A 50,952-nucleotide genomic window follows, 5' to 3' on the forward strand; every position below is an offset into this window, starting at 1 on the left:
GCCGACCGCGCGGCCAGTCAGGCGGCGGCCGCCCAGCAGAGCGCCGGCAGCGAGCTGGGCTCGCCCGAACCGCCGGCCGCCCCCTCCCGCCCGGCGGGAGGCGCGGCCGGTCGCGGGACCGGGGCGAAGAAGACACCCCGGCAGCGCGCCGGCGGGTCGTCGTCCCGCACGATCAAGGCGAAGTTCCCGGGGCGCTGCCCGTGCGGACGCTCCTACGCGGCGGGCGAGGCCATCGCCAAGAACGACAAGGGCTGGGGCCACCCCGAGTGCCGGACGGCGGCCGGAATCTGACCGGGCCGCAGGCGTCGGCCGTGCGCCGGCCGGGGTGTGGGGACGGAGGGAGGGCTGATCCCGCGGGAGGGGCGCCCAGGGGTGCCGCCGGGGCGCAGTCGCGCCGTCGATGGTGACGGATGACAGACTGATCCCCATGGACGAGCGCACATTCGACAGGTCGGGCCAGCACGCTTCGGTGATCGGTCTCGGCACATGGCAACTCGGGGCGGACTGGGGCGACGTCGACGACAAGGAAGCCCTCACGGTCCTGGAGACCGCCGCCGAGTCGGGCGTCACCTTCTTCGACACCGCCGACGTCTACGGCGACGGACGCAGCGAGCAGACCATCGCCTCGTTCCTTAGCGGGCGACCCGACCTGCACGTCATGGTCGCCACCAAGATGGGCCGCCGGGTCGACCAGATCCCCGAGAACTACGTACTGGACAACTTCCGCGCCTGGAACGACCGGTCGCGGCGCAACCTCGGGGTCGACCGCATCGACCTGGTGCAGCTGCACTGCCCGCCGACCCCCGTCTACTCCAGCGACGAGGTCTTCGACGCCCTGGACACCCTGGTGGCGGAGGAACGCGTCGTCGCCTACGGCGTCAGCGTGGAGACCTGCGCGGAGGCGCTCACCGCGATCGCGCGGCCCCACGTGGCAAGCGTGCAGATCATCCTCAACCCGTTCCGCATGAAGCCCCTGCGCGAAGTGCTCCCGGCCGCCCGGGAGGCCGGCGTCGGCATCATCGCCCGGGTCCCGCTCGCCTCCGGGCTGCTGTCCGGCAAGTACACCAGGGACACCGTCTTCGCCGAGAACGACCACCGTTCGTTCAACCGGCACGGCGAGGCGTTCGACCAGGGCGAGACCTTCTCCGGTGTCGACTACGCGACGGGTGTGGAGGCGGCCGCCGAGTTCGCCGCGCTCGCTCCCGAGGGATACACCCCGGCCCAGCTGGCCCTGCGCTGGATCGTCCAGCAGCCCGGCGTCACCACCGTCATCCCCGGCGCCCGCTCGCCCGAACAGGCCCGCGCCAACGCGGCCGCGGCGCACCTGCCGGAGCTGTCCGACGCGACGCTCACGGCGATCCGCGACCTCTACGAAGCGCGCGTCAAGGACCAGGTGGAGGCCCGCTGGTAGCCCGCGGCGGACCGCGGCGGACCGGGGCTGTCACGGCTGGAGGAGCAGCTGCCTCTCCTGCTCCTGGTCGCCGGAGGCGGCACCCTCGTCGCGAGCGGTGAAGGACCGCGCGAGGGTGTCGCTCGCCTGCCGCACCTGCTGCGGGCTGCCCTGCACGGTGACGCTCACCGGCGCCGACAGCGAGCCCGCCTCCACGTCCCCGGACCCCTCCCGGCCCTCCCCGGTGAACGTCGCCACGCGGACCGTCGCTCCCTCCCCGGAGGGCTGCTGGTCCGCCGTCCCGAAGGTCCCCTCCAGGGCCCGGACGACCGCGCGGGCGTCGTCGACGTCCCCGCCGCTGAGCGTCACGGTGAGCTGAGTGTCCGTCATGCGTCCCACGACCTCCTGGCCTCGGTGTCATCGCCGTCCGGGTAACCGTGCCCCGCGCGCCCAAACCGCGGCCGGGCCGGGGGAGGACGGTGGCTTTCGGGGCATCCGAAGAGAGACCGCCAAGCAGAGGGAGGCACTGTGCCGGACACGGAGCGGGACGAGACCAGGCGCCGGGGGCGGAACGAGACGGAGGACGAGAGAGCCGACCGGATGTGGACGGAGCTCATCCAGGAGGTCCGTGTGGCCCAGATGGGTGTGCAGATCCTGTTCGGTTTCCTGCTGACCGTCGTGTTCACCCCGAAGTACGCCGATCTGTCCGACACCGACCAGACGATCTACATCGTGACCGTGGTCCTGGGCGCCTGTGCCACCGGCGCGCTCATCGGCCCGGTGTCGCTGCACCGCCTGGTCTCCGGACGGCGCATCAAGGCGCAAGCGGTGCGCTGGGCCTCCCGGCTCACCCTCCTCGGACTGGCGCTGCTGCTCGCCACCACCAGTTGTTCCCTGCTGCTCATCCTGCGCGTGGCCACCGACGACGACTTCGTCCCGTACCTGGTGACCGGAGTGGTCTGCTGGTACCTGCTCTGCTGGTTCGGCCTGCCGATCTGGGCCCGGTACCGCCACACGACCCGGTGACGGCGGAGCCGGGGGCTCAGCTCCCCGCGAGGACGTCGGCCAGGAAGCCGTCCAGGCCCACCTCCTCGCAGCCCGGAGGGACCACCCGGCGGGTCTGGTGCAGGAAGTCACCGACGCTCTCGGCCCAGGCGTACACCACCGCGTGGTGCCGGCCGCCGTCGGCGTGCGCCTCGCCCAGGAACTCCATCCGCAACTCCCGGCCCACTCCCCGGGACTCCGGGCTCAGCCGCACGTCGCCGACCCCGACCGCCCGGGTGAGACCTTCGGTGACCATCTCGCGGTCCAGCTGCCAGCGGGCCAGCACCCGGCCGTCGTGGCTGAAGACGATGGTGACGGCGAACGGGTCGGACGGGTCGTAGCTCAGGTGGGCGAGCACGGGGAAGCGGTCCGTGACGCCCGCCTGGAGCTCCACCACCAGGGTCTTGTGCACGAACGAGTTCACGAGAGGCCTTTCGGAGAACCGGGCGTAGGGACCTCTAGTACCCCGCATCCGCGGGAGATGCTCCGCCGGGCGGGTGAAGTACGGCGCACCGGGCCGCCGGCGTCAGCCGAAGGCGTCCCGCAGGGCCGGCAGCAGGGTCTCCTCCGACCAGTCCAGGAACCGCGGCTGCGATGCCCCGCCTATCTGCACCAGCGCGATCTCGGTGAAACCGGCCTCGGCGTAGGGGCGCACCGCCTCGACGAAGTCCGCCGGGTCGCTGCCGCAGGGGATGGATTCCGCGACGTCCTCCGGGCGGACGAACTGGGTCGCCAGGGTGAAGTTGTCCGGGTGCGGCAGTTCGGAGTTGACCTTCCAGCCGTTGCCGAACCAGCGGAACTGGTCGTGGGCGCGCTCGACGGCCGCGTCCCGGTCAGGGTCGTAGCACACCGGCAACTGTCCGACCCGGGGCTTGCCCTGCCCGCCGTGCCGGTCGAAGGCGTCGAGCAGTTCGGCCTTCGGCTCCGTGGCGATGACCAGGTCGGCGAGCCGGCCCGCGAGGGCGCAGGACCGCTTCCCCGACACGGCGATGCCGATCGGCGGCGGCTGGTCCGGCAGGTCCCACAGCTTGGCCGACTCGACGTCGAAGTGGGTGCCCCGGTGGTTCACGTGGCCGCCCTCGAACAGCGCCCGGATGATCTCCACCGCCTCCTCGAACATCTCGTGCCGCACGTCCACCGACGGCCAGCCGCCGCCCACCACGTGCTCGTTGAGGTTCTCGCCGGAGCCGAGCCCCAGCCGGAACCGGCCCTCCGACAGCAACTGCACCGTCGCCGCCTTCTGCGCCACCACCGCCGGGTGGTAGCGGAACGTCGGACACGTCACGTACGTCATCAGCGGAATACGCGAGGTGGCCTGCGCGGCGGCGCCCAGCACGCTCCAGGCGTAGGGCGAGTGACCCTGCGAGGCCAGCCACGGGAAGTAGTGGTCGGAGGTCACCGAGAAGTCGAAGCCCGCCTCCTCGGCCCGCACCACATGGTCGACCAGCTCTCGGGGCCCGGCCTGCTCGGTCATCATCGTGTATCCGATCTGCACCATGCCGTCCGGGTCCCCGGCCGCGGACGGGGGAAACGGTGGATCACCCCGGGGCGCCCGGGCAGGATGGCCCCATGACTGCCCGTGACCTCCCCGCCTCCGATCCCGCCGCCCAGGGCGTCGACGCGTCCGGCGTCCACGCCTTCCTCGACGCCCTCGAAGCCGCCCCGGACATCGAACCGCACAGCCTGATGATCCTGCGCCACGGCCGGCTCGTGGCATCCGGCTGGTGGGCTCCGTACACCGAGCGGCGCCCGCACCTGCTGTACTCGCTCAGCAAGAGCTTCACCGCCACCGCCGCCGCGCTCGCCGAGGCCGAGGGGCTGATCGACTTCGACGCCCCGGTGCTGTCGTACTTCCCGGAGTTCGAGGCCGACATCACCGACCCGCGCAGCAGGGCGATGCTGGTCCGGCACGTGGCGTCCATGGCCAGCGGCCACGACCGGGAGATGATCGACGCGGCGTACGGCACCGACCGCGCCGAACCCGTGCGCGGCTTCCTGCTCCAGCCGCCCGAGCACGATCCGGGGACCGTCTTCGCCTACAACCAGCCCTGCACCTACGCGCTCGGCGCGGTCGTGCAGCGGGTCACGGGCCAGACCCTCACCGACTACCTGCGGCCCCGCCTGTTCGACCCGCTGGGCATCGGCGAGACGCTGTGGCAGCGGGACCGGGCCGGCCGCGACATCGGCTTCAGCGGACTGCACGCCGGGACCGACGCCGTCGCACGCCTCGGCCAGCTCTACCTGGACGACGGCGTCTGGCAGGGCGAGCGGCTGCTGCCCGAGGGATGGGTCGCCCGCGCCTCCCGCCGGCACATACCCACCGCGGGCGCCATGGGGGCGGAGAACAGGTCCGACTGGGACCGCGGGTACGGGCACCAGTTCTGGATCTCCCGGCACGGATTCCGCGGCGACGGCGCCTACGGGCAGTTCTGCCTCGTCCTGCCCGAGCACGACGCCGTGATCGCCACGACGACGGCGACCGAGCAGATGCAGGACTATCTGGACCTGGTGTGGAAGCACCTCCTGCCCGCCTTCCGTCCCGGCCCGCTGACCGGCCGGGAGACCGCCGACACCGCCCTGCGCGAGCGCCTCGACCGGCTCGCCCTGCCCCCGGTCGCCGGGAGCCCCGTGCCGCCGGAGCGCGGCGGGGAGTGGACGGGCGCGGTGTTCGCCCCGGACGGGGGAATCTGCGCCGACCGGCCGAAGCTGACCGCGGTCGAGGTCGTCCCGGAGGCCGGTGGCGGCTGGACGCTGCGGCTCACGGAGGACGGTGAGCCGTTCGACGCCCGGTTCGACGGGCGGGGATGGACCGTCACCGAGGAGCCCGCCCCGGCCGCCGTGAGCGGCGGCTGGGGCGACGACGGCGCCCTCACCGTGGACGTGGCGTTCCTCGAGACACCGCACCGGATCCGGGTCACCTGCTCCCTCGCCGACCGGACCTTCACCGCCCGCTGGCACACCCGTCCACTGAGTGACCTGCCCCTGCGCCGGCTGCGCGCCCCGGGCCGCTCACGGCGAGCCCGGCCGGAACGTCCGTAGGAAGGTCCGCAGAGCCTCCCGGCTCGCGGGGTCGTCCCAGTCGGCGGCCGGGGTGGTCCAGCGCAAGGAGAAGCCCCGGCCGCCGCCCAGGAGGAAGCCCCGGCCGAAGGTGCGCACCCGGACGCCGTCGTCCTCGGCGTACCACTCCATGTCGGCGGCCTCGCGCCCCTGGTAGGTCCCCGCCCGGATCCCGCCGATCCGCTCGTACCCCCCGGACCGCTCCAGTCGGGGCTCCACGTCGTCCCGCCACACGGCCACGGCGTCCGCTCCCACCCGCTCGCTGTAGGTCACGGCGAGGGTGCGCGGGTCCCCGCCGGCGCCGAACGTGACGCGGTAGGACAGAGTGGCGGTGTCGGAGGTCTCCAGCCGCTTCCAGCCCCCGGGCAGCGCGACGGAGAAGCCCTCCGGAGCCCGGTAGGTCCGGAAGCCGGGCGGAAGACCGCCCGAGCCCGACGGGGACGGAGTGGGTGTGACGGAGGGCGGGGGCGGGTCAGGGGCAGCCGGGCCGTCCCCGCCGCCGGGCGCCCCGGAACCGGCCGACGCGGACAGCGGGGGCGGCGCGTCCGCCACGGTTGCGCCGCCGGATCCGGGCAGCCCACGCGCCGCGACGAACACGGCGGCCGCGACGGTGACGACGAGGGCGGTGCCCAGCACCACGGTCCTCCTGCCCCGCTCCGCTCCCCGGCCGGCACCGGGCGCACCGTGCGGTCCGGTTCTCGCAGCCGTCGCCGCGGCGGCATCCGGGGCCTCGCGCAGCACACGGGTGAGCGCCTCACGGACCACCTGACGGGGCAGCCGGTCCCGAGCGTCCTTGCGCAGCAGACCCTGGACGACCTGGGTGAGCGGGCCGCACCGCACCGGGGGGCGCAGCGGCAGCCGGTCCACCGCCCGCAGCGTCGCCTCGGGCCGTCCGCGGTCCCGGAACGGCGGCCGCCCCTCGAGCAGCGTGTAGAGGATCGCGCCCAGCGCCCACAGGTCGGCGGCGGGACCGATCCGCTGGTCGCGGGCCTGCTCCGGAGAGGCGTACGACGGTGCCGTGAGCCGGGGCGCCGACGTCATGCCGGCCAGCCCGTAGCCGGTGACGACCAGGGGGCCGTCCTCGCGCAGGAACACCTGGCCGGGACTGAGCTCCCCGTGCGTGACGGCTCCGGCGTGCGCGGCGTCCAGCACGTCGAGCAGCTCCAGCCCGACGCGCGCGGCCCGCGCCCAGGTGAACGGCCCCCGCTCGCGCAGGACTTCGTCGAGGGGCGTGCCGTCGATCCACGCGGTGACGGTCCACAGCGCGCCGGCTTCGCCGACGGCGTCGACGACCGCGGCGACCCGGCCGGGGCACAGCCCGCTCACGCTTCCGGTGGCCCGCAGGACCCGGGCGGGGGCGCGGCGGGCCGCCTCACCGGCGTCGTCCGGCAGCTCGGTACGGGTGGCCAGACACGGGCGGCCCGTCCGCAGGTCGTCGGCGTACCAGCTGACGCGGTTGGTCTCCCGGTGCGTGACCTCGACCAGCCGGTACCGGCCGGCGACCGGCCGGTCTGCCGAGACGTGCGCCCTGCCCATGGCCATCCCTCGTCGAACCGCTGGATCCCGCTTCCCCCACTGGTACGGGTGAGCGGGCGGGGTCCGTTCAAAGGAAGGCTCAGCGGAGCTCGAAGTGTTCCGCCCAGGCGATCATGTCGGCGGTCGTGGCGTTGCCGCCGCACACCACGAGGCCGAGCCGTGCCCCCTCACCGACCCGTTCCACCACCCGCCGCGCGGCGGGCAGCAGGCAACCGGCGGCCGGCTCGGCCCAGACCTTCGCGTGGTCCGCGAGTTCGAGGGACCCCCGCACCGCCTCCCGGTCCGTCACCACCAGGACCTCGGTGACCAACTCCGCCACATGCGTGTACGTGAGCCGGGAGACGGCCGGGGCACTGAGGGTGGAGACGATCGACGTCAGCTCCACCGGCACCGGGCCGCCCGCCGCCAGCGCCTCGGACATCGCCCGGGCGCCCTCCGTCTCCACGCCCCACACCCGGACCCCGGGCCGGCTCGCCCGCAGCGCCGCCGCGACCCCGGCGATCAGCCCGCCGCCCCCGATGCTCACCAGCACGTCCGTGAGGTCACCGGCGTCCTCGGCCAGCTCCAGCCCCACCGTGCCCTGACCGGCGATCACCACCGGGTCGTCGAAGGGGTGGACCAGCGTCAGACCCTCCTCCTGGAGCCGCCGCATCAGCCCGAACGCGCCGTCCATGTCGTCGGTCACCCGCACCGAGGCGCCCGCGGACTCCGCGATCTCCACCGCCCTCACGGGCGCCGAACGCGGCATCACCACCGTGGCCTTCACATCGAGGGCCGCGGCCATGACCGCGAGGGCGATCCCGTGGTTGCCGCCGCTCACCGCCACCACCCCGGCCGCCCGTTCGGCCTCGCTCAGCGACAACAGCTTCGCCGCCGCGCCGCGCACCTTGAACGATCCGGTGCGTTGCAACAGCTCCAGCTTCGCCGTGACCGGCACACCCAGCAGCTCCGACAGCCCGGGGCTCTGCGCCGTCGGGGTCCGCACCACGTGCCCGGCGATCCGCGCGGCCGCGGTCTCGATGTCGGCGATCTGGATCACGACTGTCACCTCTCCGGCACGGGGACCGGTGATCCGTGCCGTGACCACCCTGACCCCGTGCGGCGGGCCAGGTCAACGACGTTCAGTGCTGCTGGGCCTTGTGCGGTGTCGCCTCGCTGGGACGCACCACCACATGCCCCTCGCCCTGGAACTTCAGTTGCACGGCCTCGCCCGACCCGCCGCGCAGCATCGAGCCCAGCGACTGCGAACGGTGCAGCGAGGTGTCCAGACCCGCGGTCCAGCCGACGATCGCGTCGGTGTCCACGAACACCGGGTACTGCGGCGACACCGGGATGACCAGCGGGTTCCCCTCGCACACCAGCCCCAGCCGGCCGTGGCCGGTGAAGACGCTGTTGAACAGCCCGCCGCCGGTGATCCCGGCACCCTTCACGGTGGCGATGCGGTACGACAGCGAGGAGTCGAAGCACAGCACGTTGCGGCCGTTGACGGTGAACTCGTCGCCGGGGTCGACGTCGACGACGAAACAGTTCTGCGCCTCGTGCGCGAACCAGGCCTCACCCTGGCCGCGTACCGCCATCAGCGGCAGGCCCTCACCGGTCACCGCGCGCTTGAGCATGCCGCCCACACCCTGGCCCTTGCGCTCGAACTGGAGGTTGCCGCGGTAGGCGACCATCGCTCCCTGACGGGCGTGCATCTCGCCGTCGACCGTGTAGCGGACGCACTTGGCGTTCTCGATCGTCATCCCCGCGGCCGTGGCCGGCTGCACCATGTGCTGACTGGAAAACAGGTTACCCTTCATGGGGGGCATCCTCCCCCGGACCTCTTCCCTCCGCCAAGGCCGGCCGCCGACCGCGAAGCCGGCGCCGATGTGGGTGAAACCGGCCGCGAGGATGTCGGCGCGGTGGCCGGGGCTGTTCATGCAGCCCTCCACCACCTCGGTGGGCGAGAAGCTGCCCGCAGGCGATGTTCTCGCCGACGGCGGGTCGACGGTGAGCGTGTCGCCGTCCAGCCGTCCGCCCGGGGCGGACGGCTGGTTGCAGAACGGAGTCGGCGTCGTCGCGCACCTTCCTCCCGTCGTCCGTGATCAGCGCCGACACGTCGAAGGGACCGGGCACCCGGACCGTCACCGCACCGACCGGGAGGGCCAGAATGCCGCCGGGGCCAACTCGCGCATCACGCCGCCCTGATGATGTCGTCGTGCGCACGGACGGGTGGGGTGTCCGGTCAACGACGAGCGGCGTGCGGGGGTTCCCGGCCGTGCGGCTCAGCGGCGCAGCGCCTGCGTCCACTCGGCGGGCACCCGGCCCGCGGGGCCCGGCGCCGGCTGGTCGGCGGGGTGGCTCACCGGTGGGGCGAGGTCCGGGCCGGACGCGTACAGTTCGTCGGTGGCGTAGTTCCAGAACCAGGCCTCGCCCGGCTCGTAACTGCGCACCACGGGGTGGCCGGTGGCCTCGAAGTGCGCCGTGGCGTGCCGGCCGGGCGAGCTGTCGCAGCAGCCGATGTGGCCGCAGCTCGCGCAGCGCCGCAGATGGAACCACCACCCGCCCTCGGTGTCGCACTCGGCGCATCCCGTCCCGGTCGGCGGGACGCTCGGGTCGATGACGTGTTCGCTGGTCATGCCGGCTCCTCGGGGGTGTCGTCGGGCTCCGGGGCGGTGAGCGGGAGCAAGCACCTGGAAGCGGGTGTCGCCGGGCCCGGAGTCGAAGCGGAGGCTCCCGTGATGCGTGTTCACCACGATCCGCCAGGAGATGTCCCGTCCCGGGCCGGCGCCCTCGCCCGCCGGCGGCACCCGCCGTGCGCCCGGCACGACGTCCGGGGCCTGCTCCGGGAAAGCGATGCCGTCATCCGCGGCATCCGGTCGTCGGCGAGGATCACGGCGACGAGGCCGTCGCGCGGTTTCAGCTCGCGCAGCGCCCCGAACGCGGACTCGCCGGAGTCCGCGCGCACGATCCGGTACCACGCGCCGCAGTACCGCCTGAGGCCCCGGGCCACGGCGCGGGAGACCCCCGGGTCGTCGTCGACGGTCATGATGACCGTCCGCGCTGCGCCGGCCTCGGTCATACGTCCCCCACGGGCGGTAGGCTCCCCGGCACGGCGGATCCCGTCCGGCCACCGCACCGGCCCTGCCATCGTATGTGCCCCCGGGCCGGCCCGCTCGGAGGCGGGCGGGCCTCACCCGTGACGGGACGACAGCACGCAGAACTCGTTGCCCTCGATGTCCGCGAGGACCACCCAGGACTGCTCGCCCTGCCCGATGTCCACCCGGCGCGCGCCCATCGCGAGGAGGCGGGTGACCTCCGCGTCCTGGTCCTCGGGCCGGAAGTCCAGGTGCAGCCGGTTCTTGCCGGCCTTGGTCTCCCGTACCGGTTCGAAGATCAGGCCCGGCAGCCGGTCCGGTGACTGCCGGATCTCGAACTCGCCGGGGATGTCGTTCACCACCACCCAGCGCAGCGCCTCGCACCACCAGCGCCCGAGGGCCACCGGATCGGCCGCGTCCATCACTACCTGCTCCCACCTCAGCGTCATGCGGCCAGCGTAGGGAAGACTGGACCCCGCGCAGTGGACACGACACCGGGAGGAACCGCATGACGCGCCCGATCACGGCAGGGATCGACGGAACCGAGGAGAGCCTCGCCGCGCTCAACTGGGCGGCCAGGGAGGCGGTCCGCCGGGGACTGCCGCTGAGGGTGGTGCACGCCTGGACGTTCGAGTCGGGCGGCGCGGCGGAGCCGGGTGACCTGGGCACCCAGGAGCAGTGGGTGCGCGACTCGGTCGGTGAGGCGGCCCGCACCGTCCGGGAGCGGCACGCGGAGCTGTCCGTGACCACGGACGTCGTCGAAGGGGACGCCGTGGAGACGCTGACGGCGCTGGCGGCCGAGTCGGAGATGCTGGTGCTCGGCTCGCGGGGGCACGGCCGCATCGTGGGTTTCCTGGTCGGTTCGGTCGGCCAGCAGGTGATCGTCGGGGCGGGCCGGCCCATCGTGTTCGTCCGCGCCGGGGACCAGGCCTCGAACGAGGTCGCCGGGCACGAGATCGTCGTCGGCCAGCAGGGCGACCCGGAGGACAGCGCCGCCGCGCTCGGCTTCGCCTTCGAGACCGCCGCCCGGCGCGGGGCGACCGTGCGCGCCGTGCGGGCCTGGGCGCTGCCGCCGGTGTTCGCCTACAGTCCCGCCTCCCTCCAGGTCCTCGACGAGGCCGGTGGCCTCGAACCGTTCGAGCAGAAGTCCCTGGCGGCGGCCCTCGCCCCGTGGCGGGAGCGCTACCCGGACGTGCACGTGGTCGAGCACGTGGAGATGGGCAGCGCCGGACAGGTGCTGCTGTCGGTGTCGGGCACCGCACAGCTGATGGTCGTCGGCCGCCGCGCCCGCCGCACCGCCGTGGGCACCCGGATCGGTTCGGTGGCCTACGGAGTCCTGCACCACGCGGACTGCCCCGTCGCGGTCGTACCGCCCGCCTGAGGCCGCGGCCGGCTCACTCCTCCGTCGGCTGGAGCGTCGTCCGTGCCCTGGGGAGGATGTTGCGGATGTAGTCCTCGACGGCGGTGCCGAGGCCGATGTCGTGCTGGGCCCGTTCGGACATGTACCAGCGGTGTTCCAGGAGTTCGTGGTAGATCTCCGCGGCGTCCATCGGGCCGCGGAGCTCGGGGGGCACGGAACGCACGGTGGGCCGGAACACCTCGCGTACCCACCGGTGGGCGAGGACTTCCGGGCGGGCGCCGAGGGGATCGCCCGGGGCGTAGTCGTCCTGGGTGGCCATCCAGCTCTCCAGGTCGTTCAGCAGCCGCCTGGCCTGGTTCTCCTCGGCGTCGAGCCCCGTGAGCCGCAGCAGCTGCCGCTGGTGGTGGCCGGCGTCGACGACCTTCGGCACGAAGGTGACCGTGTCGCCGTTGGAGGCGTGCTCGATCTGCATCTCGGCCACGTCGAAACCGAGGTCGTTCAGGCGCCGGATGCGGCGCTCGATGTAGTGGTACTTGCCCGCCGGGTAGACGGAGGTGCGGGTCAGTTCCTGCCACAGGCTCTGGTAGCGGGCGCAGATCTCGGTGCCGAACTCGATCGGGTCGACGGAGGGGTGCAGCGCGCCGGACGCCTCCAGGTCGAGCAGTTCGCCACTGATGTTGACCCGGGCCAGGTCGAGGTCGTACTCGCGCTGGCCGGTGCTCAGTTCGGGGTGCAGGTCCCCGGTCTCGGCGTCCACGAGGTAGGCGGCGTAGGCGCCCGCGTCCCGCCGGAACAGCGTGTTGGACAGCGAGCAGTCGCCCCAGGCGAACCCGGCCAGGTGCAGCCGGACGAGGAGCACGGCGAGCGCGTCCATCAGCCGGTGCATGGTCGCCGGGCGCAGCGTCGTCTCGAACATCGACCGGTACGGCATCGAGCCGCCGAGGTGGCGGGTGACCAGGACGCTCTCCAGTGGCTCCCCGGCGGGGTCGGTGCGGCCGGTGACCACGGCGAGCGGGTCCACCGCCGGGATGCCGATCCGGTCCAGGTCGCGCAGCAGCTCGTACTCACGCAGGGCGGGCCGCTGGGCGAGTTCCTTGACCGCGATGACCTCGTCGCCGGCGCGCGCGTAGCGCACCACGTGCCGGGAGATGCCGCGTGGCAGCGGCACCAGGTACTCCTCGGGCCAGTCCTCCAGCGGCAGGTGCCACGGCAGTTCCAACAGGAGCGCGGGATGCTCCGGGTTGGTGGCGTTGATCTGCAGTGCCATGGCTGCGGTGTCCTCGTCTCGCGGTGATCGTCACCTCACCCTAGTGCGCGCGCTCCCGGGCCAGCCGGGCGGCGTCGCGCACGGGCCCCTCGTACAGCGGGCCGTGTCCGGGCAGCAGCAGGTCGCCGTCGAGCCCGCCCAGGACGTCCAGCGAGGCCACGGCGGTGGCGCGCTCGTGGTGGAACATGTCGCTCAGCATCTGCGGCCCCTCGGCCCGCGAGGTGGGATGCCCGCTCACCAGCGCGTCGCCCGACACCACCACCCCCCGCTCGGGGAGGTGGAAGGCGCAGTGCCCGGCGGTGTGGCCCGGGGTGTGCACGGGCACGGGCCGGCCGGGCAGGTCGAGCGGACCGGACCCCGGGAACGGCTCGGGCGCGGTGACCGCGACGTCCGCCGTCCCGCCGCTGCGCAGGGCGTGCGCGGCCCACGGCAGCACACCCGGCCGCCATCCGCCCCGCAGCACCTGCCCGACGCTCACCTGGTGCAGGAAGTCCCGCCGCGCGTGCGGGACTTCGGCCTCGTGGGTGTACACGGGAGTGCCGTACGCGGCGCTCAGGTACTCGGCGGAGCCCAGATGGTCGTTGTGGGCGTGGGTGATCAGTACGGCCGTCACCGCCCCGGGCGAACTCCCCACCTCCGCGAGGGAGGCGAGCAGTCCCTCACGGTCGCCGGGATAGCCGGTGTCGATCAGCGTGACGGCGTCCCCCTCGGTGAGGATCACCCAGTTGGTGTGCGTGCCGTGCACCAGGTAGGTGCCGTCCGTCACGTGCCGCACTGTCGCTCGCATGACCGCCCCGAGTCCGCATCGTCCGTGTCCGACGGGAGAAGGAAAGCAGATCACGGCGGGAGCGCGGACGGCGGGTCGGGACACCCGGCGGCGGTGGGGAGGGGCCTCCGGCAGGTCAGTTCACGCCGCGTGGACGGTACTGGACGCTGATGCGCGGTCCGGCGGCGCGGCCGCTCTTGGGGACGGCGTGCTCCCAGGTGCGCTGGCAGGAGCCGCCCATCACGATGAGGTCGCCGTGCCCGAGGGGACGGCGCACGGTGTCGCCGCCGCCCACCGGACGCAGCAGCAGATCGCGCGGGGCGCCCACGGAGAGGATCGCGACCATCGTGTCCTCGCGCGCGCCCCGGCCGATCCGGTCGCCGTGCCAGGCGACGCTGTCCCGGCCGTCGCGGTAGTAGCAGAGTCCGGCCGTGACGAACGGCTCGCCGAGTTCGCCGGCGTAGTGCGCGCTGAGCGCCTCGCGGGCCTCGGCCAGCACCGGGTGCGGCAGCGGGTCGCCCGTGCGGTAGTACGACAGCAGCCGGGGCACGTCCACGACCTGGTTGTACATCTGCCGCCGCTCCGCTCGCCAGGGGACCTCGGCGGCCAGGTGCTCGAAGAGCGTGTCGGACCCTCCGAGCCATCCCGGCAGGACGTCGATCCAGGCGCCCCGGCCCAGCTCGGTGCGGCGCACCCCGTCGAGCGGGCCCAGCCGCAGCTCGTCGGCCTGGTCGAACAGGGAGCCCTGGAGCGCGGGGGCGTGGTGCGTGCTCATGGTGCCAGCGTACCTCTGAATCGAAAATACGTTCTAGCTCGATCTCGCGCGGCCTCTGCACGGGTCTGTTCGATACACCGGTGTATCGGATACGTTCCCGTATCGAACGGCGGAGCGGGAGGGGCACGGCATGGCGGCAGGCGACACGGCGGGGCGGGTCACCCGCCGCCGGCTGCGCACGCGCGCGAACCTCCTGGACGCCGCGTTCTCGGTGTTCGCGGCCAAGGGCTTCGGACACGTCTCGATCGAGGAGATCTGCGAGGCGGCCGGCTACACCAGGGGCGCCTTCTACTCCAACTTCGCCGGCCTGGACGAGCTGTTCTTCGCCCTGTACGCCGAGCGCGCCGAGCTGATCGCGGAGCAGGTCTCCGGCGCCCTCGCCCTGGACGGTCCCGATCTCGACGTGACCGCCGCCGTCGACCGCGTCACCGACGTCCTGCTGCTCGACCGTGACTGGCTGCTGGTCAAGACCGACTTTCTGGCGCACGCCGCCCGCGACCCCGAGGTGGCGCGCGGCCTGCTGGAACACCGGGCGCGGCTGCGGCGGGCCATCGCCGACCGGCTGGCCCGGGCCCGCGGCCACACGGAACTGCCCGCCGTCCTCGGCGACGCCGAGGGCGCCGCGCACGCCGTGATCGCCGCCTACGACGGGGTCACCACCCGACTGCTGCTGGACCGGGACGTCGCAGGCGCCCGGGCCTGGCTGAGACAACTGCTCACCGCGCTGCTCACCGGATGAAGGAAGGGACGGTCGCCATGGATGCCGACGTCATCGTCGTCGGAGCGGGACTCGCGGGCCTCGTCGCGGCCCACGAGCTGACCAGCCAGGGCCGCAGGGTCGCCCTGGTCGACCAGGAGAACGCCGCCAACCTCGGCGGCCAGGCCTTCTGGTCCTTCGGCGGACTGTTCCTGGTGGGCTCACCGGAACAGCGACGCCTCGGCATCAAGGACTCCTTCGACCTGGCCTGGAGCGACTGGCGGGGCAGCGCGGGCTTCGACCGCCTCGACGACGAGGACAGCTGGGCGGTGCGCTGGGCGAGGGCCTACGTCGAGTGGGCGGCGGGGGAGAAGCGGTCCTGGCTGAACGGCCACGGCATCACCTTCCTGCCCACCGTCGGCTGGGCGGAGCGCGGTGACCTCCGCGCGGACGGCCACGGCAACACCGTGCCCCGCTTCCACATCGCCTGGGGCACCGGGACGGGCGTCGTCGAGCCCTTCGTCCACCATGCCCGACAGGCCGCCCGGGACGGGCTGCTCACCTTCCACCACCGCCACCGGGTCGACGAACTCGTCGTCGAGGGCGGCACCGCGCGCGGGGTGCGGGGCACCGTGCTGGCGGAGGACGACGCCCCGCGCGGTGTCGCCTCCAGCCGGGAGACCATCGGCGAGTTCGAGCTCACCGCGCAGGCCGTGATCGTCACCAGCGGTGGCATCGGAGCTGACCACGACACCGTCCGCCGCTACTGGCCGGAGCGGCTGGGCACCCCGCCCCGCGAGATGGTCACCGGTGTCCCCGCGTACGTCGACGGGCGGATGCTGGACATCAGCGCCCGCGCGGGGGTGCGGCTGGTCAACCGGGACCGCATGTGGCACTACACCGAGGGCCTGCGCAACTGGGACCCGGTCTGGCCCGGGCACGGTATCCGCATCCTGCCCGGCCCGTCCTCCCTGTGGTTCGACGCCCTCGGCCGCCGGCTCCCCGAGCCGTGCCTGCCCGGCTACGACACCCTCGGCACACTGAAGCACCTGCGCACCACCGGGGACATCGCCGGATACGACCACTCCTGGTTCGTCCTGACCCAGAGGATCATCGAGAAGGAGTTCGCGCTGTCGGGCTCCGAGCAGAACCCCGACATCACCGCCAAGGACCGGACCGGCTTCCTGAAGGAGCGCGTGCTGGGCAAGGGAGCCCCCGGGCCGGTGGACGCGTTCCTGCGCAGGGGCGCGGACTTCGTCACCGCCCCGACCCTCGAACAGCTCGTCGAGAAGATGAACGCCCTCACCGACGAGCCGCTGCTCGACGCGGCACTCCTGCGGCGCCAGATCGAGGCCCGCGACCTGCAACTGGCCAACGCCTACAGCAAGGACGCCCAGGTGCAGGGCATCCGTAACGCCCGCCGCTACATCGGCGACCGCCTCGGCAGGGTCGCCACCCCGCACCGCATCCTCGACCCGGCGGCCGGCCCCCTGATCGGCGTCAAGCTGAACATCCTCACCCGCAAGACCCTCGGCGGCATCCAGACCGACCTCGACTCGCGCGCGCTCGGCGCCGACGGGCGGCCGGTCGAAGGCCTGTACGCGGCGGGCGAGGTGGCGGGGTTCGGCGGCGGAGGCGTCCACGGCTACAACGCGCTGGAGGGCACCTTCCTCGGCGGCTGCCTCTTCTCCGGCCGCGCGGCGGGCCGGGCGGCGGCCGCGCAGACGGCGTAGGCCACGGGGTGCGGCCCGCCCCTCAGTCCTCCAGGAGGCGGGCCAGCACCTCGGCGTGGCTGTGGCCGGTGTCCTTGGACGCGGTCAGCAGGGTCACGGTGCCCTTCTTCGCCCGTCGCCTCACCCGGTCGACCAGTTCGGCGGCCTCCGGAGCGGCCAACTCCGCCTCGTAGCGCTCCCGGAACTCCTCGTACGAGCCGCCGTCCCCGTGGTACCAGCGGCGCAGCTCCGTGGACGGCGTCAGCGCCTTGGGCCACTCGTCCACCCGGGCCGCGTCCTTCGCCAGACCGCGCGGCCACAGGCGGTCGACCAGGACCCGGAACCCGTCGTCCGGTTCGGGCGGCTCGTACACACGGCGCACTCGTACGCCCATGGTCCGGCCCCTTCCTGCGGTGTCCCGCGAGCCTACCGCCGCGCACGGGACCGGGCGCGGCGAGCCTCTCAGGAGCCGCCGCCGGCCCGGCGCGCGGCGATGCGCCGCTTCAGCGCACGCCGTTCCGTCTCGCTCGTGCCGCCCCATACGCCGAGGGACTGGCCCGTCTCCAGTGCCCACTGGAGGCACTGTTCCCGTACGGGGCAGCTCCGGCACACCGCCTTGGCCTGTTCCGTCTGCATCAGGGCGGGGCCGGAGGTGCCGATCGGGAAGAAGAGGTCGGGGTCCTCGGTCCTGCAGGCCGCGCTGCTTCGCCAGTTGTCCATCGGAAGTCACCTGCGATCGGAGTCGATGCACACCCTTGCGGGTGCCTTACTCCATTCCGGGTGACCTGTCGACCCGAGGCGAAACTGGCGGACCGTGTGCGCGGGGTCACCGCTCGCGCAGCCCCCACGGCGAACCGTACGCCGTCAGCAGCTCCAGGAAGGGACCCGCGGGGAACGCCTCCGGCCCCAGGACGCCCGTGCCCGTCCAGGCGCCGCCCGCGAGCAGTTCGAGGGCGACGACGGGGTTGACGGCGGTCTGCCACACCACGGCCTGGCAGCCGTACTCGGCCATGGACCACTCGTTGTCGACCACGTGGTACAGGTACACCTCGCGGGGCGCGCCGTCCTTGGTGCCCCGCACCCAGGTGCCGGCGCAGGTCTTGCCGCGCATCCGCCCGCCCAGCGTCGCCGGGTCGGGCAGGCAGGCGGCGACGACGTCCCGGGGCGAGACCCGCACCGGCCCGTCGGGACCCGGGACGGTCACCGGCTCGGTACGGTCCAGGCCCAGCAGGTGCAACGTCCTGAGGGTGTCGACGAACTCCCGGCCCAGCCCGTACTTGAAGGTGACCCGGCGGGCGTCCACCCACCGCGGCACGAGCAGCACCTCCTCGTGCTCGACGTTCACGCACTCCACCGGCCCGATGCCTTCGGGGAAGTCGAACACCTCCGGCTCGCTGAAGGGTTCGGTGGTGAACCAGCCGCGGTCCTTCTCGTAGACGACCGGTGGATTGAGGCATTCCTCGATGGTGGTCCAGATGCTGAAGGAGGGTGCGAAGCCGTAGCCGTCCACCGTGAGGTTCGCACCGTCGCGGACCCCGATCTCCTCGATCTCGTCGAAGAGTTCGTCCGCCGCGTACCGGGCGAACACGTCCGACAGGCCGGGCTCCACCCCCATGCCGACCAGGGCCAGCGCACCGGCGTCCTCCCACGCGCCGGCCTGCCCGAACTGCTCGTCGCCGAGCTTGACCCCGCACTCCTCGTACGGGCGTTGCGGGTGCGGCCGGGACAGCGACATCGCCATGTCGACGTACGTGGCACCAGCGCTCCGCGCGGCCCGGAACAGCGGCATCACGAACCGGGGATCGGTGGCGTTGAGCAGCACGTCGCAGCCGTGCCGCTCGAGCAGCGCCGTCACCGCGCCCTCGTCGGAGGCGTCCACGCGCCCGGATGTGAAGCGGGCGCCGTCCGCGCCGAGCGCCGCGACCGCCGCCTCGGCCCGGGCCGGGTCGAAGTCGGCCACCACCATCAGGTCGAAGAACGGCCGCCGGGCGGCGATCCGGGTGATGGCGGTACCCACGCCGCCCGCTCCCACCAGCAGTACACGCATGACGGAGCACTCCCTTCCTTCCTCGTGGATCCGCTCGGATCCGGGACGCGTACGGGGCCCCGGTGGGGATCCAACGCCGTGCCGCGGCGTAAGGTCAATGGTGTTGGCATAAGGGCGGCTGGAGGGGGACGGCGATGCCGAAACGCGTGGTGCCCGAGGAGCGGCGCAGGCGCCGCAGGCCCACCAAGGGCGGCCGGGTGCTGTCCGAGACGCTGATCGTCGAGACCGCGCTGCGGCTGCTGCACGAGCACGGCAGTGCGGGCCTGACCGCCCGTCGGCTGGGCCTCGCCCTGGACTGCGACCCGAGCACCTTCTACCGCTACTTCCGCGGCATGGACGAACTGACCCTCGCCATCGGCGACGCGCTGATCGGCCGGGCGCTGCGCGGCTGGTGCCCGGCCGGGTCCTGGCGCGAGGACCTTCGGGCCATCGGGCTGCGCATCCACACCGCCTACCTGTCGCATCCGCAGGCGGCCGTCCTCACGGCGAGCCGTGTCTCCGGGCGCGCGAACGAACTCGCCGCCGACGAGGCGGTGCTGGACGTGTTGCGCACCGCGGGCTTCCCGCTGCCGGAGGCGGTGCGCGTCTACCACGCCTTCATCGACACCACGCTGGCCTTCGCCGCCCTCGACGCCGCGTCCCTCGCGCTGCCGGGCGCCGCCCGGCGTGCCGACGAGGACATGTGGCGCTCGACCTACGCCCGCCTGCCGGCCGCCACCCACCCACGCCTCGCCGAGGCGGCCCCGCTCCTCGCCGCCGTCATGGTCACCAGCGCCTACCCCACGGCCCTGGACATGCTCCTGACCAGCGCCGAGAACGGTCTCGGCGGCTCGTAGGGCCTGTCACGAAGGACCCGCCCGGAGCCCCGGAGCCGTCCTCGGAACAGTCCGGCCGGCACTCCCCGGGACGTCGTCCCGACCGGGTCGGCTCCGGGCACCGGCGATCCGGGCCGACCCGAGCGGGGCCAGCGCGGGCGGGGCCGGACGGAGGAGGCTCCCACGGCGGCATCGGCAGCCGACCACGACGCCGGCGTGCCGGCTCCCGCGACCACGGCCGGAGACCGGCCGCCAAGTCAGCGGTACAGCGCCTCCGCCGCCGCCGCGGTGACCGCGTCGGTCACCGCGGCCAGCGCCGGCGAGTCCAGCTTCCACTGCTGCCAGTACAGGGGCGCGTCCACCGCGCGGTCCGGGGCGAACACCGCGAGGCGGCCGGCGCGCAGCAGGGGATCCGCCTGGACCTCGGGGACCATGCCCCAGCCCAGACCGGCGGCGACCGCCTCGAGGAAGCCCTCCGAGGTCGGTACGTGGTGCCGGCGCTCGCTCGCCTCCGCGCGCCCGCGGGTGAACCGGCGCACGAAGCCGTCCTGGAAGTCGTCCCGTCGGTCGAACACCACCACCGGCGCCTCGGGCAGCGCCTCGCGCAGCGGCCCCGCCAGGTGCTCCGCCGCGAACCGCGGGTTCGCCACCGGGAGATAGCGCATCCGGCCCAGGTGCCGCACGGAACAGCCCGGCACCGGGTCGGGCGAGGAGGTCACCGCGGCCATCACCGTCCCCTCCCGCAGCAGGGCCGCGGTGTGGCCCTCGTCCTCCCGGCGCAGTTCGAAACAGAGGCCCGCTCCCGCCGGCAGCCGGGTCAGCGCCCCCAGGAACCAGGTCGCCAGCGAGTCGGCGTTCACCGCCACCGACACCCGGGTCGGCTCCCCGGCCCCGCTCAGCCCGAGTTCGGCGTACGCGTCCCGTTCCAGCCGGCCCACCTGACGCGCCAGCCGTACCAGCACCTCGCCCGACTCGGTGGGCCGCACCGGCTTGGTGCGCAGCAGCAGCACCCGGCCCGTGCGCTGCTCCAGCGCCTTCACCCGCTGGCTCACGGCCGAGGGTGTCACGTGCAGCGCGGCGGCCGCCGCGTCGAACGTCCCCTCGTCCACCACCGCGAGCAGCGTCCGTACCTGGTCCAGCGGGAGGTCTGTCATCACGACAGCTAAGGCTACGTAAGAATCCTTAGCTGTACTGCACCGTCCGCTCGAACGTAACGTCCTCGGCATGACCAGCACCCTCACCACCGCCGCCGCCGGATTCGGCACCGGCCTCTCCCTCATCGTCGCCATCGGTGCCCAGAACGCCTTCGTGCTGCGCCAGGGCGTCCGCCGCGACGCCGTGCTCCCCGTCGTGGCGATTTGCGCCCTGTCCGACGCCGCCCTCATCGCCCTGGGTGTCGCCGGGGTCGGCGCGGTGGTCGTGGCCTGGCCCGGCGCGCTGACGGCGGTCGGCTGGATCGGCGGCTCCTTCCTGCTCGGCTACGGCGCCCTGGCCGCCCGCCGGGTGCTGCGTCCGGCCACCGAGGGACTGCGGACGGAGGGCGAGGCGGCGGGATCACGCCGCCGGGCCGTGCTCACCTGCCTCGCCATGACCTGGCTCAATCCGCACGTCTACCTCGACACCGTGTTCCTGCTGGGCTCGGTCGCCGCCGACCACGGAGCGCTGCGCTGGACCTTCGGGCTCGGCGCGGTGCTGGCCAGCCTGTGCTGGTTCGCCGCGCTCGGTTTCGGCGCCCGTCTGCTGAGCCGCTTCCTGGCCCGCCCCACCGCGTGGCGTGTCCTGGACGCGCTGGTCGCCGCCACCATGATCGTCCTCGGTCTGACGCTCATCGCGGGGGCCTGAGGGTCTGACGCTCATCGCGGGGGCCCGAGGACGGGGCCGCCGCCGGCCCCCGCGACACTGGCCGGGCCGCTGCGCGCCGGGGCGCTGATCCCCGTCACCGGCCTGGCCGAGCCTGGAGGGCTTCCGCTACATCTCCGGCCCTGCGGTGCTGCTGCTGTCCTTCCTCGCCCTCGCCGGGCTCGCCGACATGGTCTCGATGGTGTTCCGTGGGGCCATCCTGCTGTCCGCCGCGACCGAGGAGATGCCCGGCCGGACGCAGGGCGTCTTCACCGTCGTCATGGCCGGCGGCCCCCGGCTCGCCGACGTGCTGCACGGCACGGCGGGTTCCGCCTTCGGGCCCCGTACGGCCGTGGCGGATGGCGGGATCCTGGTCGTGGTCGTGGTCGTGGTCGTGATGCCGGCGCTCGCCGCCGCGATGCCGGCGCTGCGCCGCTACCGGGTGTGAGGGCCTACACGGCCCCGCCGCGCCGGTGCATCGCGTACTGCTCCATCAGCTTGCCGCGCGTCGTCTCGAGCCGGTGGGCGAGGACCTCGGCCACCTTGCGCACCAGCAGCAGACCGAGCTCGGGGTCCTCCTCGCACAGCCGGAGCACGGCCGCCGCGTCGAACTCGTAGGCGCGCACCGGGCTGAAGGCCACGGCGCCGAAATCCCACTCGTGCGGCGGGAACAGCCAGGACCAGCCGAGCAGGTCACCTGCGCCGAGGCCGGCGACCGTCACCCGGTGCAGCGCGTTCACCGGCTGGTCCAGCGAGACGGCGCCGGAGCGGATCACCCAGAAACGGTCGGCGGTGCCTCCCGGCTCGAAGATCCGGGTGTCCTCCGGGAAGGACACCTCCCGCGCCAGGGCCATCAGCCGCGCGCGCTGCGGAGGGGGGAGGGCCGTCAGGAGTTTGATCGCTTTGGTCATGACGCGGGGCTCCTCGCCGGGCAATCGGTTCCGGTGCTTTCCCTATGTTCATTTCATCCGCTGCCGCCGTTCGGGGCACCTCGGCGGGCCGGTTCGCCTCCGGACATGAAAAAGCCCTAGCTGGACGGGGGAAGCCAGCCAGGGCCGTAAGCGGTGGTGTCGGAGGACGGGGCGTCGACTCCGTCACCACGTATGGATGAACGATAAACCATCTGGTCGGCGTTGCGGTAATCCGGTCGCGTGACCTCTTTCACGCCGGTTCCACGGAGGCGCCGGCCGCGGCCTCAGCCGGCCCGCTCGTCCACCACCCGCACCGACTCCAGGCCCGGATCCGACGGGTCGGGCAGGTACATCCCCGCGTCGAGGCCGCTGCGCAGGTACCGGAGCACGGGCTCGGTGAGCCGCTCGCCCGGCAGGACGGCCGGGATGCCGGGCGGATAAGGAGTGATCATCTCGGCCGCTGTCCGGCCCGCTGCCCGCGACAGCGGGACCTCCTCGGCCGGACCGAAGAACGCGTCCCGCGGCAGCATCGCCTGCTCCATCCGCAGCTCGCCCGGCTCCGGCACGTCCACCCGCGGCGCCGTCGGCAGACTCCCCGCCGCCCGGCCCAGGTCCCGCAGCGCCGACAGCAGTTCGCCGGTCGTCTCCCGGTCGTCGCCATGGGTGATCTGCGCCCCGATCCGGCGGTGGTCGGCCAGATGCGCGTCGATGCTCCGGTGCTCGCGCAGCCAGTCCGCCGCCTGATAGGCGGTGATGCCCAGACCGCTGAGGTCGATCACGCAGGGCAGCGGATCGAAGTCGTCCGCGAGTTCCGGGCCGCAGAAGTCGTCCCGGTCGTGGACGTGCATCCCGTCGATCCGCTCGATCGCGGCCCGGACCTCGCCCGCGAGCTCCAGGGCCGCCCCCATCAGCTCCTTGCCGCCCAGGGCCATCTGCCGCCGCCAGCCGTCCAGCCCGGCGAAGATCAGCGCCGACGGACTGGTGGTCCCCAGCAGGTCGGCCCGCATGCCCAGCAGCGCGGGCGGCACCAGGTCCCCCTTGAGATGGAACACGGAGCCCTGCTCCAGACCGCTGCCCATCTTGTGGATGCTGGTCACGCAGATGTCGGCTCCCGCGTCCATCGCCCAGGAGGGCAGATCCGGGTGGAACGGCAGATGCGCGCCCCAGGCCTCGTCCACGATCAGCGGACGCGAGCGCCGGTGGCACGCCTCGGCGATCGCCCGCAGCGGGGCCGCCGCGCCGTACGGGGTCGGGCTGGTCACCAGGGCGCCGCGGGCGTCCGGGTGGGCCTCGAAGGCCCGGTCGAAGTCGACGGCCGACGGCGGGTGCGCGAGCTTCCGGTCCGCGTCCCACCGGGGCTCCACCCACACCGGCTCGATGCCGGACAGGATCAGCCCGGCCACCACCGACTTGTGGGCGTCCCGCCCGATCAGCAGTTTCTCGTGCGGACCCGCGACCGCCAGCATGGCGGCCTTGACCGACAGGGAAGACCCGCACGTGCTGAAGAACGTGTGGTCGGCGTGCACCGCGTCGGCCATCAGCTCCTGGGCCTCCTGGAGCACCCGCCCGCGGGTGAGCCGGTCGTCCAGACCGCCCGTCGCCAGCACGTCACCCAGGAACACCGCGTCCCCGAGCACCTCACGGACCGCGCGGTCCGCTCCGCGGGCCTGCTTGTGGCCCGGCGGCGTGAAACCGATCCGCCCCTCGCGGTGGTAGTCCTCCAGTGCTTCCAGAATCGGCGCCCGGCTGTGATCGACCGTCATGGGCTCCCGGGTGCCCGGGCGCGGACGGTGTCAATCCACGGGCCCCGCCGTTCAGCCCCGCGCCGCGTGCCGTCCCGGCGTCAGGATCTCGTCCAGCACCCGCAGCACCACCCCGTACGCCACCGTTCGCACCTCGGCGTCCCGCGCGGCCGCCGGGTCGCCGGAGCCCTCCCGTCCGAGCTCCTCGCCCCGGGCCCGCCAGGTCCGCTCCTCCTGGGCCGCACAGGCCCTCGCCCGCTGAATGCGCCGCAGCAGTTCGTCCGCGTCCACCACATCGGTCATACGCACCACATACCCGTGTGCGGCGTTCGAATGACAGGAGACCGGGAAACGGCCAGGAGGTTTGCCCTCAACAGGACAGGTGAGCCGAAAAGGGAGCTACGAGGCATTTGCGTCGACCACTGTCAGCCACCGACCCGAGGAGCCGCAGCATGAGTGAGGAGCGCACGACCGAATCCGTTCTCGAGCCGCCCGGGGCGCGCAGCCCGGTGCCCGCCCGCCCCGCCGAGGTGCGCGAGGCCGTCACGCGGGCGGTCTCCGAACGCTGCCGCGCCACCCACACGGCCTGCGACACCGACGCCCTGGCGGACGTCCTGCTCGTCGCCTCCGAGCTGACCACCAACGCCATCCTGCACGGCGGGGGAGTCACCGACTTCCGGGTCGACGTCAGCGGTCCCGGGGTGCGGCTGTCGGTGAGCGACCGCAGCGACGAGCTGCCCGTCGCCGTGCCGCGCACCGACCAGCGCGGACGCCGCCGCCCCGGCGGTCACGGCTGGCCCATCGTGTGCCGGCTCGCCCACGACATCCGGGTGTCCGACCTGCCCGCCGGCGGCAAGTGCATCACCGCCCTCGTACCCCTGGCCTGAGCCCCCTGACGGATTGCGTGGCGAAGCGGAGTTTGTTCCACCGGGGCCGGGGCAATCGGAGGTTCGTGCTTCGGACCGGAGGCGCGCCGGCGGGAGTGGCAGGCCGCTCGAGGACCCTCCGGGTGTCCTGGCGGCAACCATCCCGCGGTACCCCCCTCACCACCACCGTTCGGGAGCGAACCGCATGCTCATTGACACGTCCGCCCATCGTCCCGGCTCCTCCGACACGCAGACCGCACCGCCCCGCCGGCGACACGACGACGCCCCCGACACCGCCGCCCTCTTCGACCGGCTGGCCTCGCTGGAGGACGGCCCCGAGCGGGACGCGGTCCGCGACGAGCTCGCCAGTGCCTGGCTGCCCATGGCCCACCGCATCGCCGGCCGATTCCGCGACCGCGGCGAGTCCATCGAGGACCTGCGCCAGGTCGCGGCCCTCGGGCTGGTCAAGGCCATCGACCGGTTCGACCCGAGCCGCGGCGCCTTCGAGAGCTACGCCGTCCCCACCATCACCGGTGAGGTCAAGCGGCACTTCCGTGACCGGATGTGGGCGCTGCGGGTGCCCCGCCGCGTACAGGAACTGCGCAACAAGGTGCGGGTGGCCCGGCGCGAGCTCACCCAGAACCCCGGCAGCCCCGAACCGTCCGTGGCGGCCGTCGCCGCGCACACCGGGCTGACCGAGGAGGAGGTCGCCGCCGGAATGGAGGCGCTGGAGAGCTTCAGCACCCTGTCCCTCGACGCCGAGCTGTCCGCCGACGACGACGGCTACAGCCTCGCCGACACCCTCGGCACCGCGGACGCCTCCTACGACGTCGTGATCGACCGCGAGTCCGCCAAGGAAGGGCTGCGCCGGCTCCCGGAGCGCGAGCGCGCCATCCTCTACATGCGCTTCTTCGAAGACATGACCCAGAGCCGTATAGCCGACCGGCTCGGCATCTCCCAGATGCACGTCTCCCGCCTCATCAGCCGCAGCTGCGCCCGGGTGCGCGCCGACGTGCTGGGACAGCGGAAGACGCCGCGCGGCGGAGACGGACACTCGGCGACGGCGTGACGGCGCCCGCCCCGGACCCGAATCGAGAGAACGAGACACATGCTGAAGCCCCACCCCACCGTGCTGCGCCGCCTCGTCGAGGAGTACGAGGCCCTGGCGGCCACCGGAACCGTCACCCACGGCGTCGCGGCGAACGACCCGCGGACCGGTGACCTGACGTACACGCTGTGCGTGTCGACCGGCACCCGGGACGTACGACAGGCCCTGGCCACGGCACACCGCTGGCTGGCGGCGGCCGACGGGCCGGACCTGCCGGACGCGGCCGCCCAGCCGGCCGCCGTGTGACTCGGCGGGTGCGGGGAACCCGAAGAAGATGAGCGAATCCGAGATTCCCCCGGAAGGCCGGCCCGTGGACGTCTACCTCGACCTCCTGCGCGTCCGGATGGACACCGAGGACTACCGGCTTCTGCTCGACGTGGTGGAGCCGGTCCTGGAGGCGATCGACGAACACCGCCTGTCGGGCATGGACCTCGCGCTGGACAGCGGTGACGAGGAACTGCCCCAGGAGGTCCGCGACGAGGCCGCCCTGGTCATCGCGACCGCCGTCACCGGCCGCCTGGACAACGAGGTGGTCGAGCTGGAGGTGGACGACACCGGACCTGTCAGGGTGGTCACCGACGCGGCGACCGCCGCGGACCCGTCCCGCCTGGGCGAGATCGCCGACTTCATCAGGGACCGCCACCGCCAGAACGAGGAACTGCGAGGCATCGCCAAGGCCAGCGGACTCCCGACGGACTTCTGACCGCCCGGCGCTCGCACGGCCCGTGCCCGCGCCACCCACCGGGCCCGTCTCCCCACCGGGGCGACGGGCCCGGTCCGTGTGCGCGAAAGGCCCGACGCACCGGCGGGGGAGGCGCCGCCGCCCCGCCCGGCGGGCCGTCCCGCGACCGGGCCGCCGGGCGGGCAGGCCGCGGGGCCGCCTCGTGCGACCTGGAGCCCCGGAGTCTGTGATGGTCCACCAGGAGTGTTCGCTCCCGACCCCGGACCGCTGGGGCCGCGAGCCCCTGTGCCGGCCGAAGGGCCGGGGCCGGGGCCTGTGATGTGCGGGTCGCACGACCCACTCGGCCCCGCCGGGCCGCCGGATCCCGTCGCGGCCGAAGGGGGCGGCAGCGTCGGGGGAGGGCGGCGGGCCCCGCTGTCGGCGTGGCCGAAGGGCTCGGGCCGCCCCGGCCGAGTGGCGGCCGGAGTGTCGCGCGAGAGGCGCGGCTACCCCGCCCGGGACGCGCCCGCCCCGCCCCGCGCCGGCGGGCGGGTCAGTGGTCGGGGGCCGGGACGCGTACGTCCAGCGGGCGGGCGAGGCCGACCACGGCCTCGTCGAGGCGTTCCAGGTGGCGCAGGACCCGGCCCGTGATGCGACCGTAGCGGGACGTGCCGTCGTCGCCCAGGAGCGAGGCGATGCTCGGGCCGGTCTCGACGGGCCCGGACACCTCCTCGCCCGCGACCCGGGCCGCGATCGTCCTGATGTTGCGCACCGTGCGACCCGCCGCCCCGCGCAGCCGCGGGTCCGCCGCGATCGAGGGATGGGTGGGCAGCAGTTCGGCCGTCGCCGCCAGTGAGCGCGCGTGGTACGCGCAGGTCTCCAGGAGCGCCACCACGAACCGTGCGTTGGTGCGCCGGGCCCGAAGCGGGGTGACCGGGTGGGTGAGCGGCTGGGTGGCGGAGCGCAGGTCGCCCAGTGCCTGGTCCAGCTCCCGCGCCCGGTCCAGCAGGTCCTCGCCGGGAGCGCCGCTGAGCTGCCCCACCGCGGCGTCGGTGACCTCGGCGAGCCGTTCCAGCACGGTCACGAGCAGCTCGTCGGTGCGCCGGTCGGTGCGTACCGGCAGCACCAGCGCCGCCGCGACCACCCCGCAGGCCGCGCCGAGTGCCGTCTCCTCCAGGCGCAGCACCAGCACCTCCCAGCTGTAGGTGTGCAGCAGGGTGTAGAGCAGTCCGAGCATCGCGGTGACGAAGAACGACATCAGCGTGTAGGACAGCGGCGCCGTGTAGAACATCAGGAAGATCAGCACCAGCACCAGCAGGAACGCCGGCAGGGTGTGCCGGCCCACCACGGCCGCCAGCGCGATGCCGGCGACCACGCCGAACACCGTGCCCAGCAGCCGCCGGTAGCCCTTGACCAGGATCTCGCCCGTCGAAGCCGTGTTGATGAAGACGATCCAGCAGGTCAGCACGGCCCAGTACCACCGGTCGGTGGACAGGAGCTCACCGCCGATGATGGCGAGCGTGGAGCCCACGGCCACCTGGACGGCCGCCCGGGTGGTGGGCCGCCGCAGCCCCGTCCGGTGGTCGGCCTCCTCGGCCTCCTCACCGGCGTCGATGGCGGCGTCCTCCGCCTCCAGCTCCTCCCGGGACCTGGCCGTCGCCGGACTGTCGTCCGACTCGTCCTGCGGACCGTCCAGGGCGATCCGCAATCCCATGACGGCGCGCGCCGTCTCCCCGACGGCCCGGAACACGTCCTGCACGGCCGGCGAGGCCTGAGGCAGGTGCTCCTCGTCCCGGTAGGCGAGCAGCCGGTTGCGGACATGGGCCACGCCCGTCCCCGCCGTGCCCGTCCACAGCACCAGCGCGCGCAGCGCCTCCAGGTCCCGCCGCAACCGGTCGACGGCCTCGTCCGGCCCGGGCAGCCGCCCGACCTCCGGGGCGGGCGCGCCCGGCAGATGCAGCGTGAGGGTGTCCGCCCGTTCGGCGCTGCGGGCGGACAGCAGCAGCAGACCGAGACGCTCGGCGGCGATCTCCGCGTCCGCGATCCGGCGCTGCACCAGCCGTGCCGCCGACTCGTCGGGCGTGCCCTCCTCCAGCCGGGTCTGGATCATCAGGGCCGTCTCGTGCAGGCGGGCCGTTCCCTCCCGCACCTCCTCCAGGGCCTTGTCCATCTCCTCCGGCGCGGCGTCGAGCAGCGCCAGGTGCGCGGAGACGAGCCGGCCCAGCCGGGCCCGGAACGCCTGGCGCAGCCGCACCAGCAGAGCGGCCGGTGCCACCGGGACCACGGCGAACCGCACCAGCGCACTGCAGGCGAACGCCACGGTCAGGGCGGCCCACAACCCCGGCAGGTCGTCGGGAGAGGCACCGACGAACAGGGACACGAAGTAAACCTGGAAGCCGATCAGCCCGAGCGAGGTCCCGCGGTCGCCGAACCGGCGGCCGTACACCGCGCAGAAGATCAGGACGACGAAGAAGACGTCCCCGACGACCGGCCGCTCGTTGAGCACCGCGCCCAGTGACACGGACACCAGCGCGACCACCAGCCCGCAGGCCAGCGTGACCGCCTGGGCGCCGCGCCGCCGCTCCCGGATGGCGAAGGTCGCGACCATCGCCGTGATGGCCCCCGTCACCAGACGCGGGACACCGAATCCCAGCGAGGCGAGCACGGCCAGTGCCAGCGCGACGGCTCCCACCGTCCGCAGCCCGGCCGTCAGCCTCAGCAGACCGGGATCGGACGCCGCCAGGTGGTCCCGCAGCCGCGTCCACCGTGTCCACCCCGGGCGTCCCGCCGCGTTCACTCCGCCGTACCCTCCCCCGTCACCGGCCCGGACCCCGGCAGCGCACGGCGCGAGCCGTCTCCCGCCCCGCGGATCACCGGGCCGCCCGGCCCGCTTCCTCGACGTGCGTCCGCACCTGCTCCGGCGTCAGATAGGCGTCGAGGTACTCGAAGTCCCGCAGATTGCCCGGCCGGTGCGCCTGGAACCCGGTCCTGACGAAGTCGTCGCCGGCGACCGCGTTCAGCAGCCAGTTGGTCATCACCCGGGTCTTGGCGACGCCGGTGCGCAGCGCCGACCAGTGGTAGCCGCGTGCCACCGCCTGCGCGGGCAGACCGTGCAGCTCGAAACCGAACGGCTTGGACACCGCGTCCGTGCCGCCCAGGTCCACCACGAGTCCGAGGTCCCGGTGGACGTACGGCCTGGTGGGCCGGCCCCGCAGCGTCGCGATGACGTTCTCGGCCACGTGCCTGCCCTGCCGCAGCGCGTGCTGCGCCGTGGGCGGGCACACCGCGCCGTCGCCCTTGGCCACGTCGGGCACGGCGGCCGAGTCGCCGAGCGCGAACACCCCGTCGTGGCCCGGCAGGCACATGTCCGCGTTGACCGCGAGCCGCCCCCGTACGGTCTCCGCGCCCAGCGTGGCGATCAGCGGGCTGGCGACCACCCCCGCGGTCCAGATCAGGGTGCGGGTGGGCACCACCCGGCCGTCGGTGAAGGTCACCTCCTCGGCGCTCGCCTTCTCGATGGAGACCCCCAGCGAGATCTCGATGCCGCGCCGGGTCAGGATCTCGTGCGCGCTGCGCCCGAGTTTCTCGCCCAGTTCCGGCATGAGCCTGGGCGCGATGTCGATCAGGTGCCACTTGATCAGGCCGGGGTCCAGCCGGGGATAGCGCTTGACGGCCGCGTGCGTCAGCCGCTGGAGGCAGGCCGCGGTCTCGGTGCCCGCGTATCCGCCGCCGACCACCACGAACTGCAGCCGCGAGGCCCGTTCCGCCGGATCGTGGGACGCGTCGGCCAGGTCGAGCTGAGAGATGACGTGATCCCGCAGGTAGGCGGCCTCGGCCAGTGACTTCATGCCGAAGGCGTGGTCCGTGAGCCCGGGGATGTCGAAGGTGCGGGTGACGCTGCCGGGAGCCAGCACGATGTAGTCGTAACGCTCGTTGACGATCTCGCCGTTGACGATGCGCACGACGCAGACCTTGGACCGCAGGTCCACGCCGATGGCCCCGCCCGGGATGATCCGGGTGCGGTACCTCTCGCTGCGGCGCAGCGAGAGCGCGACCGACTGCGGGGTCAGTACACCCGAGGCCACCTGGGGGAGGAGGGGGAGGTACAGCTGGTAGGAGAACGGCGTCACCAGGGTGAGCTCGGCCTCGTCCGGGGCGAGCCTGCGCTCCAGCCGTCGCACGCATTCCACGCCGGCGAAACCCGCGCCCACCACAAGGATCCTGGGTCGTGTCACGGTGTCCATCCCTTCCTGCGGCTTCAGGCGCCTGCCTCGGACGCCGATGCCTGACGCGTGCCCCTCTTCGGCACCACGATGCCCTCACCGGAGCGACGGCGCACCGGGAGGGCACGGCCGACCCACCCGTCGCCCTCGTGTCAGGGGTGCAGATGGCACAGCAGCAGGCACACGTCGTCGTCGCGCTCGGAGTCGCTCAGCAGTGGATGGAGTATGCGGTCCGCCGACTCCTCCAGATCCGCGTCCAGGTCGGCGGAGCCGTACGCCCCGAGGGCCGTGGCGAGCCGCTCGATGCCCGGGTCGATGCCCGCGGCCCGCCGCTCGACCAGCCCGTCGGTGTAGAGCGCCAGCGTCGAACCGGGCTCCAGCTCTTCGGTGTGGTCGGCGATGTCCTGCCGCAGCGGAATGCCGAGCATCGCGCCCGGCTTGGCGTCCAGCACCCGCACCCGGCCGTCGGGCAGCCGCAGCACCGGCGGCGGGTGACCCGCCGCGGCCCAGGTCAGCGTGTGCCCGTCCGGATGGAACCGCGCGATGACCGCGGTGGCGAACAGGTCAGGCTGCAGGTGGCGCAGGTAACCGTGCAGTCGGGTCAGCAGCCGGCCGGGTCCCCCGCCGTCGACGGCGTAGGCACGCAGCGCGGTGCGCAGCTGGCTCATCATCACCGCGGCGTGCAGTCCGTGCCCCGTCACATCCCCTATCACGGTGATCAGGCTGCCGTCCCGCTGGCGGAACGCGTCGTACCAGTCGCCGCCGATGTTCAGCCCGTGCGTGGCCGGCAGATAGCGCGCCGCCAGGCTCAGGCCCGGCGTCGCCGGCAGCTCCGTGAGCAGGGCGCGCTGGAGCGTCTCGGCGATGTCCCGGTTGTGCTCGAACCGGCGCGCGTTGTCCAGGGCGATACCGGCCCGCCGGGCCAGCTCGATCAGCATCACGGCGTCGTCCGGGTCCCAGCGCGTCCCGGGCGACGACAGCGTCAGCACACCCAGCGGCGTACGGCGCGCCGACAGCGGTACGCACAGCAGCGGCCGCCCGGGGTCCAGGGCCGACGGCGGCCGGTCGTCCACCCCGGGCATGCCCCCGGGATGGTCGGCGGCGTACTGGGGGCGCCCGGTGCGGGCCGCGAGCACCGCCGCGTTCGGGTGGTCGGCCGGCAGGCGCAGGTCGTCCTCGTCGTCGAACAGCCACACGTCGACCCCGCCTGCGTACCGCGGCACGAGCAGCTCCGGCAGCCGGCGCACGATCTCGTCGTGGTTCAGGGAGGCGGTCAGCACGGCGCTCGCGTCCGCCAGGAACGTCAGTCTGCGCCGGGCCTTCTCCGCTTCCTCGCGCGCCCGCCGCTCGGCGGCGAACGCCTCCTGCTGCGCCCGCCCCGCCGCGTCCAGCTCGGCGTGCAGCGCCACGACGCCCTGATTGGTCTGGTGAAGTTCCTCCCGGTGGAAGGCGACGAGCTCCTCCTGCTCGGCGAGCTTGTCCAGTACCAGGGCGGCGTCCTCGTCGGCGCCCAGCAGCGCCTCCGACAGGGCCGCCGGATCCGCCGCGACCGCGTCGGCGTCGGCGTCGGCGTCGACGGCGTGCCCCGGCTCGGTGCAGGGAACCGTCACCGTCCACGGCGTGCGGCCCGCGTCGGGCGCGTCGGACGAGGGCGTCACCACGGCGTGCAGGGCCGTCGCTCCGGCGGAGGACTCCGAACCCTCCAGGCTGAGCACCCAGGTGCCGCCCTTGGTCAGGCACTGCCTCAGACGGCCGCTGAGCGCCGTCGCCAGCCGGACCCGTTCCACGGAGGGCACCCCGTACGCCTCGGCCAGCCGCGCGACGGCGATGCGGGCGCGCGCCGCGTCCGTGACGGTGCTGATCCTCCAGTCGCGCGTCATGGGCGCCTCGCCGGGACGGGGGCCAGCACGGCCACGGCGGTGTCGTCCCGCACCGGGCGCGCGGAACTGCCGGAGTCCCGGACGGCCACGGCGGCCGTCACGGCCGGGTCGGCCGGCGGCTCCCCGGTGTCCGGGGGCGGCGTCCAGCGGCTGGGCAGCCCGTCCGTGTGCAGGATCAGCAGGCTCCCGTCGGTCCACGGGACCTCGTCCTCGCGCATGGTGTGCGGCCGGTGCACCCCGACGATGCCCGGCTTGGACAGCAGGGAACGCCAGCGGTCACCCTCCCGCAGCCGGGCCGAGACGTTGCCGATCCCGGCGAAGCGCAGCCGCCCGGCCCAGGTGTCGAGCTGGGCCACGGCGACGGCCGCGCCCCGCGTCCCGGCCAGCGCCGGATGGAGCTTGCGCAGCACCTCCGCCGGCGACAGCCGGGCCCAGTGGCGCAGCTCCTCGACCGCGGCGGTCGAGGCACGGGCCGCCTCGCCGCCGTGTCCCAGCCCGTCGGCCAGCATCAGCGTCGTACGGTCGCCGGACCTGACCCAGGCCCATGCGTCGCCCGAGTGGTCGGCGCCGGCGTAGGGGATGTTGACGCCGCCGGCGCGCACCCCGAGGTCGCGCGGGGCGTCCTCGCCGTGGTCCGGGCGGTCGTCGGACACGAAGCGGGCCACTGCCACGGTGCCCCGCCCGGGCACGCTGTGCAGGCCGAAGTCGTCGGCGAGGCGCCGGCAGGTGCCGAGGCCGGCCCCGAGCGAGTGGGCCGAGGAGAACCCGTCCCGCATCGCCCGGGCGACGTCGGCGATGCCCGGCCCGTGGTCGATCGCGGTGATCTGCACGGCCCGCCCCGGCCGGCCCTCCCGCGGCGCGGGCGGGTCCACGACGTCGACGAGCACCTGGCCCGCCTGCGCGTGCTTGAGCAGGTTCGTGGCGAGCTCGGTGGCCACCAGTGACACCGTGGCGGTGCGCTGCTCGTCCAGGCCGGCCAGGGCCGCGGCCTCCTCCGCCGCGACCCGCACGTCACGCACCCGGGTCGGGTCCTGCACCGGTACGTCCCAGAGGCGGGGCATCAGAGGTCCTTCCGTGGCCGCGGTGGCCGGGACACCCACGAGGTCACCCGCACCGACGTTCCCGACCCGGGGTCGGTCTCGACCGTGAAGTCGTGCACCAGGCGGCGGGCGCCGCCCAGCCCCATGCCGAGCCCGCCGCCGGAGGTGTAACCGTCGCTGAGTGCCCGGTCGAGGTCGTCGATGCCGGGACCGGTGTCGCTGAAGGTGAGCCGCAGCCCGTGGTTGTGGCCCGTGCTGACGTGCGACGCACGCATCTCGCCGCCCCCGCCGTGGACCAGGGTGTTGCGGGCCAGTTCGCTGGCGGCGGTCACCAGCTTCGTCTGGTCCACCAGGGAGAAGCCGAGCTCGGCCGCGGCCTGTCGCACGTGCTGGCGCACCCACACCAGGTCCATGTCCGACCGGATGGGCAGGCGGGTCCCGACGCCCGCGGCGGTGTCCATCATGGACTCTCCTCGCGCCCGCCGCGGGCCCGCGGCGGCGCGACGGGCTGCCCGAGCAGCTCCATGGCCGCCTCGGCGGTGACCGCGGTCCGCAGCCCCGGCAGCGTCAGCCCCAGCTCCACCAGGGTGATGGCGACCGCGGGACGCATACCGGCCACCACGGTCCGCGCGGCCAGCAGTTCGCTCTGGGCGGCGATCTCCGCCAGCACCCTCCCGAGGAAGGAGTCGACGATCTCCACACCGGAGATGTCGATCACCACCCCCGTGACGCCGCTGCGCACGATGGTCTCGGAGAGGTCCTGCTGGAGCCGGTCCGCCATGCTGTCGTGCAGGTCCCCCGGCAGGGTCACCAGCAGCACGTGCCCGAGTCTGAGCACCGGCACCTGTCCCGCGACCGGGCGGGAGAACGCCTCGCTCACCGCTGGTCCGCTCCGCCGGGTGCCGCGGCGACGATGTTCGCCCCCAGCTCGTCCAGACAGTGGGCGAGGGCGTCGGCGAGGCCGGCCCGGGTCTTCACCGTGCCGAGGTCCAGGCCGAGGTGCACCATGGTCTGCGCGATCGCCGGACGGATACCGGACACCACGCATTCCGCGCCCATCAGCCGCACCGCGGCGACCGTCTTCATCAGGTGCTGCGCCACCAGCGAGTCGACCGTGGGCACACCGGTGATGTCGAGGATCGCGAACCGGGCGTGCTGGTCGACGACCGCGTTCAGCAGGGTCTCCATCACCACCTGGCTGCGGGCGCTGTCCAGGGTGCCGATGAGCGGGACGGCGACGATGCCGTCCCAGAGCCTGATCACCGGTGTCGCCACCTCCAGCAGCTGGAGCCGCTGCCGGTCGGTGAGCGCCTGTATCTCGCTCAGAGCGGTCTGCATGGCCACCAGGCGCAGCGTGCCGATCAGGACGGTGAGCGTCGTGGAGCACTCCCGCAGCCGCTCCGGCCGCTCCCGTTCCAGATCCGCGACCAGGAGGTTCTCCACCGGCGGCAGCAGCGCGGCCAGCTCGGCCGACACCTGGGTGGTGGACAGTCCCGCGCGGGAGCGGGCGGCCCCCATCCGCGCCAGCTGCTCGCGCACCGTGGTGAAACCGGCGGCGTCCGGGTCCTCGACCCGCTCCGAGCCGGCGACCCGGGCCAGCGCGTCGACCACCGCCCTGCCGGCTTCCACCGCCTCCTCGCGCGAGACCGTGAACACCGTCCGGAACAGGGGCTCGTCCGCCCACCGCTGGGCGATCTGCTCGCTCCGGCGCCGCAGGAAGTCGCTGACCTCGTGCGCCGGTGTCCCGGGTGCTCCGCCCGTTTCGTGCTGCGGCACCTGCTTCTTCTCCTGGTCGTCGTCGCCCGCGCCGGGATCGCCCCCCGGCACGGCGGTGTCGGATGGGTCCTCAGGACTCCGGCTCGGCGTCGGGCGCCTTCGGCAGCCCGTCGACCCGCTCCAGTGCCTCCTCGACGCTCTCCGAGACCGGGACGGTGATGCTCACCCCCGTCAGGTCCAGGATGCGGCGCACGGCCGGCGCGGGCGAGATGATGTGGACACTCCCCGGCAGTTCACGCGCCTCCTGGTACACGCGCAGGATGATGTTCATGCCGGAGGAGTCCATGAAGGGGACCGCCGTCAGGTCCAGCAGGAAGTGCCGGCGGCCGTGATGGAGCTGGTTGGCCAGGTGGTGCTGGAACTCGGTCGCCGTGTCGACGTCCAGATACCCCTCCACGGTCAGAAGGGCCACGTCCTCACGTGGCAGGGTCACCTCGACGGACAATGGGTCCTGGGCGATGTGCACGAGTACCTCCAACAAGGTGATCAAGCTCTATGTCGCGCAGCCGCGCGTACCCCCGATTCGCCGGGTCATGCATCGGCCCGCCGTCAGGGAGGGCTGAACCCCTGGCGGCGGGCCGTAGCGCTCATCCCACGCGGATGCCCACGATGCAGGTGTCGTCGTCCGTGTCCGACCTGCTGTACGTGAGCAGACGGTCCAGCCGCTGGTCGAGCGTGCCCGGAGCGTCGGCGGCGGTGGACAGCAGATGCGTCAGGGACTCCTCCACCGTACGGTCCCGGCGCTCGATCAGTCCGTCCGTGTACATCAGCAGATTGTCCTCGGGGGCCAGCTGCACCTCCCCTTCCTCGTACGACGCCTCCGGTACGGCACCCAGCAGCAGCCCGCGCACCAACGGCAGCGGGGCGGCGTCGGAACCCCGCACCAGCACCGGCGGGAGGTGGCCCGCCCGGGCCCAGCGCAGCGTGCGCGAGTCCGGGTCGTACAGGCCGCAGACCGCGGTGGCGGTGACCGCGCCCGTCAGATGGTGCGCCACGATGTTCAGCCACGACAGCAGCTGCCCGGGACCCGCGCCGGTGACGGCGAGACCGCGCAGGGCGTTGCGCAGGACGACCATGCTGGTCGCCGCCTCTATGCCGTGTCCGGCGACGTCGCCCACGCACAGCAGCACCAGCCGGGACGGCAGCACCACGGCGTCGTACCAGTCGCCGCCCACCAGCTGCTCGGCCTCCGCGGGCCGGTAGCGCACGGCCACGTCCAGGTCGGGCACCTGCAGCGGCGCCTGGGTGGGCGGCATGATGGCGCGCTGCAGCTGGAGCGCCAGCCGGTCGCGTTCACTGGCGTGCTGCTCGGTGTGCGCCAGCTGGTCACGGGTGGCCGCCAGCGCCACCTCCGTCCAGTGCTGGGCGGAGATGTCCTGGTAGGCGCCGCGGGTGGTGAGCAGCCTGCCGTCGGTGTCCAGGACCGGCTCGGCGACCACGCGGATGTGCCGCGTGACCCCGTCCGGCCGCTGCAGCCGGAAGGCCGCCGAGGCCGGCCGCCGGCGGTGCAGCAGCGTGCGCAGGAAGCGGCCGATGGTGACGGCGTCGTCCGGATGGGCGTGCGCGGGCAGCTCCTGCAACGGCACCGGAGAGCTCGTCTCGGGGCGCCCGTAGAGGTCGAAGAGCTGACCGTTCCAGGTGATCTCCCCGGTCAGCAGGTTCTCCTCGAAACCGCCGATCCGGCCGAGCCGCTGGGCGTGCTGGAGCAGGCTCGCCAGGCGCGCCGTCTCGTCCTCGATGCGCCAGATGAACAGGATCCCGTCGCCGTGCCGGCTGACACTGATGTCCGCGAGCGACGCCAGGGGCACCTGGTCGACGAGCGCGGTCAGATTCATGCGCCGGGCCCGGAACGGCTCACCCGTCGCGTACACCCGTTCGATCCGCTGGAACAGTTCGCTGTCCCCGGCGGCCATCGGGTAGGCCTCCAGCAACAGGGCGCCGCTGATCGTCGCGCGCGGCCGGCCCGCCGGATCCAGGAAGCGGCTGTTGACGTGCTGGATACGGAAGTCCACCAGGTTCCCGGAGGGATCCAGGTGAGGCACGAGGACGAGCGCCGGGTCGTACAGCCCGTCGGCCAGATCCATCAGCTCGGACGCGTCCGGCAGCTCCCGCGCCTCACGCGACGGGGCGCCCGGCGGCGTGTACAGCTCCAGGGTGTGCGCGCAGAGCTCGGCCAGGGCCTCCACCTGCCGGACGATCTGCGGCGGCTGCTCGGGCAGCGGCGCCGGCCAGACGATCTCCAGGACGCCGTACACCCGCCCCCCGGTACCGGCGGGCACCGCGGCCCTGCCGCCGTCCGGGTAGTGGTGGCGGCCCACACTGGGCAGGCCCCGGTCGTCCGTCGACGTGATCCACAGGCCGTCGCGCTCCGTCAGCGCGCACCGGGCGACCGTCGCCACGTCCGGCGGCACGTAGTGCCAGCGGGCCGCCTCGGCCGGGGAGAATCCGGCGCTGCCCGCAAGGGTGAGGGACCCGTCGGCACCGGCTGCCCAGATCGCCACGGCCACCGCGCCCAGCGGGCGCAGCGCCTGCTGAAGCAGGGACTCGGCCACGGCCTGCGTGTCGTCCGCCGCGAGCGCCCCGCTCTCGGCGGCGCGCAGGCGCACGGCGGCGGTCTCGGCAGCCGCCTCCTCGGCGGCCCGGGTGGCGGCCAGGAAGGCGTCCGTCACCTCCGACATCCGGTCCCGGGCGGCCTGGTTGATCACCTCGACCGCGAACTCCAGCTGCGTCGTCCCGGCCTGCTCGGTCAGCTCGGCGAGCTGGCGGGCGGCCTGCGTGGGACCGCACCCCAGGCGTTCGACGAGGATGCCCTTGGCGAGTTCGATCAGCGCCCGGCCCTCCGCCTCGGCCTGCGCCGTGCGCACCTCACGGCTGAGCCGGTCCACCGTGGCCGCGAGCCTGCCCACCGGTGAGTCGGTGGACACGCCGGCCGGCAGCGCCTCCGGCGGGTGGCCGGGCAGCGGTCCGTTCGCATGCTCCTCGTTGCTCATGCCGCGCACGCTCCTCGACGACTGGGGGATCCTGCCGCGGGGCTCATGCGGGCAGCCAGCGGCGCACGCAGGCGATCAGGGCCTGGGTGTCGACCGGTTTGGTGACGTAGTCGCTGGCCCCCGAGGCGAGACTCTTCTCCCGGTCCCCGGGCATCGCCTTGGCGGTGACGGCGATGATGGGCAGCTCTGCGTACTGCGGCATGCCACGGATCTCGGCCGTGGCGGCGTAGCCGTCCAGCTCGGGCATCATCACGTCCATCAGGACGAGGGCCACGTCCGGGTTGTCCACGAGTGCCTCGATGCCCTTGCGGCCGTTCTCCGCGTGCAGCACACGGAAGCCGTGCAGCTCCAGGATGCCGCTGAGCGCGAAGAGGTTGCGCGCGTCGTCGTCGACGACGAGGACCGTCCGGCCCGAGAACGAGCCGTCCACGACCGTCTGGGGGGCCGGCCGGTGGTGCGCCTCGTCGCTGCGCACCAGCGACAGCACGTCCCCGGGCTCCTCGGCGGACAGGTGCAGGGCGATGCGTTCGCGCAGCTCGTCCAGGCTGGAGAGGAACTCCAGCGCCGTGCCCTCGGCGTGCGAGCGCAGGGACTCCTCCGCCGCCGCGTCGGCCCGGTGACCGCTGTGCACCAGCACCGGCACACTGGCGAGCGCGGCGTCACCGCGCAGCGCCTCCAGGAACCGGGTGACCTCCGATTCCATGCCGAGCTCCAGCACCACGCAGTGGCACGGATCGGCGGCCAGCGCTCCGGCCGCCTCCTGCGCACCGACGGCGGTGATGATGTCGACCGACGGCCGGGAGGTGCCGTCGCCCTGCGTGACGTCCTGCACGACGCTCTCCGCGACCAGCGTCAGCAGACCGCGGGGCCGCTCCTCCACCACGAGCAGCCGCCGCGGGCGCTGCCCGGACCCGCTGCCCCCTTCGACCACGGGAAGGGGCCGGGGCGACGCCTCCGGCAGCGCCTGGGCCGGATGGTGGTCCGTCACCTGGGCGGGCCGCAGCAGATCCTCGAAGTCCGGCCGGGCCACCGGCAGGAACAGGGTGAACGTGCTGCCCTGGCCCGAGACGCTGTCCACCGTGACCGCGCCGCCGAGCAGATGCGCGATCTCCCGGGTGATGGACAGTCCGAGCCCCGTGCCCCCGTACTTGCGGCTCGTCGTGCCGTCCGCCTGCTGGAAGGCACCGAAGATCGACTCCAGGTGCTGCTCCTGGATGCCGACACCGGTGTCGCGCACCCGGAAGGCCACCACCGGGCCGCCGCGCAGCACACCGGCCGGCACCTCGTCGTCCGGGGCGGGCTCGATGCGCAGCTCCACGCTGCCCCGCTCGGTGAACTTCACCGCGTTGGACAGCAGGTTGCGCAGCACCTGCCGCAGCCGGGAGTCGTCGGTGAGCAGGTCCGCCGGGGCACCCGGAGCCGTCGTCACCGTGAAGTCCAGGCTCTTCTGCATCGTCATGGGCCGGAAGGTGACCTCGACGTACTCCACGAGCCGGCGCAGTTCCACCCGCTCGGGGCTGACGTCCATCTTCCCCGCCTCGACCTTCGACAGGTCGAGGATGTCGTTGATCAGCTGCAGCAGGTCCGAGCCCGCCGAGTGGATGATCTGCGCGTACTCGACCTGCTTGGGGCTGAGGTTGCGCGAGGGGTTCTGGGCGAGCAACTGGGCCAGGATCAGCAGGCTGTTCAGCGGGGTGCGCAGTTCGTGGCTCATGTTCGCCAGGAACTCCGACTTGTACTTCGAGGCCAGGGACAGCTGCTGGGCCCGCGCTTCGAGCTCCTGCCGGGCGTGCTCGATCTGCAGGTTCTTCGCCTCGATGTCCCGGTTCTGCGCCGCCAGCAGCGCGGCCTTCTCCTCCAGCTCCGCGTTGGAGTGCTGCAGTTCCTCCTGCTGGGTCTGCAACTCCGCCGAGCGTTCCTGCAGTTCGGCGGTGAGCCGCTGGGACTCCACGAGCAGCTCGTCGGTGCGGGCGTTGGCCACGATGGTGTTGACGTTGACGCCGATGGTCTCCATCAACTGGGCCAGGAAGTCCCGGTGGATCTGGGTGAACGCGGTCACCGACGCCAGTTCGATCACGCCGAGGACCTGGCCCTCGACCACGATGGGCAGCAGTACCAGCGTGGTCGGCACCACCTGGCCGAGACCGGAGGAGATGGCGAGGTAGTCCGGCGGCAGCTCGTCCACCGTGATGGTGCGGCGGCTGCGGGCGGCCTGGCCGACCAGGGTGCGGCCGAAGGCGATGCGGCTGGACCGGCCCTCGTCGTCGGGGTAGCCGTAGGAGCCGACGAGCCGCAGCTCCGGTGCGTCGCCGGCGCCGTCCTCCACGAGGTAGAAGGCGCCGTACTGCGCGGACACCAGCGGCACCAGCTCGTCCATGATCAGCTCGGCGACCACGGCCAGGTCGCGGTGCCCCTGCATCAGGCCGGAGACCCGGGCGAGATTGGTCTTGAGCCAGTCCTGCTGCTGGTTGGCGCGGGTGGTCTCGCGCAGGGACTCCACCATCGCGTTGATGTTGTCCTTGAGCTCGGCGACCTCGCCGGACGCCTCGACGGAGATCGAGCGCGTCAGATCGCCCTCGGCGACCGCGCTGGTGACCTGCGCGATCGCGCGGACCTGCCGGGTCAGGTTCCCGGCCAGCTCGTTGACGTTCTCGGTGAGCCGCTTCCAGGTGCCGGAGACGCCCTCGACCTCCGCCTGGCCGCCGAGGCGGCCCTCGGTGCCGACCTCGCGGGCGACGCGGGTGACCTCCTGGGCGAAGGCGGAGAGCTGGTCGACCATCGTGTTGATGGTCGTCTTCAGCTCGAGGATCTCGCCGCGCGCGTCCACGTCGATCTTCTTCGACAGGTCGCCGCGGGCCACGGCGGTCGTCACCAGCGCGATGTTGCGCACCTGGCCGGTGAGGTTGTTGGCCATGGAGTTGACGTTGTCGGTCAGGTCCTTCCAGGTGCCCGCGACGTGGGGCACATGGGCCTGGCCGCCGAGGCGGCCCTCGGTGCCGACCTCGCGGGCGACGCGGGTGACCTCGTCGGCGAAGGCGGACAGCGTGTCCACCATCGTGTTGATGACGTCGGCCAGCGCCCCGACCTCACCGGCCGCCTCGACCCTGATCCGCTGCGACAGGTCGCCCCGGCCCACCGCGGAGGCGACCTGGGCGATGGAGCGGACCTGACCGGTCAGGTTGGACGCCATCACGTTGACGTTGTCGGTGAGGTCCTTCCAGGTGCCGGAGACGCCCCGGACCTGGGCCTGGCCGCCGAGGCGGCCTTCGGTGCCGACCTCGCGGGCGACGCGGGTGACCTCGTCGGCGAAGGCGGAGAGCTGGTCGACCATCGTGTTGATGGTGTTCTTCAGTTCGAGGATCTCGCCGCGGGCGTCCACGGTGATCTTCTGCGACAGGTCGCCCTTGGCGACCGCCGTCGTCACCTGGGCGATGGAGCGGACCTGCGCGGTGAGGTTGCCCGCCATCGCGTTCACCGAGTCCGTCAGGTCGGCCCAGGTGCCCGAGACGCCCGGCACCTGCGCCTGCCCGCCCAGCGCGCCCTCGGTGCCGACCTCGCGGGCCACGCGCGTCACCTCGGAGGTGAACACGGACAACTGGTCCACCATGCCGTTGAAGACCTTGGCGATGTCGCCCATGAGGCCATCCGCGTCATCCGGCAGCCGAGTGCCGAAGTCCCCGTCCCGGACGGCCGTCAGCCCCGCGAGGAGCCGCCTCAGCTCCTCGTCCCCCGGAGCCGTGTCGGTCCCCTCGGCGCTCTTGCTGGTCATGCGCACCCTCGTTCCGGCTGAGTCAGTGCGCGTTTCCGCAGTTCACGGATTTGCGCGATGAGAAATACGCCGCAGGCTAACCCACGTTGCGGGTGCGGAACAAAGCGTGAGGCGGCCCCGGGAAAGTGTGAAGAAAAGCCGGAGGGGATGTGCATACCTTGCGCCGTCAGGGGTACACGGACCGGTTTCGCCGGACGCGCCGCGCACGGTCCGCCGACGCCGCGATACCGGGCCCGCACCGCTCGAATGCACGGGCCCCCGCCGGGTATTGGCCCTGTGAAGGAGGGCGCGGGCGCACATCGGACCCGCTTCCTCCGCGCAGCGGACGTTCACCGGGGAGGAAACGAGCAGTGCCCATCCACAGCATCTGGTCCTACACGCCGGACCTGGGTCCCGTCGCGGAGCGGGACCTCACGGGCTACACCGTCGTCGCGAGCGACGGCACCATCGGCCATGTCGACCGCCAGGCCGACCACCACGGGATGCGGCACCTCGTCGTCGACACCGGTGTGTGGGTGTTCGGACGCAGCGTCCTGGTGCCGGTCGGTGTCGTCAGCACCGTGGAACCGGGGGAGCAGAGAGTGACCGTGTCCTGCACCCGGGCGGAGGTGAAGGAGGCGCCCCGGTTCCGGACGGACAGCGAGACCATGGACCCGGCCTACCTCACCGCGGTCGGCGACTACTACCACGGGCTGCCGCCCCGTGAGGAGCCCGTCGGCTGAGCGACGGCCTCGAAGCCACCGCGTCCGTGGCGGCTCACCACGGCAGGAACACGTGGATGTCCTTGCCGTGGCCGTCACGGACCACACTGACCTGATCGCAGAGCGTGTGGATCAGATGCCAGCCGATCCCGCCCCCGCCGCTGTGGGGATGGAAGGGCCGCGGGGCCGGTTCCGTGGTGCTGCTGTCGTGCATCACCACATGCACCCCGTCGAACGTCCTGCGCAGACGCAGCTCGAAGGGACCGGGTGCGTACTGGACCGCGTTGGCGGCCAGCTCCGTCACCACCAGGAGTATGTCGTCCCAGTGCTCCGGAGCCGACGGCGCCGACACGCGGGCCAGGTCGAAGAGGAACTCCTCCGCGACCATGCGTGCGTCCGTCACATCGTGCAGCTCCCCCGGGAAGCTGGCGATGCGGCTCGTGATCTCCTCGCCGGCCAGTGTCCTGTCCCTACGCGGCTCGGGTGCCATCTCGCCTTCCAGGCCCCGGCACAGCGGGGCGGTCGTCGCTGTCCTGTGCGTCCCCCGATCTGGTGGGTTCCCGTGAGCGCGGAGCCTACGCGCCCGCATGCCCGTGGGTTGTCGGTGACAAACCCCTCACGGACCAGGACGGCCCCGGGCGTCCTCAGCGGAACACGTTGTCGGAGTCGTCCCAGCCCGCGGACTCCTCCGGCACCGGCGTCCGTCCGGGACGCGTGCGCGACTGGTACATCGCGTCGATCTCCAGCGCGTAGCGGCGCACGATCTCGTCCCGGCGCAGCTTCATCGACGGCGTCAGCAGACCGTTGGTCACGTCGAACGGCTCGGGCAGCACCCGGAACACCCGGATCGACTCCGCGCGCGACACGCTGCTGTTGGCCGCGGCGACCGCCCGCGCGACCTCCTCGCGCAGCGCGTTCTCCTCCCGCGCCTCCCGGGCCGGCGCGTCGCCCGGCAGGGACAGCGCGGCGCGCCAGTCGGACAGGAAATCGGGGTCCAGCGTGATCAGGGCGCCCACACAGGGGCGGTCGTCGCCCACCACGACCGCCTGGTGGACCAGCGGATGCATCCGCAGCCGGTGCTCCAGGGCCGCGGGTGCCACGCTCTTGCCGCTGCTCGTGACGATGATGTCCTTCTTGCGGCCGGTGATCGTCAGATAGCCCTCGGTGTCCAGCCGGCCCAGGTCCCCCGTGGCGAGCCAGCCGCCCCTGAGCGCGGCCCGGGTGGCGGCCTCGTCGCCGACGTAACCCTGGAACACGGACGGCCCGCGCACCAGGATCTCCCCGTCGTCGGCCACCCGGATTCCGGTGCCCGGCAGCGCCTGCCCCACGGTGCCGGACTTCTCCCGCCCGAACGGCTGCATCGTCGCCCCGCCGCTGGTCTCGGTGAGCCCGTACCCGTCGTGGACGTAGATGCCGATGCCCTCGTAGAAGAGGCAGAGGTCGCGGTTGAGCGGTGAACCGCCGGAGGTGGCCCGCAGCACCCGGCCGCCCAGCGCCGCCCGCAGCCGCCGGTAGACGGTGCGCTCGTACAGGGCGTGCTGCAGCCGCAGGTCGAAGCCCGGCCCGGAGCCCCGGCCCAGCCGCTGCCGCTCGACCGCGGCGGCGAAGTCCCGGGCCGTGCCGGCGGCCCGCTCGAACAGTGCGCCGCGGCCCTGCCGCTGCGCCGTGCGCAGGAAGTTCTTGTAGATCTTCTCCAGCAGCGAGGGCACCGCGTACAGGTAGGTGGGCCGGAAGGTGCGCAGGGCCGAGGACAGCGACTCGCCGCCCAGGTCGGGCTCGTGTCCCATCAGCAGACCGCCCCGGACGCACAGGCTCTGGATCATCAGCCCGTACACGTGGGAGAACGGCAGGAAGGCCAGGACGGCGCCCTGCTCCCCGGCCGGCGCCGCGGTGTGACCCCACCCCTCCAGCAGCGTGTCGCAGACGAACGCCAGACCGCGGTGGCTCAGCGCGCAGCCCATGGCGCGGCCGGAGGTGCCGGAGGTGTAGGCGATCACGGCGGTGGAGTCCGGCAGCACGATGCGCCGCATCGAGTCCACCGTGGCCGGCGGGATGAACTCACCGCGCGCCGTCAGCTGTTCCAGTGCGCCACCGTCCAGTTGCCACACGTGGCGCAGCCGTGGCAGGGCCGCGCACACCGACCCGACGGTCATCACGCTCTGCTCGTCCTCCACCAGGACGGCGACACAGCCGGCGTCCCTGAGGATCCACTCCACCTGGTCGCGCGAGGAGGTCGGGTAGATCGGCACGACCTCGGCGCCCACCGTCCACAGGGCGTGGCACAGCAGGGTCCACTCGTAACGGGTGCGCGCCATGATCGCCACCCGCGCGCCCGGGGAAATGCCGGACGCGATCAGACCCTTGGCCAGGACGACGACCCTGTCCCGGAACTCCACGGCGCTGATCTCCTCCCACGTGGAGTACGCCGGGCCGGTGCGGTGGGCCAGCACGGGCAGGTTCGGGCTCTCGTCGGCCCTGGTGAAGAGGCTGTCGGCGAGACCGCCGGTCAGGGGCGCGACGGACGGGGGAGCGAGAGCGAGGTCGCGCATGCGCTGCTCCTGACATGTACGGGGCGTGACTCGGCCGGTGAGGACAGTCATCGGCGGTTGCCTGAATGTAGTCCAGCCGGCCCGCCCCCGTGCCGGGATCGCGACAAGTGTGTCCGCACTGATGACCTCGCCGGTTTCGGGGGACCCGGACGTCATGACCTACGTGAACCCCGACCCCGATCCGGAACGCACCACCGGCCTCGAGCCGGGAGGCGGCGTACCGCCCGGTGAGACCCCGCCCGCGGAGAGCAGCATGCCGGAGGCGGGTCCCCGGGAGACGCACAATCCGACCAAGGGCTGGTCCAAGGGGCCCCTGACCGTGATCCTCGCCGTGGCGGTCCTCTTCGCGGCCTTCTTCCTGGTCTACGCCCTGATCCTGATCCTCTGACCCCGCCCCGCCCTACGCCTGGGTGTGCCGCACGCACTCCGTGACGACGTCCCGCAGGCTCCGGGTGCGCCCCATCACGTCCCGCTGCACCTGGGCGCCGTTGCCGTCGCGCAGCAGCCTGTCGCATCCCTCACGGGCGCGCTCCAGGTCGCCGTGCGCCTCCAGGGCGTCGGCGACATGGTCGAGGAGAGCGCGCACGACCTCCTCTGCAGGGGTGCGCCGCATGGTCCGCGGGTGGAGCAGCTCGCCCGTCAGACCCGAGCGGGCCGCCTGCCAGGCGGAGAGCCGCAGCAGGCTGACGCCGGGGTCCAGCGGCTCCTGGCCGGCCCGCCACTCCCGCGCCGCGGTCTCCACCAGCCCCCGGGCGAGGGTGGCGACCAGTGCGGCGGTCTCCGCGTGCAGGCACACGTCGGAGACCCGTATCTCCACGGTCGGATACCGCTGGGACAGCCGGGCGTCGAAGTAGACCATCCCCTCGTCGAGGATCACGCCGGTCGCCACCATGTCGGCGACCCGCCGGTGGTACCGCTCGGGCGAGCCGAAGATCTCCGTGGGGCCGGCGGAGGGCCAGCGCTGCCACACCCGGCTGCGGTAGCTGCTGTAGCCGGTGTCGCTGCCCTGCCAGAACGGCGAGTTCGCGCTCAGCGCGGCCAGCACCGGCAGCCAGGGCCGCAGCCGGTCGACGACCCCGGTGCCCTCCTCGTCGGACTCGACGGAGACATGGACGTGACAGCCCATGACGAGCTGTTCCCGGGTGGCGATGCCGTACTGCTCCTCCATCCACCGGTAGCGCCGGTTGACACCGATGGACGGGCTGACCGGCAGCGGGGACGTGGCGAGCGCGGCGACGGCGCAGCCGATCTCCCCGGCATGCCCGGCGGCCTCCTTGCGGCAGCGGACGATCTCCGCGTGCAGGCTCTCCATCGACGACTGCGGATGCGTGGCGAACTCCAGCATCTGCTCGTGGAGTTCCTTCTCGAAGACGTCCTTGCCCGAGCCCTCCCGCTCGGCCCGGGCGAGCACCGCCGCGGACATCGCCCGCGGTTCTCCGGTGTCAGGATCCACCAGGAGGAGTTCCTCCTCCACTCCCACGGTCCGCACGTGTCTTTGCCCTTCTGTGACCTGCCGCGACGACGCCGAGGTGCCCTCGGTCGTACGATCCCGGATGCCCCGCCGGGCCCGGGGGACACCTGGCGCCGTCGCGGGCGCTCACAGAGGGACGGGTGCCAGCCACACGGTCGCGAGCGGTGGCAGGGTGAGCCGGATGCGGCCGTCCTCGGGTTTGACCGGGCCGGGGTCGGTGACGCCCCCGCCGCCGTAGCGCACGGCGTCGGTGTTGAGCACCTCCCGCCAGGCGGTCACGTCGTCGCCGGTGTCGAGGACGTAGTCGCGGCGGACCACGGGCGAGAAGTTGGACACCGCGAGGAGCGGGGAGCCCTCGGCGTCGTACCGGAGGAACGCGAAGACGTTGTCGTCGGCGGCGTCGACCGACACCCACCGGAAGCCGGACGGGTCGGTGTCGCGCTGCCACAGCGCCGGGGTCGCGCGGTAGCGGGCGTTGAGATCGCGCACCAGGTCCTGCACCCCGCGGTGGTCACCGGCCGAGTGGTACCCCTCGTCGAGCAGCCACCACTCCGGCCCCTCCTTCTCCGACCACTCGGCTCCCTGAGCGAACTCCTGCCCCATGAACAGCAGTTGCTTGCCCGGATGGGCCCACATGAAGGCCAGGTAGGCACGGACGTTGGCACGCCGCTGCCACCAGTCGCCGGGCATCTTCGACACCAGCGCCTGCTTGCCGTGCACCACCTCGTCGTGCGAGATGGGCAGGCAGTAGTTCTCGCTGTAGGCGTACACCATCGCGAACGTCATCTCGTGGTGGTGGTACTTGCGGTGCACCGGCTCGTGCGAGACGTACTCCAGCGAGTCGTGCATCCAGCCCATGTTCCATTTCAGCCCGAATCCCAGGCCGCCGGTGTCGGTGGGCCGGGTCACCCCTCCCCACGCCGTGGACTCCTCCGCGATCGTCACGACGCCCGGGCAGCGGCGGTAGACGGTCGCGTTCATCTCCTGGAGGAACGCCATCGCCGCCAGGTCCTCCCGGCCGCCGTACGCGTTCGGCTCCCAGCCGCCGTCCTCGCGCGAGTAGTCGAGGTAGAGCATCGAGGCGACCGCGTCGACGCGCAGCCCGTCGATGTGGAACTCCTGGCACCAGTACACGGCGTTCGCGACCAGGAAGTTGCGCACCTCGGTGCGGGCGAAGTCGAAGGTGTACGTCCCCCAGTCGGGGTGCTCCGCGCGACGGGAGTCCCCGGGCTCGTACAGAGGTTCCCCGTCGAACCGGGCCAGCGCCCAGTCGTCCTTCGGGAAATGGGCCGGCACCCAGTCCATGATCACGCCGATGCCGGCCCGGTGCAGGGCGTCGACCAGGTACTTGAAGTCGTCCGGGGTGCCGAGGCGTGCGGTGGGCGCGTAGAACCCGGTGACCTGGTAGCCCCACGACGGGCCGAAGGGGTGTTCGGCGACCGGCATCAGCTCCACGTGCGTGAAGCCCATCTCCTTGACGTACGCGGGCAGCACGTCGGCCAGTTCGCGGTAGGTCAGCCCCGGCCGCCACGACGGCAGGTGCACCTCGTACACCGAGAACGGCGCCTCGTGCACGGGCTTCTCGGCGCGCCGCGCGAACCACTCGGCGTCGCCCCACTCGTAGTGCGAGGCCGTCACCACGGACGCCGTGTTCGGCGGCGCCTCCGTGCGGCGCGCCATCGGGTCGGCCTTGAGGAACCGGTGGCCGTAACGCGAGTGGATCTCGAACTTGTACTGGGTGCCCTCGCCGACACCAGGCAGGAACAGCTCCCACACTCCGGACGAGCCCAGCGAGCGCATCGGGAACGCCGTGCCGTCCCAGTGGGTGAAGTCGGCGGCGACCCGCACCCCCCGTGCGTTGGGCGCCCACACCGTGAAGCGCGTCCCGGTGACACCCTGGTGGGTCATCGGGTGCGCGCCGAGCGCCGTCCACAGCTCCTCGTGGCGGCCCTCGCGGATCAGATGAAGGTCGAACTCGCCGAGTGCCGGCAGGAACCGGTACGGGTCGTGCGTCTCGGCCGGCTCGTCGTCCTCGTAGGCCACCGCCAGGGTGTAAGCGGGGATCGCGTCCAGCGGCAGGACGACGGAGAACAGGCCGTCGCCCTCCGAGACGAGCGGGGTGCGACCGCCGTCGGCGATCACCACCACCTCGCGGGCGAACGGGCGCAACGCCCGGAAGGCGATCCCCCCGGGCACCGGGTGCGCGCCGAGGAGCGCGTGCGGGTCGTGGTGGGCGCCCGCCAGCAGGCGCCCCCGGTCGACGGGGTCGAGGGCCGGGGCGGCTCCCGGGGCCGCGGGTGCGGACGGGGCGGACCCGGCCGCTTCGGGAAGCGGGGTGTCGTGGGTGTCGTGCAGGGCCACGGCTTCAGTCTCCTCTCACGGCGAGGCGCTCGATCGCCGCCATGGGTACGGGCAGCCAGTCGGGTCGGTGCCGGGCCTCGTACAGCACCTCGTAGACGGCACGGTCGGTCTCGTAGGCGCGGAGCAGACCGTGCTTCTTGCGCGGGTCCCAGCCGGCGCGGGCCGCGTAGCCCGCGCAGTAGGCCTCGCGGCAGCGGCGCGCCCACTCCGGGCGCCACGGGCGGCGCTGGCGGGCGGCGTAGTCGAAGGAGCGCAGCATCCCGGCGATGTCCCGCACGGGGGAGTGGGCGCTGCGCCGTTCGGAGAGCGGCCGCGACGGCTCGCCCTCGAAGTCGATCACGAACCATTCGCGTCCGGCCCGCAGCACCTGCCCCAGGTGCAGGTCGCCGTGGATGCGCTGGGCGGGCGGCCCGGCGTCACAGGTGGCCAGCGCGGCGAAGGCGGCCCGCAGCCCCGGCACGAACGGCTGGAGCACGGGCACGGCGTGCGCCGCGGCGGTCAGCCGCTCCGTCATCGCCGCGGCCGTCCGCCCGTTCTCCCCGGGAGCGCCGATGGGGAACGCCGAGGACAGCGCCAGGTGGACGTCCGCCGTGGCCTGGCCCAGCGCGTGCGCCTGCGCGGTGAAGTCGTCACCGGCGGCGAGCGCGTCCTGGGCCAGCGTCCAGCCGTCGGAGGCGTCGCGCAGATACGGCTGGAGCACCCCGAGCGTCGCCGTGAACGGGTGCGTGGTGTGCAGCCAGGCCACCGGTGCCGGGACCCGGTGGCAGCCCTGGCGGGCCAGCGCCCCCGGCACCTCGAGGTCCGGGTTGACGCCGGGCTGGATGCGCCGGAACACCTTGAGGATGTACTCGTCGCCGAAGACCAGCGAGGAGTTGGACTGTTCGGCGGTCATCAGCCGGGGCACCAGTCCGGCGGGCACCTGCTGGGACGCGTCGCACTCGAACCGCAGGGGGCCGGCCGCGCCGGGCCGGCGCAGCCGCTCCAGGAGGAGCTGGGCGGCGCGCGGGTCGTGGAGGGCGTCGTGGACGGTCATTCCGGCGAGCCTGCCGTCCCTCACCCTGCCGATGACCGCCTTGCCGAGCCGGGGCGAGGGCCGCTCCCGTACGCCGAGGAGCAGCTGGTAGCAGTCACCGGCCGGGGTGGTGCCCCCGGGAGCTGGTACACCGCCGTGCCCGGCGTGCACCAGGACGTGCAGACAGCCCGGGAACAGCTCCGTCATCGACAGCACACCGAGGTCGGTGACGGGCCGGTCCTTGCCGGCGAACCAGCGCTGCAGCGGCAGCCACTCGCGCAGCAGCCCGGTGAGCGACTCCATGGGCTCGGCGGGCGCGCTCCGCGGGCGCAGGAATGCGGTCTTCGTCATGGTGACGCCTCCTTACGCCGGCACACGCTCACAGTCGGCGGCCGATGCGGGACGCGACTCGCGTGAGCCGGAACCAGTAGAAGCCGTGGCCCCCGAGGGTCAGCAGGTACGGCAGCTCGCCGACGGCCGGGAACCGCACCCCGCCGAACAGTTCGACGG

The 50,952-nt window shown here is 73.2% G+C and carries 49 protein-coding genes and 3 pseudogenes (1 of these 52 only partly in view); 16 read left to right on the forward strand and 36 right to left on the reverse strand.

The annotated features are described in order from the left end of the window. Both ACZ6A9_RS19480 and ACZ6A9_RS19485 read left to right on the forward strand, forming a co-directional pair. Positions 1 to 291, forward strand: partial view of a ribonuclease H family protein gene (locus ACZ6A9_RS19480; protein ID WP_468987065.1) — the final stretch only. The gene continues 408 nt to the left of window position 1, outside the view; the window shows 291 of its 699 coding nt (coding positions 409-699); the start codon falls outside the window, past its left edge; the stop codon is at positions 289 to 291. A gap of 136 nt (positions 292 to 427) precedes the next feature. Next, the gene (locus ACZ6A9_RS19485) at positions 428 to 1,411 is read left to right on the forward strand and encodes an aldo/keto reductase (RefSeq protein ID WP_468987068.1); all 984 of its coding nucleotides are present in this window, start codon (positions 428 to 430) and stop codon (positions 1,409 to 1,411) included. Between the two features lie 30 nt (positions 1,412 to 1,441). Here the strand turns inward: ACZ6A9_RS19485 and ACZ6A9_RS19490 are convergent, their stop codons facing one another. Further along, positions 1,442 to 1,780: a hypothetical protein gene (locus ACZ6A9_RS19490; protein WP_468987070.1), complete on the reverse strand. Its 339-nt coding sequence runs from the start codon at positions 1,778 to 1,780 to the stop codon at positions 1,442 to 1,444. 210 nt (positions 1,781 to 1,990) lie between these two features. Between ACZ6A9_RS19490 and ACZ6A9_RS19495 the strand changes: the two genes are divergently transcribed. Beyond that, positions 1,991 to 2,416, forward strand: coding sequence for a DUF6328 family protein (locus ACZ6A9_RS19495; RefSeq protein WP_468987238.1), 426 nt, complete (start codon positions 1,991 to 1,993; stop codon positions 2,414 to 2,416). 16 nt (positions 2,417 to 2,432) lie between these two features. On the opposite strand, the gene ACZ6A9_RS19500 is transcribed toward ACZ6A9_RS19495, so the two are convergent. Both ACZ6A9_RS19500 and ACZ6A9_RS19505 read right to left on the reverse strand, forming a co-directional pair. After that, a complete protein-coding gene (locus ACZ6A9_RS19500) occupies positions 2,433 to 2,858 on the reverse strand; it encodes an SsgA family sporulation/cell division regulator (RefSeq protein ID WP_468987073.1) in 426 nt (141 codons plus the stop codon). A 102-nt stretch (positions 2,859 to 2,960) separates the two neighbouring features. Further along, positions 2,961 to 3,932, reverse strand: coding sequence for an LLM class F420-dependent oxidoreductase (locus tag ACZ6A9_RS19505; protein WP_468987075.1), 972 nt, complete (start codon positions 3,930 to 3,932; stop codon positions 2,961 to 2,963). Positions 3,933 to 4,003: 71 nt separating this feature from the next. Between ACZ6A9_RS19505 and ACZ6A9_RS19510 the strand changes: the two genes are divergently transcribed. Beyond that, positions 4,004 to 5,473 carry a serine hydrolase domain-containing protein gene (locus ACZ6A9_RS19510; protein ID WP_468987078.1) on the forward strand — a complete coding sequence of 490 codons (1,470 nt, stop codon included), beginning with the start codon at positions 4,004 to 4,006 and terminating at the stop codon, positions 5,471 to 5,473. On the opposite strand, the gene ACZ6A9_RS19515 is transcribed toward ACZ6A9_RS19510, so the two are convergent. The 7 genes and pseudogenes from ACZ6A9_RS19515 to ACZ6A9_RS19545 form a co-directional block, all read right to left on the reverse strand. Further along, a complete protein-coding gene (locus ACZ6A9_RS19515; protein WP_468987080.1) occupies positions 5,444 to 7,027 on the reverse strand; it encodes a serine/threonine-protein kinase in 1,584 nt (527 codons plus the stop codon). The genes ACZ6A9_RS19510 and ACZ6A9_RS19515 overlap by 30 nt on opposite strands. A gap of 79 nt (positions 7,028 to 7,106) precedes the next feature. Further along, on the reverse strand, positions 7,107 to 8,066 hold the full coding sequence (locus tag ACZ6A9_RS19520; protein ID WP_468987082.1) for a threonine/serine dehydratase: 960 nt from the start codon (positions 8,064 to 8,066) through the stop codon (positions 7,107 to 7,109). Between the two features lie 82 nt (positions 8,067 to 8,148). After that, on the reverse strand, positions 8,149 to 8,826 hold the full coding sequence (locus ACZ6A9_RS19525; protein WP_468987084.1) for an AIM24 family protein: 678 nt from the start codon (positions 8,824 to 8,826) through the stop codon (positions 8,149 to 8,151). 102 nt (positions 8,827 to 8,928) lie between these two features. Next, positions 8,929 to 9,036 (reverse strand): annotated as a pseudogene (locus ACZ6A9_RS19530) (hypothetical protein); the annotation flags it as partial. Between the two features lie 255 nt (positions 9,037 to 9,291). After that, on the reverse strand, positions 9,292 to 9,645 hold the full coding sequence (locus tag ACZ6A9_RS19535; protein ID WP_468987240.1) for a UBP-type zinc finger domain-containing protein: 354 nt from the start codon (positions 9,643 to 9,645) through the stop codon (positions 9,292 to 9,294). A 168-nt stretch (positions 9,646 to 9,813) separates the two neighbouring features. Further along, positions 9,814 to 10,088: pseudogene (locus ACZ6A9_RS19540) on the reverse strand (response regulator); the annotation flags it as partial. A 111-nt stretch (positions 10,089 to 10,199) separates the two neighbouring features. Further along, positions 10,200 to 10,553 carry a VOC family protein gene (locus ACZ6A9_RS19545; protein ID WP_468987086.1) on the reverse strand — a complete coding sequence of 118 codons (354 nt, stop codon included), beginning with the start codon at positions 10,551 to 10,553 and terminating at the stop codon, positions 10,200 to 10,202. Between the two features lie 59 nt (positions 10,554 to 10,612). Between ACZ6A9_RS19545 and ACZ6A9_RS19550 the strand changes: the two genes are divergently transcribed. After that, on the forward strand, positions 10,613 to 11,485 hold the full coding sequence (locus tag ACZ6A9_RS19550) for a universal stress protein (protein ID WP_468987089.1): 873 nt from the start codon (positions 10,613 to 10,615) through the stop codon (positions 11,483 to 11,485). A 13-nt stretch (positions 11,486 to 11,498) separates the two neighbouring features. Here the strand turns inward: ACZ6A9_RS19550 and ACZ6A9_RS19555 are convergent, their stop codons facing one another. The 3 genes from ACZ6A9_RS19555 to ACZ6A9_RS19565 all read right to left on the reverse strand — a co-directional run bounded on the left by ACZ6A9_RS19555 (position 11,499) and on the right by ACZ6A9_RS19565 (position 14,272). After that, a complete protein-coding gene (locus ACZ6A9_RS19555) occupies positions 11,499 to 12,731 on the reverse strand; it encodes a DUF4032 domain-containing protein (protein ID WP_468987091.1) in 1,233 nt (410 codons plus the stop codon). Positions 12,732 to 12,771: 40 nt separating this feature from the next. Beyond that, positions 12,772 to 13,518: an MBL fold metallo-hydrolase gene (locus ACZ6A9_RS19560; RefSeq protein WP_468987098.1), complete on the reverse strand. Its 747-nt coding sequence runs from the start codon at positions 13,516 to 13,518 to the stop codon at positions 12,772 to 12,774. Positions 13,519 to 13,633: 115 nt separating this feature from the next. Continuing rightward, positions 13,634 to 14,272, reverse strand: coding sequence for an alpha-ketoglutarate-dependent dioxygenase AlkB (locus tag ACZ6A9_RS19565; protein WP_468987103.1), 639 nt, complete (start codon positions 14,270 to 14,272; stop codon positions 13,634 to 13,636). Positions 14,273 to 14,402: 130 nt separating this feature from the next. On the opposite strand from ACZ6A9_RS19565, the gene ACZ6A9_RS19570 reads away from it, so the two are divergent. Both ACZ6A9_RS19570 and ACZ6A9_RS19575 read left to right on the forward strand, forming a co-directional pair. Beyond that, complete coding sequence (locus ACZ6A9_RS19570) at positions 14,403 to 15,011, forward strand: TetR/AcrR family transcriptional regulator (protein ID WP_468987106.1); 609 nt, start codon at positions 14,403 to 14,405, stop codon at positions 15,009 to 15,011. Between the two features lie 17 nt (positions 15,012 to 15,028). After that, a complete protein-coding gene (locus tag ACZ6A9_RS19575; RefSeq protein ID WP_468987108.1) occupies positions 15,029 to 16,702 on the forward strand; it encodes an FAD-binding dehydrogenase in 1,674 nt (557 codons plus the stop codon). A 22-nt stretch (positions 16,703 to 16,724) separates the two neighbouring features. Here ACZ6A9_RS19575 and ACZ6A9_RS19580 read toward each other — a convergent pair whose 3' ends face one another. The 3 genes from ACZ6A9_RS19580 to ACZ6A9_RS19590 form a co-directional block, all read right to left on the reverse strand. Beyond that, positions 16,725 to 17,075, reverse strand: coding sequence for a DUF488 domain-containing protein (locus tag ACZ6A9_RS19580; RefSeq protein WP_468987112.1), 351 nt, complete (start codon positions 17,073 to 17,075; stop codon positions 16,725 to 16,727). A 68-nt stretch (positions 17,076 to 17,143) separates the two neighbouring features. Beyond that, positions 17,144 to 17,401: a WhiB family transcriptional regulator gene (locus tag ACZ6A9_RS19585; protein ID WP_468987115.1), complete on the reverse strand. Its 258-nt coding sequence runs from the start codon at positions 17,399 to 17,401 to the stop codon at positions 17,144 to 17,146. A 106-nt stretch (positions 17,402 to 17,507) separates the two neighbouring features. Beyond that, a complete protein-coding gene (locus tag ACZ6A9_RS19590) occupies positions 17,508 to 18,728 on the reverse strand; it encodes a saccharopine dehydrogenase family protein (RefSeq protein WP_468987120.1) in 1,221 nt (406 codons plus the stop codon). Positions 18,729 to 18,862: 134 nt separating this feature from the next. Between ACZ6A9_RS19590 and ACZ6A9_RS19595 the strand changes: the two genes are divergently transcribed. After that, positions 18,863 to 19,564, forward strand: a complete 702-nt coding sequence (locus ACZ6A9_RS19595; protein ID WP_468987126.1) for a TetR/AcrR family transcriptional regulator — start codon at positions 18,863 to 18,865, stop codon at positions 19,562 to 19,564. A gap of 236 nt (positions 19,565 to 19,800) precedes the next feature. Here the strand turns inward: ACZ6A9_RS19595 and ACZ6A9_RS19600 are convergent, their stop codons facing one another. After that, positions 19,801 to 20,697: a LysR family transcriptional regulator ArgP gene (locus tag ACZ6A9_RS19600; protein ID WP_468987128.1), complete on the reverse strand. Its 897-nt coding sequence runs from the start codon at positions 20,695 to 20,697 to the stop codon at positions 19,801 to 19,803. A gap of 70 nt (positions 20,698 to 20,767) precedes the next feature. On the opposite strand from ACZ6A9_RS19600, the gene ACZ6A9_RS19605 reads away from it, so the two are divergent. Both ACZ6A9_RS19605 and ACZ6A9_RS19610 read left to right on the forward strand, forming a co-directional pair. Then, positions 20,768 to 21,385, forward strand: coding sequence for a LysE/ArgO family amino acid transporter (locus tag ACZ6A9_RS19605; protein WP_468987130.1), 618 nt, complete (start codon positions 20,768 to 20,770; stop codon positions 21,383 to 21,385). A gap of 154 nt (positions 21,386 to 21,539) precedes the next feature. Beyond that, positions 21,540 to 21,830: pseudogene (locus tag ACZ6A9_RS19610) on the forward strand (MFS transporter); the annotation flags it as partial. A gap of 4 nt (positions 21,831 to 21,834) precedes the next feature. Here the strand turns inward: ACZ6A9_RS19610 and ACZ6A9_RS19615 are convergent. From ACZ6A9_RS19615 to ACZ6A9_RS19625, 3 genes are all read right to left on the reverse strand, one after another. Then, on the reverse strand, positions 21,835 to 22,293 hold the full coding sequence (locus ACZ6A9_RS19615) for a cyclic nucleotide-binding domain-containing protein (protein WP_228965569.1): 459 nt from the start codon (positions 22,291 to 22,293) through the stop codon (positions 21,835 to 21,837). Positions 22,294 to 22,577: 284 nt separating this feature from the next. Further along, complete coding sequence (locus tag ACZ6A9_RS19620; RefSeq protein WP_468987135.1) at positions 22,578 to 24,056, reverse strand: aminotransferase class I/II-fold pyridoxal phosphate-dependent enzyme; 1,479 nt, start codon at positions 24,054 to 24,056, stop codon at positions 22,578 to 22,580. Between the two features lie 51 nt (positions 24,057 to 24,107). Further along, complete coding sequence (locus tag ACZ6A9_RS19625) at positions 24,108 to 24,338, reverse strand: hypothetical protein (RefSeq protein WP_468987137.1); 231 nt, start codon at positions 24,336 to 24,338, stop codon at positions 24,108 to 24,110. 149 nt (positions 24,339 to 24,487) lie between these two features. Between ACZ6A9_RS19625 and ACZ6A9_RS19630 the strand changes: the two genes are divergently transcribed. The 4 genes from ACZ6A9_RS19630 (at position 24,488) to ACZ6A9_RS19645 (ending at position 26,712) form a co-directional block, all read left to right on the forward strand. Beyond that, positions 24,488 to 24,922 (forward strand): ATP-binding protein, encoded by a 435-nt coding sequence (locus tag ACZ6A9_RS19630; RefSeq protein WP_468987139.1) that lies wholly within the window; start codon positions 24,488 to 24,490, stop codon positions 24,920 to 24,922. Between the two features lie 184 nt (positions 24,923 to 25,106). Then, complete coding sequence (locus tag ACZ6A9_RS19635; protein ID WP_468987143.1) at positions 25,107 to 25,970, forward strand: SigB/SigF/SigG family RNA polymerase sigma factor; 864 nt, start codon at positions 25,107 to 25,109, stop codon at positions 25,968 to 25,970. 39 nt (positions 25,971 to 26,009) lie between these two features. Beyond that, positions 26,010 to 26,255: a DUF5133 domain-containing protein gene (locus tag ACZ6A9_RS19640; protein ID WP_468987147.1), complete on the forward strand. Its 246-nt coding sequence runs from the start codon at positions 26,010 to 26,012 to the stop codon at positions 26,253 to 26,255. A gap of 28 nt (positions 26,256 to 26,283) precedes the next feature. Beyond that, positions 26,284 to 26,712 carry a hypothetical protein gene (locus ACZ6A9_RS19645; protein ID WP_468987150.1) on the forward strand — a complete coding sequence of 143 codons (429 nt, stop codon included), beginning with the start codon at positions 26,284 to 26,286 and terminating at the stop codon, positions 26,710 to 26,712. Between the two features lie 511 nt (positions 26,713 to 27,223). Here the strand turns inward: ACZ6A9_RS19645 and ACZ6A9_RS19650 are convergent. From ACZ6A9_RS19650 to ACZ6A9_RS19695, 10 genes are all read right to left on the reverse strand, one after another. Continuing rightward, positions 27,224 to 29,467: an FUSC family protein gene (locus tag ACZ6A9_RS19650; RefSeq protein WP_468987152.1), complete on the reverse strand. Its 2,244-nt coding sequence runs from the start codon at positions 29,465 to 29,467 to the stop codon at positions 27,224 to 27,226. A 73-nt stretch (positions 29,468 to 29,540) separates the two neighbouring features. Then, positions 29,541 to 30,914: an NAD(P)/FAD-dependent oxidoreductase gene (locus ACZ6A9_RS19655; protein ID WP_468987154.1), complete on the reverse strand. Its 1,374-nt coding sequence runs from the start codon at positions 30,912 to 30,914 to the stop codon at positions 29,541 to 29,543. Positions 30,915 to 31,045: 131 nt separating this feature from the next. Beyond that, positions 31,046 to 32,773 (reverse strand): PP2C family protein-serine/threonine phosphatase, encoded by a 1,728-nt coding sequence (locus ACZ6A9_RS19660; RefSeq protein WP_468987158.1) that lies wholly within the window; start codon positions 32,771 to 32,773, stop codon positions 31,046 to 31,048. Further along, complete coding sequence (locus tag ACZ6A9_RS19665; RefSeq protein ID WP_468987163.1) at positions 32,770 to 33,834, reverse strand: SpoIIE family protein phosphatase; 1,065 nt, start codon at positions 33,832 to 33,834, stop codon at positions 32,770 to 32,772. Before ACZ6A9_RS19665 ends, ACZ6A9_RS19660 begins: the two co-directional genes overlap by 4 nt. Next, positions 33,834 to 34,274: an anti-sigma regulatory factor gene (locus ACZ6A9_RS19670; RefSeq protein ID WP_468987242.1), complete on the reverse strand. Its 441-nt coding sequence runs from the start codon at positions 34,272 to 34,274 to the stop codon at positions 33,834 to 33,836. Before ACZ6A9_RS19670 ends, ACZ6A9_RS19665 begins: the two co-directional genes overlap by 1 nt. Beyond that, positions 34,274 to 34,693, reverse strand: a complete 420-nt coding sequence (locus ACZ6A9_RS19675) for an STAS domain-containing protein (protein WP_468987168.1) — start codon at positions 34,691 to 34,693, stop codon at positions 34,274 to 34,276. Before ACZ6A9_RS19675 ends, ACZ6A9_RS19670 begins: the two co-directional genes overlap by 1 nt. Next, entirely contained in the window at positions 34,690 to 35,589 is a 900-nt protein-coding gene (locus tag ACZ6A9_RS19680) for an STAS domain-containing protein (RefSeq protein WP_468987244.1), read from the reverse strand. Before ACZ6A9_RS19680 ends, ACZ6A9_RS19675 begins: the two co-directional genes overlap by 4 nt. A 70-nt stretch (positions 35,590 to 35,659) precedes the next feature. Next, on the reverse strand, positions 35,660 to 36,055 hold the full coding sequence (locus ACZ6A9_RS19685; RefSeq protein ID WP_468987171.1) for an STAS domain-containing protein: 396 nt from the start codon (positions 36,053 to 36,055) through the stop codon (positions 35,660 to 35,662). 121 nt (positions 36,056 to 36,176) lie between these two features. Beyond that, entirely contained in the window at positions 36,177 to 38,579 is a 2,403-nt protein-coding gene (locus ACZ6A9_RS19690; RefSeq protein ID WP_468987174.1) for a SpoIIE family protein phosphatase, read from the reverse strand. 43 nt (positions 38,580 to 38,622) lie between these two features. Further along, positions 38,623 to 42,348, reverse strand: coding sequence for a HAMP domain-containing protein (locus ACZ6A9_RS19695; protein ID WP_468987178.1), 3,726 nt, complete (start codon positions 42,346 to 42,348; stop codon positions 38,623 to 38,625). A gap of 350 nt (positions 42,349 to 42,698) precedes the next feature. Here ACZ6A9_RS19695 and ACZ6A9_RS19700 point away from each other — a divergent pair, with 350 nt between their 5' ends. Next, complete coding sequence (locus tag ACZ6A9_RS19700; protein WP_468987181.1) at positions 42,699 to 43,070, forward strand: PRC-barrel domain-containing protein; 372 nt, start codon at positions 42,699 to 42,701, stop codon at positions 43,068 to 43,070. Positions 43,071 to 43,104: 34 nt separating this feature from the next. Here ACZ6A9_RS19700 and ACZ6A9_RS19705 read toward each other — a convergent pair whose 3' ends face one another. Both ACZ6A9_RS19705 and ACZ6A9_RS19710 read right to left on the reverse strand, forming a co-directional pair. Beyond that, positions 43,105 to 43,539 carry an ATP-binding protein gene (locus tag ACZ6A9_RS19705; RefSeq protein WP_468987184.1) on the reverse strand — a complete coding sequence of 145 codons (435 nt, stop codon included), beginning with the start codon at positions 43,537 to 43,539 and terminating at the stop codon, positions 43,105 to 43,107. Between the two features lie 154 nt (positions 43,540 to 43,693). Next, positions 43,694 to 45,598, reverse strand: coding sequence for an AMP-dependent synthetase/ligase (locus ACZ6A9_RS19710; RefSeq protein ID WP_468987189.1), 1,905 nt, complete (start codon positions 45,596 to 45,598; stop codon positions 43,694 to 43,696). 154 nt (positions 45,599 to 45,752) lie between these two features. On the opposite strand from ACZ6A9_RS19710, the gene ACZ6A9_RS19715 reads away from it, so the two are divergent. Continuing rightward, positions 45,753 to 45,986: a DUF6480 family protein gene (locus ACZ6A9_RS19715; RefSeq protein ID WP_468987191.1), complete on the forward strand. Its 234-nt coding sequence runs from the start codon at positions 45,753 to 45,755 to the stop codon at positions 45,984 to 45,986. A 12-nt stretch (positions 45,987 to 45,998) separates the two neighbouring features. On the opposite strand, the gene ACZ6A9_RS19720 is transcribed toward ACZ6A9_RS19715, so the two are convergent. The 4 genes from ACZ6A9_RS19720 to ACZ6A9_RS19735 all read right to left on the reverse strand — a co-directional run. After that, positions 45,999 to 47,087 (reverse strand): glutamate--cysteine ligase 2, encoded by a 1,089-nt coding sequence (locus tag ACZ6A9_RS19720; RefSeq protein ID WP_468987194.1) that lies wholly within the window; start codon positions 47,085 to 47,087, stop codon positions 45,999 to 46,001. A 108-nt stretch (positions 47,088 to 47,195) separates the two neighbouring features. After that, positions 47,196 to 49,430, reverse strand: a complete 2,235-nt coding sequence (gene glgB / locus ACZ6A9_RS19725; RefSeq protein ID WP_468987196.1) for a 1,4-alpha-glucan branching enzyme — start codon at positions 49,428 to 49,430, stop codon at positions 47,196 to 47,198. A gap of 4 nt (positions 49,431 to 49,434) precedes the next feature. Continuing rightward, positions 49,435 to 50,793, reverse strand: coding sequence for a maltokinase N-terminal cap-like domain-containing protein (locus ACZ6A9_RS19730; protein ID WP_468987197.1), 1,359 nt, complete (start codon positions 50,791 to 50,793; stop codon positions 49,435 to 49,437). Between the two features lie 28 nt (positions 50,794 to 50,821). Further along, positions 50,822 to 50,952 (reverse strand): alpha-glucosidase C-terminal domain-containing protein (locus tag ACZ6A9_RS19735; protein ID WP_391964322.1); only part of this gene is annotated, 131 nt, incomplete at its 5' end.

It is taken from the genome of Streptomyces sp. NPDC041124 (assembly GCF_055592385.1).

Bases quoted from the DNA above. Each gene is read 5' to 3' on its own strand.
- ACZ6A9_RS19485 (WP_468987068.1), top strand. From the start codon at position 428: ATGGACGAGCGCACATTCGACAGGTCGGGCCAGCACGCTTCGGTGATC.
- ACZ6A9_RS19490 (WP_468987070.1), bottom strand. From the start codon at position 1,780: ATGACGGACACTCAGCTCACCGTGACGCTCAGCGGCGGGGACGTCGAC.
- ACZ6A9_RS19495 (WP_468987238.1), top strand. From the start codon at position 1,991: ATGTGGACGGAGCTCATCCAGGAGGTCCGTGTGGCCCAGATGGGTGTG.
- ACZ6A9_RS19505 (WP_468987075.1), bottom strand. From the start codon at position 3,932: ATGGTGCAGATCGGATACACGATGATGACCGAGCAGGCCGGGCCCCGA.
- ACZ6A9_RS19510 (WP_468987078.1), top strand. From the start codon at position 4,004: ATGACTGCCCGTGACCTCCCCGCCTCCGATCCCGCCGCCCAGGGCGTC.
- ACZ6A9_RS19515 (WP_468987080.1), bottom strand. From the start codon at position 7,027: ATGGGCAGGGCGCACGTCTCGGCAGACCGGCCGGTCGCCGGCCGGTAC.
- ACZ6A9_RS19525 (WP_468987084.1), bottom strand. From the start codon at position 8,826: ATGAAGGGTAACCTGTTTTCCAGTCAGCACATGGTGCAGCCGGCCACG.
- ACZ6A9_RS19535 (WP_468987240.1), bottom strand. From the start codon at position 9,645: ATGACCAGCGAACACGTCATCGACCCGAGCGTCCCGCCGACCGGGACG.
- ACZ6A9_RS19545 (WP_468987086.1), bottom strand. From the start codon at position 10,553: ATGACGCTGAGGTGGGAGCAGGTAGTGATGGACGCGGCCGATCCGGTG.
- ACZ6A9_RS19550 (WP_468987089.1), top strand. From the start codon at position 10,613: ATGACGCGCCCGATCACGGCAGGGATCGACGGAACCGAGGAGAGCCTC.
- ACZ6A9_RS19555 (WP_468987091.1), bottom strand. From the start codon at position 12,731: ATGGCACTGCAGATCAACGCCACCAACCCGGAGCATCCCGCGCTCCTG.
- ACZ6A9_RS19560 (WP_468987098.1), bottom strand. From the start codon at position 13,518: ATGCGAGCGACAGTGCGGCACGTGACGGACGGCACCTACCTGGTGCAC.
- ACZ6A9_RS19565 (WP_468987103.1), bottom strand. From the start codon at position 14,272: ATGAGCACGCACCACGCCCCCGCGCTCCAGGGCTCCCTGTTCGACCAG.
- ACZ6A9_RS19570 (WP_468987106.1), top strand. From the start codon at position 14,403: ATGGCGGCAGGCGACACGGCGGGGCGGGTCACCCGCCGCCGGCTGCGC.
- ACZ6A9_RS19575 (WP_468987108.1), top strand. From the start codon at position 15,029: ATGGATGCCGACGTCATCGTCGTCGGAGCGGGACTCGCGGGCCTCGTC.
- ACZ6A9_RS19580 (WP_468987112.1), bottom strand. From the start codon at position 17,075: ATGGGCGTACGAGTGCGCCGTGTGTACGAGCCGCCCGAACCGGACGAC.
- ACZ6A9_RS19585 (WP_468987115.1), bottom strand. From the start codon at position 17,401: ATGGACAACTGGCGAAGCAGCGCGGCCTGCAGGACCGAGGACCCCGAC.
- ACZ6A9_RS19590 (WP_468987120.1), bottom strand. From the start codon at position 18,728: ATGCGTGTACTGCTGGTGGGAGCGGGCGGCGTGGGTACCGCCATCACC.
- ACZ6A9_RS19595 (WP_468987126.1), top strand. From the start codon at position 18,863: ATGCCGAAACGCGTGGTGCCCGAGGAGCGGCGCAGGCGCCGCAGGCCC.
- ACZ6A9_RS19600 (WP_468987128.1), bottom strand. From the start codon at position 20,697: ATGACAGACCTCCCGCTGGACCAGGTACGGACGCTGCTCGCGGTGGTG.
- ACZ6A9_RS19605 (WP_468987130.1), top strand. From the start codon at position 20,768: ATGACCAGCACCCTCACCACCGCCGCCGCCGGATTCGGCACCGGCCTC.
- ACZ6A9_RS19615 (WP_228965569.1), bottom strand. From the start codon at position 22,293: ATGACCAAAGCGATCAAACTCCTGACGGCCCTCCCCCCTCCGCAGCGC.
- ACZ6A9_RS19620 (WP_468987135.1), bottom strand. From the start codon at position 24,056: ATGACGGTCGATCACAGCCGGGCGCCGATTCTGGAAGCACTGGAGGAC.
- ACZ6A9_RS19625 (WP_468987137.1), bottom strand. From the start codon at position 24,338: ATGACCGATGTGGTGGACGCGGACGAACTGCTGCGGCGCATTCAGCGG.
- ACZ6A9_RS19630 (WP_468987139.1), top strand. From the start codon at position 24,488: ATGAGTGAGGAGCGCACGACCGAATCCGTTCTCGAGCCGCCCGGGGCG.
- ACZ6A9_RS19635 (WP_468987143.1), top strand. From the start codon at position 25,107: ATGCTCATTGACACGTCCGCCCATCGTCCCGGCTCCTCCGACACGCAG.
- ACZ6A9_RS19640 (WP_468987147.1), top strand. From the start codon at position 26,010: ATGCTGAAGCCCCACCCCACCGTGCTGCGCCGCCTCGTCGAGGAGTAC.
- ACZ6A9_RS19645 (WP_468987150.1), top strand. From the start codon at position 26,284: ATGAGCGAATCCGAGATTCCCCCGGAAGGCCGGCCCGTGGACGTCTAC.
- ACZ6A9_RS19655 (WP_468987154.1), bottom strand. From the start codon at position 30,914: ATGGACACCGTGACACGACCCAGGATCCTTGTGGTGGGCGCGGGTTTC.
- ACZ6A9_RS19660 (WP_468987158.1), bottom strand. From the start codon at position 32,773: ATGACGCGCGACTGGAGGATCAGCACCGTCACGGACGCGGCGCGCGCC.
- ACZ6A9_RS19665 (WP_468987163.1), bottom strand. From the start codon at position 33,834: ATGCCCCGCCTCTGGGACGTACCGGTGCAGGACCCGACCCGGGTGCGT.
- ACZ6A9_RS19670 (WP_468987242.1), bottom strand. From the start codon at position 34,274: ATGGACACCGCCGCGGGCGTCGGGACCCGCCTGCCCATCCGGTCGGAC.
- ACZ6A9_RS19690 (WP_468987174.1), bottom strand. From the start codon at position 38,579: ATGAGCAACGAGGAGCATGCGAACGGACCGCTGCCCGGCCACCCGCCG.
- ACZ6A9_RS19695 (WP_468987178.1), bottom strand. From the start codon at position 42,348: ATGACCAGCAAGAGCGCCGAGGGGACCGACACGGCTCCGGGGGACGAG.
- ACZ6A9_RS19705 (WP_468987184.1), bottom strand. From the start codon at position 43,539: ATGGCACCCGAGCCGCGTAGGGACAGGACACTGGCCGGCGAGGAGATC.
- ACZ6A9_RS19710 (WP_468987189.1), bottom strand. From the start codon at position 45,598: ATGCGCGACCTCGCTCTCGCTCCCCCGTCCGTCGCGCCCCTGACCGGC.
- ACZ6A9_RS19715 (WP_468987191.1), top strand. From the start codon at position 45,753: ATGACCTACGTGAACCCCGACCCCGATCCGGAACGCACCACCGGCCTC.
- ACZ6A9_RS19730 (WP_468987197.1), bottom strand. From the start codon at position 50,793: ATGACGAAGACCGCATTCCTGCGCCCGCGGAGCGCGCCCGCCGAGCCC.